The organism is Desulforamulus aeronauticus DSM 10349 (assembly GCF_900142375.1).
Lineage (GTDB): Bacteria > Bacillota > Desulfotomaculia > Desulfotomaculales > Desulfotomaculaceae > Desulfotomaculum > Desulfotomaculum aeronauticum.
The window spans coordinates 1-55,346 of the sequence record NZ_FRAR01000009.1 but is presented as its reverse complement, the minus strand read 5'-3'; the positions used below and the strand labels follow the sequence as shown (position 1 = coordinate 55,346).

General features: G+C 43.6%; 66 protein-coding genes and 10 tRNA genes (1 of these 76 running past the window's edge). 26 read left to right on the top strand and 50 right to left on the bottom strand.

Annotation, left to right across the window (positions count from 1 at the left end; translation table 11 throughout):
• Positions 1–296, top strand: partial view of a CBS domain-containing protein gene (locus BUA78_RS05660; RefSeq protein ID WP_072911768.1) — the 3' portion only. The gene continues 160 nt to the left of window position 1, outside the view; only the last 296 of its 456 coding nucleotides appear in the window; its start codon lies off the left edge, out of view; its stop codon occupies positions 294–296.
• A gap of 178 nt (positions 297–474) precedes the next feature.
• Entirely contained in the window at positions 475–1,182 is a 708-nt protein-coding gene (locus BUA78_RS05655) for a phosphatase PAP2 family protein (RefSeq protein WP_207650486.1), read from the top strand.
• A gap of 164 nt (positions 1,183–1,346) precedes the next feature.
• Here BUA78_RS05655 and BUA78_RS05650 read toward each other — a convergent pair whose 3' ends face one another.
• From BUA78_RS05650 to BUA78_RS21030, 6 genes are all read right to left on the bottom strand, one after another.
• Positions 1,347–1,862, bottom strand: a complete 516-nt coding sequence (locus tag BUA78_RS05650; RefSeq protein ID WP_139257263.1) for a ferritin-like domain-containing protein — start codon at positions 1,860–1,862, stop codon at positions 1,347–1,349.
• Between the two features lie 349 nt (positions 1,863–2,211).
• Positions 2,212–2,298 (bottom strand) — tRNA-Leu (locus BUA78_RS05645).
• Between the two features lie 74 nt (positions 2,299–2,372).
• A tRNA-Asp gene (locus BUA78_RS05640) sits at positions 2,373–2,449 on the bottom strand.
• A gap of 53 nt (positions 2,450–2,502) precedes the next feature.
• Positions 2,503–2,577 (bottom strand) — tRNA-Gly (locus BUA78_RS05635).
• 387 nt (positions 2,578–2,964) lie between these two features.
• Complete coding sequence (locus tag BUA78_RS05630; protein WP_072911764.1) at positions 2,965–3,540, bottom strand: RNA-guided endonuclease InsQ/TnpB family protein; 576 nt, start codon at positions 3,538–3,540, stop codon at positions 2,965–2,967.
• 121 nt (positions 3,541–3,661) lie between these two features.
• A complete protein-coding gene (locus tag BUA78_RS21030) occupies positions 3,662–3,781 on the bottom strand; it encodes a helix-turn-helix domain-containing protein (RefSeq protein ID WP_084082324.1) in 120 nt (39 codons plus the stop codon).
• A 319-nt stretch (positions 3,782–4,100) separates the two neighbouring features.
• On the opposite strand from BUA78_RS21030, the gene BUA78_RS05620 reads away from it, so the two are divergent.
• Positions 4,101–4,736, top strand: a complete 636-nt coding sequence (locus BUA78_RS05620) for a hypothetical protein (RefSeq protein WP_072911762.1) — start codon at positions 4,101–4,103, stop codon at positions 4,734–4,736.
• Positions 4,737–4,840: 104 nt separating this feature from the next.
• Here the strand turns inward: BUA78_RS05620 and BUA78_RS05615 are convergent.
• The 4 genes from BUA78_RS05615 to dut all read right to left on the bottom strand — a co-directional run bounded on the left by BUA78_RS05615 (position 4,841) and on the right by dut (position 5,845).
• Positions 4,841–4,915, bottom strand: a tRNA-Cys gene (locus BUA78_RS05615).
• 129 nt (positions 4,916–5,044) lie between these two features.
• Positions 5,045–5,119, bottom strand: a tRNA-Gly gene (locus tag BUA78_RS05610).
• A 13-nt stretch (positions 5,120–5,132) separates the two neighbouring features.
• Positions 5,133–5,208 (bottom strand) — tRNA-Phe (locus BUA78_RS05605).
• Positions 5,209–5,275: 67 nt separating this feature from the next.
• Positions 5,276–5,845 (bottom strand): dUTP diphosphatase, encoded by a 570-nt coding sequence (gene dut / locus BUA78_RS05600; RefSeq protein ID WP_238456735.1) that lies wholly within the window; start codon positions 5,843–5,845, stop codon positions 5,276–5,278.
• Positions 5,846–6,035: 190 nt separating this feature from the next.
• Between dut and BUA78_RS05595 the strand changes: the two genes are divergently transcribed.
• A complete protein-coding gene (locus tag BUA78_RS05595; protein ID WP_072911757.1) occupies positions 6,036–6,734 on the top strand; it encodes a 4Fe-4S binding protein in 699 nt (232 codons plus the stop codon).
• An 86-nt stretch (positions 6,735–6,820) separates the two neighbouring features.
• On the opposite strand, the gene BUA78_RS05590 is transcribed toward BUA78_RS05595, so the two are convergent.
• From BUA78_RS05590 to speE, 6 genes are all read right to left on the bottom strand, one after another.
• Positions 6,821–6,895: transfer RNA gene (locus tag BUA78_RS05590), tRNA-Cys, on the bottom strand.
• 98 nt (positions 6,896–6,993) lie between these two features.
• Positions 6,994–7,068 (bottom strand) — tRNA-Gly (locus BUA78_RS05585).
• Positions 7,069–7,082: 14 nt separating this feature from the next.
• Positions 7,083–7,158, bottom strand: a tRNA-Phe gene (locus BUA78_RS05580).
• A 3-nt stretch (positions 7,159–7,161) separates the two neighbouring features.
• Positions 7,162–7,238: transfer RNA gene (locus tag BUA78_RS05575), tRNA-Asp, on the bottom strand.
• A gap of 103 nt (positions 7,239–7,341) precedes the next feature.
• Positions 7,342–8,211, bottom strand: coding sequence for an agmatinase (gene speB / locus BUA78_RS05570; RefSeq protein ID WP_072911754.1), 870 nt, complete (start codon positions 8,209–8,211; stop codon positions 7,342–7,344).
• Between the two features lie 15 nt (positions 8,212–8,226).
• Complete coding sequence (gene speE, locus BUA78_RS05565; protein ID WP_072911752.1) at positions 8,227–9,060, bottom strand: polyamine aminopropyltransferase; 834 nt, start codon at positions 9,058–9,060, stop codon at positions 8,227–8,229.
• A gap of 462 nt (positions 9,061–9,522) precedes the next feature.
• On the opposite strand from speE, the gene BUA78_RS05555 reads away from it, so the two are divergent.
• Positions 9,523–9,999 carry a general stress protein gene (locus BUA78_RS05555; RefSeq protein WP_072911749.1) on the top strand — a complete coding sequence of 159 codons (477 nt, stop codon included), beginning with the start codon at positions 9,523–9,525 and terminating at the stop codon, positions 9,997–9,999.
• A gap of 47 nt (positions 10,000–10,046) precedes the next feature.
• Here BUA78_RS05555 and BUA78_RS05550 read toward each other — a convergent pair whose 3' ends face one another.
• Positions 10,047–10,907, bottom strand: coding sequence for a TIM barrel protein (locus BUA78_RS05550; RefSeq protein WP_072911747.1), 861 nt, complete (start codon positions 10,905–10,907; stop codon positions 10,047–10,049).
• A gap of 122 nt (positions 10,908–11,029) precedes the next feature.
• Here BUA78_RS05550 and BUA78_RS05545 point away from each other — a divergent pair, with 122 nt between their 5' ends.
• From BUA78_RS05545 to BUA78_RS05535, 3 genes are all read left to right on the top strand, one after another.
• Complete coding sequence (locus tag BUA78_RS05545) at positions 11,030–12,595, top strand: ABC transporter substrate-binding protein (RefSeq protein WP_072911744.1); 1,566 nt, start codon at positions 11,030–11,032, stop codon at positions 12,593–12,595.
• Positions 12,596–12,708: 113 nt separating this feature from the next.
• Positions 12,709–13,230 carry a hypothetical protein gene (locus BUA78_RS20145; protein WP_072911742.1) on the top strand — a complete coding sequence of 174 codons (522 nt, stop codon included), beginning with the start codon at positions 12,709–12,711 and terminating at the stop codon, positions 13,228–13,230.
• 208 nt (positions 13,231–13,438) lie between these two features.
• Positions 13,439–13,678: a hypothetical protein gene (locus BUA78_RS05535; protein ID WP_072911740.1), complete on the top strand. Its 240-nt coding sequence runs from the start codon at positions 13,439–13,441 to the stop codon at positions 13,676–13,678.
• Positions 13,679–13,714: 36 nt separating this feature from the next.
• Here the strand turns inward: BUA78_RS05535 and BUA78_RS05530 are convergent, their stop codons facing one another.
• Positions 13,715–14,800, bottom strand: coding sequence for a coiled-coil domain-containing protein (locus BUA78_RS05530; protein WP_072911738.1), 1,086 nt, complete (start codon positions 14,798–14,800; stop codon positions 13,715–13,717).
• Positions 14,801–15,059: 259 nt separating this feature from the next.
• Here BUA78_RS05530 and BUA78_RS05525 point away from each other — a divergent pair, with 259 nt between their 5' ends.
• Both BUA78_RS05525 and BUA78_RS05520 read left to right on the top strand, forming a co-directional pair.
• Positions 15,060–15,353, top strand: a complete 294-nt coding sequence (locus BUA78_RS05525; RefSeq protein WP_072911735.1) for a hypothetical protein — start codon at positions 15,060–15,062, stop codon at positions 15,351–15,353.
• 74 nt (positions 15,354–15,427) lie between these two features.
• Positions 15,428–15,988 (top strand): gamma carbonic anhydrase family protein, encoded by a 561-nt coding sequence (locus BUA78_RS05520; protein WP_072911733.1) that lies wholly within the window; start codon positions 15,428–15,430, stop codon positions 15,986–15,988.
• Positions 15,989–16,053: 65 nt separating this feature from the next.
• Here BUA78_RS05520 and BUA78_RS05515 read toward each other — a convergent pair whose 3' ends face one another.
• The 8 genes from BUA78_RS05515 to BUA78_RS05485 all read right to left on the bottom strand — a co-directional run bounded on the left by BUA78_RS05515 (position 16,054) and on the right by BUA78_RS05485 (position 21,918).
• A complete protein-coding gene (locus BUA78_RS05515) occupies positions 16,054–16,344 on the bottom strand; it encodes a hypothetical protein (protein WP_072911730.1) in 291 nt (96 codons plus the stop codon).
• A 121-nt stretch (positions 16,345–16,465) separates the two neighbouring features.
• Positions 16,466–17,413: a hypothetical protein gene (locus tag BUA78_RS05510; RefSeq protein ID WP_072911728.1), complete on the bottom strand. Its 948-nt coding sequence runs from the start codon at positions 17,411–17,413 to the stop codon at positions 16,466–16,468.
• An 80-nt stretch (positions 17,414–17,493) separates the two neighbouring features.
• The gene (gene fni / locus BUA78_RS05505; RefSeq protein WP_072911725.1) at positions 17,494–18,564 is read right to left on the bottom strand and encodes a type 2 isopentenyl-diphosphate Delta-isomerase; all 1,071 of its coding nucleotides are present in this window, start codon (positions 18,562–18,564) and stop codon (positions 17,494–17,496) included.
• Positions 18,565–18,713: 149 nt separating this feature from the next.
• Positions 18,714–20,552 carry a translational GTPase TypA gene (typA, locus tag BUA78_RS05500; protein WP_072911723.1) on the bottom strand — a complete coding sequence of 613 codons (1,839 nt, stop codon included), beginning with the start codon at positions 20,550–20,552 and terminating at the stop codon, positions 18,714–18,716.
• A 224-nt stretch (positions 20,553–20,776) separates the two neighbouring features.
• Complete coding sequence (locus BUA78_RS20140; protein ID WP_175548973.1) at positions 20,777–20,950, bottom strand: hypothetical protein; 174 nt, start codon at positions 20,948–20,950, stop codon at positions 20,777–20,779.
• 93 nt (positions 20,951–21,043) lie between these two features.
• A complete protein-coding gene (locus tag BUA78_RS05495; protein ID WP_084082322.1) occupies positions 21,044–21,391 on the bottom strand; it encodes a hypothetical protein in 348 nt (115 codons plus the stop codon).
• Between the two features lie 129 nt (positions 21,392–21,520).
• Complete coding sequence (locus BUA78_RS05490) at positions 21,521–21,727, bottom strand: hypothetical protein (RefSeq protein ID WP_072911720.1); 207 nt, start codon at positions 21,725–21,727, stop codon at positions 21,521–21,523.
• Positions 21,724–21,918 (bottom strand): cap-binding protein, encoded by a 195-nt coding sequence (locus BUA78_RS05485; protein ID WP_072911717.1) that lies wholly within the window; start codon positions 21,916–21,918, stop codon positions 21,724–21,726. Before BUA78_RS05485 ends, BUA78_RS05490 begins: the two co-directional genes overlap by 4 nt.
• Positions 21,919–22,095: 177 nt before the next feature.
• Between BUA78_RS05485 and BUA78_RS05480 the strand changes: the two genes are divergently transcribed.
• The 3 genes from BUA78_RS05480 to BUA78_RS05470 all read left to right on the top strand — a co-directional run bounded on the left by BUA78_RS05480 (position 22,096) and on the right by BUA78_RS05470 (position 23,390).
• Positions 22,096–22,437 carry a phage holin family protein gene (locus BUA78_RS05480; RefSeq protein ID WP_072911715.1) on the top strand — a complete coding sequence of 114 codons (342 nt, stop codon included), beginning with the start codon at positions 22,096–22,098 and terminating at the stop codon, positions 22,435–22,437.
• Between the two features lie 193 nt (positions 22,438–22,630).
• On the top strand, positions 22,631–22,885 hold the full coding sequence (locus BUA78_RS05475; RefSeq protein ID WP_072911712.1) for an alpha/beta-type small acid-soluble spore protein: 255 nt from the start codon (positions 22,631–22,633) through the stop codon (positions 22,883–22,885).
• Positions 22,886–23,201: 316 nt separating this feature from the next.
• On the top strand, positions 23,202–23,390 hold the full coding sequence (locus BUA78_RS05470) for an indolepyruvate ferredoxin oxidoreductase subunit alpha (protein WP_072911710.1): 189 nt from the start codon (positions 23,202–23,204) through the stop codon (positions 23,388–23,390).
• Between the two features lie 36 nt (positions 23,391–23,426).
• Here BUA78_RS05470 and BUA78_RS05465 read toward each other — a convergent pair whose 3' ends face one another.
• The gene (locus BUA78_RS05465; RefSeq protein WP_072911707.1) at positions 23,427–23,693 is read right to left on the bottom strand and encodes a DUF2619 domain-containing protein; all 267 of its coding nucleotides are present in this window, start codon (positions 23,691–23,693) and stop codon (positions 23,427–23,429) included.
• Positions 23,694–23,819: 126 nt separating this feature from the next.
• Between BUA78_RS05465 and BUA78_RS05460 the strand changes: the two genes are divergently transcribed.
• Positions 23,820–24,080, top strand: a complete 261-nt coding sequence (locus tag BUA78_RS05460; protein ID WP_238456734.1) for a YkvA family protein — start codon at positions 23,820–23,822, stop codon at positions 24,078–24,080.
• A 39-nt stretch (positions 24,081–24,119) separates the two neighbouring features.
• Here BUA78_RS05460 and BUA78_RS05455 read toward each other — a convergent pair whose 3' ends face one another.
• Positions 24,120–24,350 (bottom strand): hypothetical protein, encoded by a 231-nt coding sequence (locus BUA78_RS05455; protein ID WP_072911702.1) that lies wholly within the window; start codon positions 24,348–24,350, stop codon positions 24,120–24,122.
• Between the two features lie 37 nt (positions 24,351–24,387).
• Positions 24,388–25,092: a hypothetical protein gene (locus tag BUA78_RS05450; protein WP_238456733.1), complete on the bottom strand. Its 705-nt coding sequence runs from the start codon at positions 25,090–25,092 to the stop codon at positions 24,388–24,390.
• 539 nt (positions 25,093–25,631) lie between these two features.
• Between BUA78_RS05450 and BUA78_RS05445 the strand changes: the two genes are divergently transcribed.
• From BUA78_RS05445 to nrfD, 3 genes are read left to right on the top strand one after another with little or no spacing between them, the layout of a single operon-like run.
• The gene (locus tag BUA78_RS05445; RefSeq protein ID WP_072911699.1) at positions 25,632–27,188 is read left to right on the top strand and encodes a [FeFe] hydrogenase, group A; all 1,557 of its coding nucleotides are present in this window, start codon (positions 25,632–25,634) and stop codon (positions 27,186–27,188) included.
• A 26-nt stretch (positions 27,189–27,214) separates the two neighbouring features.
• Positions 27,215–28,000, top strand: coding sequence for a 4Fe-4S dicluster domain-containing protein (locus BUA78_RS05440; RefSeq protein WP_072911697.1), 786 nt, complete (start codon positions 27,215–27,217; stop codon positions 27,998–28,000).
• A 36-nt stretch (positions 28,001–28,036) separates the two neighbouring features.
• The gene (gene nrfD, locus BUA78_RS05435) at positions 28,037–29,179 is read left to right on the top strand and encodes an NrfD/PsrC family molybdoenzyme membrane anchor subunit (protein ID WP_072911694.1); all 1,143 of its coding nucleotides are present in this window, start codon (positions 28,037–28,039) and stop codon (positions 29,177–29,179) included.
• A 338-nt stretch (positions 29,180–29,517) separates the two neighbouring features.
• Here the strand turns inward: nrfD and BUA78_RS05430 are convergent, their stop codons facing one another.
• The 6 genes from BUA78_RS05430 to BUA78_RS20135 form a co-directional block, all read right to left on the bottom strand.
• The gene (locus tag BUA78_RS05430) at positions 29,518–29,790 is read right to left on the bottom strand and encodes a hypothetical protein (RefSeq protein ID WP_072911692.1); all 273 of its coding nucleotides are present in this window, start codon (positions 29,788–29,790) and stop codon (positions 29,518–29,520) included.
• Between the two features lie 24 nt (positions 29,791–29,814).
• Complete coding sequence (locus BUA78_RS05425; RefSeq protein ID WP_072911689.1) at positions 29,815–30,072, bottom strand: hypothetical protein; 258 nt, start codon at positions 30,070–30,072, stop codon at positions 29,815–29,817.
• Between the two features lie 163 nt (positions 30,073–30,235).
• Positions 30,236–30,775, bottom strand: coding sequence for a stage II sporulation protein R (gene spoIIR, locus BUA78_RS05420; RefSeq protein ID WP_420795495.1), 540 nt, complete (start codon positions 30,773–30,775; stop codon positions 30,236–30,238).
• A gap of 171 nt (positions 30,776–30,946) precedes the next feature.
• Positions 30,947–31,312 (bottom strand): hypothetical protein, encoded by a 366-nt coding sequence (locus tag BUA78_RS05415; protein WP_072911684.1) that lies wholly within the window; start codon positions 31,310–31,312, stop codon positions 30,947–30,949.
• 16 nt (positions 31,313–31,328) lie between these two features.
• Positions 31,329–31,562 (bottom strand): hypothetical protein, encoded by a 234-nt coding sequence (locus BUA78_RS05410; protein ID WP_139257261.1) that lies wholly within the window; start codon positions 31,560–31,562, stop codon positions 31,329–31,331.
• A gap of 24 nt (positions 31,563–31,586) precedes the next feature.
• Positions 31,587–31,760, bottom strand: coding sequence for a hypothetical protein (locus BUA78_RS20135; RefSeq protein WP_175548972.1), 174 nt, complete (start codon positions 31,758–31,760; stop codon positions 31,587–31,589).
• A gap of 330 nt (positions 31,761–32,090) precedes the next feature.
• On the opposite strand from BUA78_RS20135, the gene BUA78_RS05405 reads away from it, so the two are divergent.
• Complete coding sequence (locus BUA78_RS05405) at positions 32,091–32,393, top strand: DVU0772 family protein (protein ID WP_072911680.1); 303 nt, start codon at positions 32,091–32,093, stop codon at positions 32,391–32,393.
• A gap of 62 nt (positions 32,394–32,455) precedes the next feature.
• Here BUA78_RS05405 and BUA78_RS05400 read toward each other — a convergent pair whose 3' ends face one another.
• The 10 genes from BUA78_RS05400 to BUA78_RS05355 form a co-directional block, all read right to left on the bottom strand.
• Positions 32,456–32,776 carry a hypothetical protein gene (locus BUA78_RS05400; protein ID WP_072911677.1) on the bottom strand — a complete coding sequence of 107 codons (321 nt, stop codon included), beginning with the start codon at positions 32,774–32,776 and terminating at the stop codon, positions 32,456–32,458.
• 78 nt (positions 32,777–32,854) lie between these two features.
• Complete coding sequence (locus BUA78_RS05395; RefSeq protein ID WP_072911675.1) at positions 32,855–33,043, bottom strand: VHS/ENTH/ANTH domain-containing protein; 189 nt, start codon at positions 33,041–33,043, stop codon at positions 32,855–32,857.
• Between the two features lie 182 nt (positions 33,044–33,225).
• A complete protein-coding gene (locus BUA78_RS05390) occupies positions 33,226–34,038 on the bottom strand; it encodes an ATP-binding protein (protein WP_072911672.1) in 813 nt (270 codons plus the stop codon).
• 15 nt (positions 34,039–34,053) lie between these two features.
• Entirely contained in the window at positions 34,054–35,982 is a 1,929-nt protein-coding gene (gene cooS / locus BUA78_RS05385; protein ID WP_072911670.1) for an anaerobic carbon-monoxide dehydrogenase catalytic subunit, read from the bottom strand.
• Positions 35,983–36,095: 113 nt separating this feature from the next.
• Entirely contained in the window at positions 36,096–36,764 is a 669-nt protein-coding gene (locus BUA78_RS05380; protein ID WP_238456732.1) for a Crp/Fnr family transcriptional regulator, read from the bottom strand.
• 155 nt (positions 36,765–36,919) lie between these two features.
• Positions 36,920–38,434 carry a DHA2 family efflux MFS transporter permease subunit gene (locus BUA78_RS05375; protein WP_238456743.1) on the bottom strand — a complete coding sequence of 505 codons (1,515 nt, stop codon included), beginning with the start codon at positions 38,432–38,434 and terminating at the stop codon, positions 36,920–36,922.
• Between the two features lie 137 nt (positions 38,435–38,571).
• Positions 38,572–39,225, bottom strand: a complete 654-nt coding sequence (locus tag BUA78_RS05370) for an HlyD family secretion protein (protein WP_072911667.1) — start codon at positions 39,223–39,225, stop codon at positions 38,572–38,574.
• 24 nt (positions 39,226–39,249) lie between these two features.
• The gene (locus BUA78_RS05365; protein WP_072911665.1) at positions 39,250–40,113 is read right to left on the bottom strand and encodes an efflux RND transporter periplasmic adaptor subunit; all 864 of its coding nucleotides are present in this window, start codon (positions 40,111–40,113) and stop codon (positions 39,250–39,252) included.
• A gap of 124 nt (positions 40,114–40,237) precedes the next feature.
• Positions 40,238–40,429: a hypothetical protein gene (locus BUA78_RS05360; protein WP_072911662.1), complete on the bottom strand. Its 192-nt coding sequence runs from the start codon at positions 40,427–40,429 to the stop codon at positions 40,238–40,240.
• Between the two features lie 184 nt (positions 40,430–40,613).
• The gene (locus BUA78_RS05355; protein WP_072911660.1) at positions 40,614–40,796 is read right to left on the bottom strand and encodes a hypothetical protein; all 183 of its coding nucleotides are present in this window, start codon (positions 40,794–40,796) and stop codon (positions 40,614–40,616) included.
• 211 nt (positions 40,797–41,007) lie between these two features.
• On the opposite strand from BUA78_RS05355, the gene BUA78_RS05350 reads away from it, so the two are divergent.
• The 4 genes from BUA78_RS05350 to BUA78_RS05335 all read left to right on the top strand — a co-directional run bounded on the left by BUA78_RS05350 (position 41,008) and on the right by BUA78_RS05335 (position 46,442).
• Positions 41,008–41,964: a helix-turn-helix domain-containing protein gene (locus BUA78_RS05350; RefSeq protein WP_072911657.1), complete on the top strand. Its 957-nt coding sequence runs from the start codon at positions 41,008–41,010 to the stop codon at positions 41,962–41,964.
• Between the two features lie 209 nt (positions 41,965–42,173).
• The gene (locus tag BUA78_RS05345; RefSeq protein WP_072912017.1) at positions 42,174–43,892 is read left to right on the top strand and encodes an ABC transporter ATP-binding protein; all 1,719 of its coding nucleotides are present in this window, start codon (positions 42,174–42,176) and stop codon (positions 43,890–43,892) included.
• On the top strand, positions 43,889–45,634 hold the full coding sequence (locus tag BUA78_RS05340) for an ABC transporter ATP-binding protein (protein ID WP_072911656.1): 1,746 nt from the start codon (positions 43,889–43,891) through the stop codon (positions 45,632–45,634). The genes BUA78_RS05345 and BUA78_RS05340 overlap by 4 nt, the downstream gene beginning before the upstream one ends.
• 346 nt (positions 45,635–45,980) lie before the next feature.
• Positions 45,981–46,442, top strand: coding sequence for an RDD family protein (locus tag BUA78_RS05335; RefSeq protein ID WP_072911653.1), 462 nt, complete (start codon positions 45,981–45,983; stop codon positions 46,440–46,442).
• 161 nt (positions 46,443–46,603) lie between these two features.
• Here the strand turns inward: BUA78_RS05335 and BUA78_RS05330 are convergent, their stop codons facing one another.
• Complete coding sequence (locus BUA78_RS05330; protein WP_072911651.1) at positions 46,604–47,047, bottom strand: YaaR family protein; 444 nt, start codon at positions 47,045–47,047, stop codon at positions 46,604–46,606.
• A gap of 260 nt (positions 47,048–47,307) precedes the next feature.
• Between BUA78_RS05330 and BUA78_RS05325 the strand changes: the two genes are divergently transcribed.
• Together BUA78_RS05325 and BUA78_RS05320 are read left to right on the top strand one after the other, a co-directional pair.
• A complete protein-coding gene (locus BUA78_RS05325; RefSeq protein ID WP_072911648.1) occupies positions 47,308–47,859 on the top strand; it encodes a carbonic anhydrase in 552 nt (183 codons plus the stop codon).
• A 162-nt stretch (positions 47,860–48,021) separates the two neighbouring features.
• The gene (locus BUA78_RS05320; RefSeq protein WP_072911646.1) at positions 48,022–48,456 is read left to right on the top strand and encodes a CBS domain-containing protein; all 435 of its coding nucleotides are present in this window, start codon (positions 48,022–48,024) and stop codon (positions 48,454–48,456) included.
• Between the two features lie 54 nt (positions 48,457–48,510).
• Here BUA78_RS05320 and BUA78_RS05315 read toward each other — a convergent pair whose 3' ends face one another.
• Positions 48,511–48,978 (bottom strand): MgtC/SapB family protein, encoded by a 468-nt coding sequence (locus BUA78_RS05315; protein ID WP_420795494.1) that lies wholly within the window; start codon positions 48,976–48,978, stop codon positions 48,511–48,513.
• 143 nt (positions 48,979–49,121) lie between these two features.
• On the opposite strand from BUA78_RS05315, the gene asd reads away from it, so the two are divergent.
• Positions 49,122–49,901 (top strand): archaetidylserine decarboxylase, encoded by a 780-nt coding sequence (asd, locus tag BUA78_RS05310; RefSeq protein WP_175548971.1) that lies wholly within the window; start codon positions 49,122–49,124, stop codon positions 49,899–49,901.
• Positions 49,902–49,964: 63 nt separating this feature from the next.
• Here the strand turns inward: asd and BUA78_RS05305 are convergent, their stop codons facing one another.
• The 3 genes from BUA78_RS05305 to glgP all read right to left on the bottom strand — a co-directional run bounded on the left by BUA78_RS05305 (position 49,965) and on the right by glgP (position 54,857).
• Positions 49,965–50,306, bottom strand: coding sequence for a hypothetical protein (locus BUA78_RS05305; RefSeq protein WP_072911641.1), 342 nt, complete (start codon positions 50,304–50,306; stop codon positions 49,965–49,967).
• 185 nt (positions 50,307–50,491) lie between these two features.
• Positions 50,492–51,904, bottom strand: a complete 1,413-nt coding sequence (locus tag BUA78_RS05300; protein ID WP_072911638.1) for a branched-chain amino acid transporter BcaP — start codon at positions 51,902–51,904, stop codon at positions 50,492–50,494.
• A 409-nt stretch (positions 51,905–52,313) separates the two neighbouring features.
• Positions 52,314–54,857 carry an alpha-glucan family phosphorylase gene (gene glgP / locus BUA78_RS05295; RefSeq protein ID WP_072911636.1) on the bottom strand — a complete coding sequence of 848 codons (2,544 nt, stop codon included), beginning with the start codon at positions 54,855–54,857 and terminating at the stop codon, positions 52,314–52,316.
• Between the two features lie 226 nt (positions 54,858–55,083).
• Between glgP and BUA78_RS05290 the strand changes: the two genes are divergently transcribed.
• Positions 55,084–55,346, top strand: a 263-nt coding sequence (locus tag BUA78_RS05290) for a transposase (protein WP_420795492.1), incomplete at its 3' end; no start/stop codon positions are given.

The following is a 55,346-nucleotide window of genomic DNA, read 5'->3' as shown; positions in this document are numbered from 1 at the left end:
TGCGTTATATCGGAAAACACAAGAATCTAGTCATTGATTCTATCTTTTATATTGCTGTGGTCAAAGGGGACAATGAAGAGTTTGAGGAAAGAGCACAAAGGCTACTGAATTTGAATGTCATGGAAATCGTCGCTGGCAAGGTCTTTAAAGTTTCCTGGGATGAAGAAATTGAAGATATTGCTGCTATTTTAGGAAAAAAACAAATTAAAAAACTACCGGTTGAACGTAATGGGGTACTAGTTGGCATCATCAGCCGTGGCGATGTGATCAGGCATTCTTTCAAATCCCTGCTTTAAAACCAAACAATCATTACTGTAGTAAAGCATCTATCATTTTAAAAAGCTGTACCACTTTTCAGTTGATTGACCGGAACAGTTAAGGCAGCAACCCAATTGGGGGGTGCTGCCTTTTATTAACAACGTTTTTAGAATTTAAAGGGAACAATATAACATTTAGTCCTAAAGGTGGTTAGGAATGAAACTAATGCGAATCATAAATTCGGTTTTACGTTCTCCTCTCAGTAAATTTTCTCTGCACATAATCTGGGGACTAGCTGCGGGGGCTATTTTATTGACCCTTTTCGGGAAGCTGGCATCAAAACTGCTTGAGAATGAACTTATTTTATTTGATACGTCCATTACTCACTTCATTCAAAGTTTTGCTAGTGCTAAGTTAACCAGTTTTTTTATTGGGGTAACCCAAATTGGTTCGGCCTATTTTGAAATTGCCTTGCTCCTGGTCTTAGGCTGGTATTTACTATTTCGTTTAAAACACTTCTGGGAAACCGTAATCCTGGTTATCAGTTTGGCTGGCGGAAGTTGTCTAAATTATCTACTTAAGAGTGTCTTTCAGCGAGCACGGCCGGATATACTGCATCTGGTAGAGGTTAACGGTTATAGTTTTCCCAGTGGACATGCTATGGTATCAACAACCTTCTACGGAATGATTGGTTATTTATTATGGCTAAATTTAAGAAAACAAGGTAAATCATCCTGGTATGTGCCAGTTTTAACTGTTTTTCTTATTCTTGCAATAGGTCTCAGCCGTATATATCTAGGTGTTCATTACCCAAGTGATGTTTTGGCAGGATATGCAGCTGGTGGAGTATGGTTAGCAGCCTGTATTATTGCTTTACAAAGTATCCGTTTTTATAAAGGCCAAAAATACAACCCAAACATCTGACAGATACGCATTAGTAAGGTGATGACAAATCACGGTCTAACAGTATGGAGGGTAGTGGACTGGAACTGGCCATTGCGGATTGATTGTCAAAAGTCATCAGGGGTCAAATGAAGGCCATTCTGACGCTGGTGATTAAGGAGCAAACTCTGCTTTTTTAAAAAACCTTATATCTGTTGATATATCTCATGGAAAATCTGCAGGTGACGCTCCTCGTCGCGTATAATGCGATGTAAGATCGCCACGATATTCATATCGCAGATGGTATTCGCCTGTCTGGAGTACTTGCTAATGGCTGCTTCCTCTGCTTTGATTGATTCAGCTATTAGCGCGCGTAACTCGCGCGGATAACCGATAAACGAGGGTGACCACCAGGGCGTGCATTCTTGGCAACTCCAAAGTCGCGGATCCGCCCCAAGCAGCAGGGCCAGCTCGGCAAATATATTGAGGTGGTGCATTTCAACGATGCTGATATGGTGAAAGCATTTTGAAATCCAACTATACTGCGGCCCCGTTACAACGGCGATGTAGAAATACCGGGTAACGTCGCTCATTTCAGAAACAACCTCGGCCATGTTACTGAGCATCTCGCAGGCATAAACGGGATTTATACCAGCCACTCGCACCGGCGGATATGGCGCATCTACCTTGTAGTTGCACTCCCTAGTTTGCTTATCATTCATGCGCATTCTCCTTTCCGCGATACCTATATTGTAAGTTTATTGGTGAAGACAGGATATTATGACAGTACCACCATCCGGGTCAGGCGGTACTGTTTTAGTCGTACTGACGATACAAGGCTATTGGATTTGAAAAGCCGCTAATGATTTCCTTATTTACTATCATCTATCTGATTCTCAAGTACCCATGAGCTAAGGCATACTTTCTGATATAGACAAAAAAATATCAGCACGTCCTTAAAGATATGGATAAGGAACGTGCTGGTAAATTAAATAGCATCTTTAAACCGTCAATTGACGGTGCGGTAAATGAAAAAGGAACCAGGTAAAGTACCTAGTCCCTTATACTATATGGTGCCCGGAGCCGGGGTCGAACCGGCACGATGTTGCCATCGCAGGATTTTAAGTCCTGTGCGTCTGCCTATTCCGCCACCCGGGCGCGTGACCTATTTAGCTTATTTAGTATAACAACCTTCTGCTATTTTTGTCAACTATCAAATAGCAGTTATTAAATGGCGGAGCTGACGGGAGTCGAACCCGCGTTCTCCTGCGTGACAGGCAGGCATGTTAGGCCACTACACCACAGCTCCAAAAATTAACTGGAGAGGCTTCGAACTTGATAACCCTCACCTTAAATATCAATTGGAGCGGAAGACGAGATTCGAACTCGCGACCCTCGCCTTGGCAAGGCGATGCTCTACCACTGAGCCACTTCCGCATATCATTTCGCACCGACGAATATTAATATAGCATAATCTGACTGGACAAGTCAACATCCAAGTTGTAGTTATTTGATCAATAATTTAGTCACTGTATTTCCGCTTAAAACCAATAATTATTAAAGCCAAAGCGATTGTTACACCAAGAAACAGTAAGAGCATTTCTGCTTGGGAAAGACTGCTGTAGAATTGTAACATGTCTTCCAGAGGAACCACTCCCTTTGCTATTATTTAATAATCTTTGATGATTGGAGTATACCACTTCTGTGAACTCACCCCCACCTTCACTGGTGTTCAGGAAGGGGCTTCCTGGTTCATTGTGGGATGCACCCACCCCAGCTCCCCAAGCATTTGCCGTAGTTCCTACGGTACAGAATATCTATTGACTAAGAAGCTCTTTTTTCTAATACCTTTGCCGCATTGTGATCACGATCCAGCACCAGACCACAGTGCGGACAACGGTGTACCCGTTCCGCCAAGTCTTTCTTTACGATAGCACCACATTGACTGCACTCCTGAGAGGAACCATGGGCTATTACTCTTATAAACTCCCGACCAACACTTTCAGCCTTGTACGAGAGCATTGTAAAGAGATAGCCCCAGCCTGCATCAGCAATGCTTTTTGCCAAATGGTGGTTTTTGAGCATGTTTTGTATCTGCAAATCTTCTGCTACAATCTTGCCATACTTCCAAACCAAATAACTGGCTATTTTGTGGAGATAGTCTTGACGTTGATGGCGAATTCTTTCGTGGATTTTGGCTAGTCTTTGCCTTGCCTTATCTCTGTTTTTTGAACCTTTTTTCTTACGGGATAAGTCCCTTTGGGCACGCTTTACCTTTTTCTCTGATTTCTGTATAGGTTTAGGGTTAGGGATTTGCTCGCCGTCTGATAAGGTAGCTAGTTTCTCTATCCCAACATCCAGACCGGTTTTTTCCAGTTCGGTGAGTATAGTACCGGGCATTCTTCAACCGATAGCACTGCATACCATTTGCCGGTAGTCTCTCTCTTGATGATGCAAGTCTTTACTTTACCTGGTATTTCCCGGTGCAGTTTGATTTTTACTAAGCCAATCTTGGATAGAGCTAGTTTTTCTTCTTTGAAGCAGGCTCCGAGACCATTGCCAAATTGGGTATGGTTTCTGCCTGTGTTTTGGTTGGGTATATTCGAAACTTGTAGTTCCTATGTTCCCTGGGATTGTACATAGCAATTTCACCTCACCTACAGTTGCCATGTATATTCCATATTCTTATTATAGTAGTAGAACCTAGGCAGAACAAGCGTTTTGTATATCTATCCTCATTCTGCCGCCATTCATCCCCCACCTTCACCCTTGTTATCGCAAGCATGGAAAGTTCAGGAAGGGGACTTCTGACGCGGGTAAGTTAAACAGTATAAAAGGATAGACATATCAAGAAGGTAATTTTTTATGGAAAATATTTACTTATTTTCTTATTAATTGGAAGGATTTTCCTATTAGCTAGCGAATATTTCTTTAAAACAACATAGGGGGTATCTATTTACATGCTATTTAAAGAATATCGTGATATTGTTCTCAGGATAAACCGCCTAGACAAGCCCTTATCATCTTTGACAAAATTTGAACGCAATGAGGTTTTAAACCTTTCCATTCGGCAAGAAGAAATTGAAAAAATACTTGGTGACCAAATCCGTTCTAGTTTTAAGGAGCTGCAAGAAGGCCTAGATGTGGTAGCTGAGTGGGTTAAGTTAATGAAGGAAGATGCCATTAAGGCTCTTGGAGTGGAAGGAACCCCCGAGGAAGTTCTAGCCCTCGAAGACACTTTGGCGCAGGCATCTTTGCTAAATGCGCAAATTGCCTCCCTTACCCTAGCTAATTACTCCACCAGTAGTAAAAATACGCCCCCCGCTGATCAGGAGCAGATTATTGTGCAGGAAACACAACAAAATATTGCTCCGGTGCAAGAAACACGTAAACAAAAAGCAAAGACATCTTTACCGGTTGTTCATTCCACCATCGATATGGTAGAAAATTCTGAGCGAAAAAAGATTGTAACGAAGGTCTTAGAAGAACTTAATGAGTCTGTGCTGGCCGCTGCACCCACCTATTCAGACGAAGTTTTTAATCAGCCAAGAATTATCAGCCAAAAGAATAAACCTACTAAGAAAAAAAAGCGTTGAAGAAACTCGGTGACAACCTCACCGAGTTTGATTTTTCGCAATGGTACTACTCTCTTTCGGGAAAAACAAAAACCACCTTCGCAGGTGGTTAATTACTTAGTAGTTGGAGGCGGCACCCAGATTTGAACTGGGGAATGGAGGATTTGCAGTCCTCTGCCTTACCACTTGGCTATGCCGCCAAAGATGCATCGGGATCTTACCTATGATGCTAGAGATAAAAATGAAACGGAAGATGGGAGGGGCTTCGAACTTGACGACCCCCGCCTTAAATATCAGTCGGATCTAGATTATACCGTTGAAGATGCAAATGGAGCGGAAGACGAGATTCGAACTCGCGACCCTCGCCTTGGCAAGGCGATGCTCTACCACTGAGCCACTTCCGCACGGTAAGAAATATGGTGCCTCGAGCCGGAATCGAACCAGCGACACGCGGATTTTCAGTCCGCTGCTCTACCAACTGAGCTATCGAGGCACTGACATTTATAAAATATATCATACCTTCTTCTATTTATCAACCTACTTTTCTAAAAAAATGCTCATTATAAACCAGTACTGCCAAAACCACTTTTACCTCTCTGAGTTTCACTTAATTCTTCGCATTCTACCAATTCTATATCTGGCAATCTATGAATAACAGCCTGGGCAACGCGGTCTCCAGCCTGCAAGGATAACGAATGCTTCCCCGTATTGTGTAACAGTACTACCACTTCACCTCGATAATCTGAATCTACAACCCCCACTGCATTGCTTAGGGTAAGGCCATAATTTTTTGCCAGGCCGCTGCGGGGATAAACCAGCATAGCATACCCCGGAGGAATTTCAAAAGCTAAACCAGTCCGCACAGGGCAATGGTCGCCAGGGGCAATAGAGATATCCTCTATACTATGCAAGTCAAATCCTGCGCTATCCGGAGTAGCGCGACGGGGTATTTCTGCATTTTCGTGAAGCCTCTTTATTTTAATTAAACTGTTTTTAAAAACAAAGTAAGCGCAACGTCGGAACGGATACAGCGCTTCATCCCGCTGGATTTTAATTTCCTGCTTTTCGCATTTATAATCTCCACGGATTATTTCTACCCCATATCTACACCGCTTACAGGTTTCTAACACCCTCAACACCCCTAATGTGAATTTGTGACTTTTATCACTTCGACATACCAGGGCATTTTTCCCTTCTCTTTTTTAATAATTTTGTCATAATTTATAACATATAGTATCATTCATAAATATATTGAAGGCGTAATATAAATAAATTATACTATTTTTTACAGGAGTGCTCTTACAGAAGGGAAAATAGCAAATGAAAAATACCTTACTTTTAAATCGCTACCGCAAACAAGCCGTAACCTGGGTAGCACTACCCACTGTTATTGCTGCAGGTTGGATTTACCCACCAGCTGGTTTTCTGCTCTTAATTTGTATGATTGGCGCTGTCGGGTTGTCCTTCTTTAGCGGCAGATCTTGGTGCGACTGGATGTGCCCCCGGGGAGCCTTTTATGATATCTTCTTCCAAAAACCCGGTAAAGGAAAACCGGTACCTACCTGGTTTCGTTCTCCTAAGCTAAGATATTTTATGTTAGGTTTTATCTTTGTTGTGCTGGGTTCTCAACTTTATTTCTCTTGGGGAAATTTAGACGGTATGGGGATGTCCTTTGTGCGCTTGCTAACCATGACCACACTGGTGGGTATTGTTACTGCTCTCCTGGTACATCCCAGAAGTTGGTGCCACATCTGTCCCATGGGTACTCTAGCTAGTTTGTTTGGTAAAGGTAAAAAACCACTGCACATTAGCGATAAATGCACCAGCTGCAATTTGTGCACGCAAGCTTGCCCAATGGGTCTAACTCCTCATGAAGGCAAAGAAGCAGGATTTTTAACCGACCCAGATTGTATAAAATGCGGCAGTTGCACGGTCACTTGCAATCGGAATGCTTTATATTTTACTCAAAGAGCTCCCAAAACAGACCATCAAGAAAAAACAAAAACGCGGTGCACCTAGGTGCAACCACGTTTTTTCTTATGTTGTTTACACATATCAGCATAAAATTAAAGCCCTGAACGATTTCTGCTCGTTCAGGGCTTTCCTGGAGGCGGCACCCAGATTTGAACTGGGGAATGGAGGATTTGCAGTCCTCTGCCTTACCACTTGGCTATGCCGCCAGAGATGCAAATGGAGCGGAAGATGGGAGGGGCTTCGAACTTGACGACCCTCGCCTTAAATATTAGTCGGATCTAAATTATACCGCTGGAGATAGAAATGGAGCGGAAGACGAGATTCGAACTCGCGACCCTCGCCTTGGCAAGGCGATGCTCTACCACTGAGCCACTTCCGCACGGTAAGAAAATATGGTGCCTCGAGCCGGAATCGAACCAGCGACACGCGGATTTTCAGTCCGCTGCTCTACCAACTGAGCTATCGAGGCATTTGGCGGAGCTGACGGGAGTCGAACCCGCGTTCTCCTGCGTGACAGGCAGGCATGTTAGGCCACTACACCACAGCTCCAAATTTTTGTCAGCGTTTGCCGCCGACATTGATAAGTATACAAAATGTGACTGCATAAGTCAAACAAAATTTTACTCTATTTTGAGAAATTTTACTTCATAATTTAAAGACCCTTTGGACCAAAGGCCAGAATACCCTCCCGAACTAGCTTAGATCCTAAAATTGCCGTTCTTTCGGAATGGTCATAAACAGGGCTGATTTCTACTAGATCGAAACCCACCACAGAAAGGTCTTTCATGGCATAGATCGCTTCCAGAATCTCCGCCGAGGAGCAGCCACCGGGCTCCGCCGTTCCGGTACCCGGAGCGTAAGCTGGATCTACCACATCAATATCCAGGGTAATATACACCGGGTGTCCGGCTAGTTCCGGCAAAACCTTCTTTAGGGGTTCTAACACTTTGCCCACAAACATATTCGTATTTTGTTTGGCAAAGGCAAATTCCTCCCGGGTGCCGGAACGAATGCCAAATTGGTAGATATTCTTGCTACCCACTAAATCTACTGCCCGCCGGATAACGGAAGCATGGGACAGGGTTTGTCCCATGTAATCCTCCCGTAAATCGGCATGAGCATCAAAGTGGAGCAATTTTAGTCCGGGATATTTGGCTGCCACCTGCTGGATTACCGGCAAACTAATGAGATGTTCACCGCCCAGCACCAGCGGAAACTTGTCGTCCTTTAAGACATGTCCCACCACCTGGCCAATTCGTTCCAGGCTCTCGGTCACATGGCCAAAGGGAAGGGAGATATCCCCCGCATCATAATAGGCATAATCGGCTAAATCGCGATCTAACATCACGCTGTATTCTTCCAAACCAATGGATACCTGTCTGATACTTTGGGGCCCTTGGCGAGTACCCGCCCGGAAACTAACAGTGAAATCCATTGGTGCCCCCACCAGTACAATCTGGGAGTTCTGATAGTCCGAGGAGCTACCGATAAAGCCGGTGTATTGATCCAACAGATGAAACATGCCCACCCCTCCGGTTTACTTATTGATTAAATCACGCACAAAGTTGGGTAGCATAAAGGCTGCCTTATGCACCCCATGGTTGTAGTACCGGGTGGTATAGGTTGGTTTTTGGCTTAAATCCACTGTTTCCGGGTCATACTTTTTAGAACCCATGCTAAAGCTCCAGCAACCGCCGGGATAGGTGGGAATAAAAGCTAAGTACAACTTGGTAATGGGGTACAGGGAACGAATGTCCTGCTGCACCCTGGGAATCAGTTCTTCATCGTAAAAGGGTGATTCCGTTTGTGCCACAAAAATACCATCTTCCTTCAGAGCATCGTAGCAGCTCTTGTAGAAGCTACCCTCAAACAAGCCAACCGCAGGCCCAATGGGATCGGTAGAATCGGTAATAATGATATCAAATTCATTTTTGTGGTTTTCCACGTATTTTATGCCATCTTCATACAGCACTTCTACCTTAGGATCCTCTAAACCACAGGCAATTTCGGGTAGATATTGTTTACTGGTTTCCACCACCCGACGATCGATTTCCACCAATACAGCCTTTTCCACACTAGGGTGCTTGATGATTTCCCGAATCACTCCACCATCACCACCGCCAATAACCAGTACTTTCTTAGGATTGGGGTGTGTATTTAAAGCCACATGGCTGATCATTTCATGATAGACAAATTCGTCCTTAATGTTGGTCATGATGATGTTGTCCAGCCACAGCATACGCCCAAAGAGCGGTGTATCCACAATGGCTAGGTGTTGAAAGTCGGTTTGTTCCTCATGCAAAACTTTGCTCACTTGCACGCTTAAACCCAGTCCAGGTACAATACCTCTTTCTGTATACCATAATTCCATATACAGCAACCTCCTTTTCTTAATACCAAAGGGGAACTACGGCTAATGCACACTCCGCAGAGGCAATTTTCACCTCTTTTAATTCCATACCGCGAGTCTCAAAGGCTTCTGCACTATGTTATGAATGTTTTCTTCTGCCACCTGTTTAGGTTGACATTACCAAGGCAAACTTTCAACAGGGCGTTGTCAAACGCCGTTAATTAGTTTCTGCCTTCAGATGAGGCTACGGTTACGAAATATTTCTTAGGAGTGGGCAGCATGCTCAGTTCTCCTTTATTTTTGAGCTTTTTATCCATTCTCCCTAAACACAAAACATATTATACCAAAGTCTTGTCGAAAATAAACTGTTTTTTACCAACTAAAAGAAATTATTCAAAATCATACAGTTTTATCATGATTGAAGTAGACATCAGGCGGGGACGCTAATGCTGTACGGCCAATCAACCCTAAGGAGGCGGACAAATGAAAACTATTACCGGTTTTTTCTCCTCTCAACAACAAGCTGAGAGAGCCATTGCGGAATTGCGTCAACAGGGCTTTGACAAGGATATCTCTCTGGTTGCCAAAGGAGAACAGCAAAATGGAAACTCTAGAACCAGTAACTTCACCGGTGGAGACTCTGTTTCCGACGGTGCCACCAGTGGTGCAACCATCGGTGGTGTGGCTGGCCTGGCTATGAGTGTCGGTGCTTTAGCCATTCCTGGTTTTGGTCCGTTAATAGCTGCCGGCCCCATTGCGGCGCTGTTATCCGGTGCCGCCACTGGCGGTATTGCCGGGGGATTAATCGACTACGGTATTCCTGCCGAAAAGGGTCGGGAATATGAAAACCGTGTTAAACAAGGCAAAACGTTGATATCGGTGAAAGCCGATGATAACCACGCCAAACATGCCTCCGAAATTCTCCGTCAGGCCGGTGGGGAAAACGTGGAAATCCACTAACCCCAAAAATAAAGACGCCAAACCCGGCGTCTTTATTTTTAGTTTTTCTAATGAGCTTTCACCGACTCATACATTTGTTGAAAAGCCAGTGCGTCCTCCGCCTGGGTCCCCGCTGATTCACAGATAATCACCGGTTCCAGCTTTCTCTCCCAGAGCAGTTCTGCTAAAGGTTCAAAAGGAGGACCGTAGAGATGGCTCTCCTGCAGTGTCCAATGTCTCCTTTCCCCTGCTTTGGTAAATTCAATGGGGCTAAAGTGGACGTGCAAGTGGGTCAAGGCTTCTTTTCCCAATGCGGTAGCTATCTTGTCCAAAATTTCTGCATAGTTCTCTTTCGTTCTTAAATTGCCCTGAGTCACCGCGTTTAAATGGCCGAAATCCACACAGGGGACTACCTGGGGAGCTAGCATACATAATTCTAAAACTTCTTCCAAAGAACCGATTTGATTGATCTTCCCCATTGTTTCGGGAGCCAGCAAAATATCATCCAGCCCTGCTGCCGCCACTTCTTTTAGGATCTCAGTAAACAAGCCTTTGGCCCTTTCCAGCGTACTACGCCGATCTATACCGGGACCACCACCGGGATGAAAAACCACTGTGGTAGCTCCCATCCAGCGGGCTACCCACAGAGAATCCATGATGTAACCCTTGGTCTTTATCTTTTTCTCTGGATCTTCGGTACTGAGATTAATGTAATAAGGAGCATGAATAGACAAGGCAATATCATGCAGCCTAGCCCTTTCTCCCAATTCTCTGGCCATTTGTTCTTTTATTTTTACCCCACGACTGCATTGATACTCATAGGCATTTAATCCCCTCGCCGCCAACCAGGCCGGCATCTCCAAAGAGCTTTTATGACCCTGTCCGTAAAAAGACTCCGGTGCCCCGGCCGAACCAAATCGAATACTCATCTAAATACCCCTTTATAATGTTTTTCTTATCCTGCACAGCATTTTAACCCCATTCAACGGAAGGATTTTACAATTATTGGAAGAATATACTATTAGTTACTTTTTGGAATGGAGGGTTTTTAATGCGAGGTAAGCTTTACCAAGTTGCTTTTTTACTCTTGTTTCTTAGTTTTTTTTCTGTCGTCATCAGCCTGCAGCGATCCAACTCTGCTGTTTTCACTAATATTCAAGTGCCGGAAAAAATCGACTTAAACTATGCTCTAGCGGAGCCCATCCAAACTCTGGACCCAGCCAAAGCAAGCAATCTAGCCGAAGCTAAGGTTATCAGCAATTTATTTGAAGGACTGGTTCGCTACAAACCTAATTCTACCGATGTTGAACCCTGTCTGGCTACCACTTGGCAGATTTCACCGGATGGTAAAACTTGGACCTTTCAATTACGTAAGAATGTAAAATTTCACGATAATACTCCTTTTAATGCGGCGGCAGTCAAATTCTCTGTAGAAAGACAACTGCCGCCGCAAAAAAAGGATAATATGATTTATGGTAGTTTTGCCTTTGGCATGGTACAAGCTGTGGAAGCCATTGATGATTACACGGTGAAGTTTACCTTGCGTTCTTCCTATGCTCCCTTTATTAGAAACCTGGCGATGCCCTGGGCTGCTCCCATCGTTAGTCCTAGCTCTGTAACCAAGTATGGGGATGAAGTGGGACAGCATCCGGTAGGCACCGGTCCTTTTCAACTGGCGCAATGGAAAAAAGAAAACGTTGTTCTTGTTGCCTTTACTGATTATTGGGGCGATAAGACGCCCCTGAACTCCATCGCTTTCTCTCACCTAGCACCAGCACAACGATCCACTGGGCTTACCTCCGGTGCCATTACCCTTGGGGACATGGCCGAGGTGAAAACAAAGGATATCCCCGATATAACCCTAACGAATCAGCCGTCCGCCTCCCTGGGTTACCTGGGACTCTTTAATAATAAGACCCCTTTTAACCAGCCGCGGGTTAGACGGGCAGTGTGTATGGCCATTGATAGAAAAGAAATATCCCGCAAGTTATTTGGCAGCCCCTCTCTAGCCGCTAACAGTATTTTACCCCCCGGCTTTCTGGGTTACAACCAAAACCTGCAGCCTTATTCCGGCGGAACCGTGAAGGCAAAGGATATGTTAAAAGAATGTGGTTTGCCAAACGGCCTTGATATTACCTTAATCACCTACCAAGGTTCCCGTCCTTACAATCCCTTCGGGGGCGAAAAATTGGCTGCGCTGATTAAAGAACAATTAGCCCCGGCAGGTATTCGGGTTAAAATAAAAACCTATCCCTGGCATGAATTTAAATCTGCTCTGCGTAACCAGGAAGGGGATGCTTTTTTGTTTGGCTGGGTGGGAGATAATTTAGATCCCGATAATTTTCTCTACACTCTACTAGCCTCTGGCGAAATAACCAATCTTAGCCACTACAAAAATAGTGAAGTGGACCGCTTGATCAGTGCTGCCCAAGAGGAAGTAGATGAAAAAATCCGGCTGAGGCTTTATTATCATGCTCAGCAAATCATGCTACAGGATACTCCTCTGGTATTTTTGAATTATGGGCAGGAGAATATTGCCTGTCGGAAAGAATTACAAGGAGTTGAATTCAATCTTTTCGGTATCCCCCTGCTAGCGAAGGCTCATCTTACCAAGTAAACTTCAAATACTACTATAATTTTGGCCTATTGCCAAAAATAGCGTATATGTTTTTCTCTTCTGAAAAGAATATGAGTAGGCGATAGCTAAAATATTCTTAGGGAGGAACACACATGTACAATCAAAGCATTCAACAACTACAAGAACGTATCAATCATCTACAAAATGACCTTAGCCAGATTCAGCAAATTTGCAGCCAACTGCAACAGTCTGAACAACAGAACAGCCAGCAATTGCAACAATTGTCCCATCGCGAGGCTAATACTGCACAGCAGTTGCAACAGGTAAATCAAACTGCCCAGCACATGAGCCAAGAAATCAATCAAGTTGGTGCCTACCAGGGTATAAATACGTCTCCTAGCTATCAAAGTACAGGACAACAACAGAATACCTATTCTGCCGCTAATCAGCAGTCCTTAAGCAGCATTGGCAATATGGGTCAGTACTTGAATGGACAACAGTTTGGTCAAAAGCAATATGGACAAAATAATCAAACCCAATATACTACCTATGGCATGAGTTCACCCCAGAGCAGCTATGTAAGCGAAAGATTCAGCCAACCGCTGACTCAACAATATACTCAGCAGCAATATACTCAGCAACAGTCCAAACCATATACTCAATACCAATCTTAATACACAAAATGAAAGGGCCTCTAGAAGGCCCTTTCATTTTGTGTAGGCGGATGCCAAAGATTCTCGTATCCTTTAGAGTATGGCGTCAGCCAAGTTTTTCTAACAAGTTCTGGAATTCTTAGACAATTTATACCCCTTAACAGAAATAACTTATAGGAAGTATAATGATACCACATACTGCGGTATTTATTTACAGGGGGTGTAATTTTTGGCAAAGGTATTAAAAGAGGGTGCGGCTTATAATCAGCGGGACGTTATCGATATGCTCACCGAATTCTCTGGTTTTAAGGATCGCGTTGAGAAAAAGTTTAAAGATGTTGCCAAAGAACTGGAGGGTAAGCCCACCGAACACGATCTTTGGGTAAGCCTCTATTTACTCTCCAGCGACTACGCCGATGAACAGGTTTCTCGGCGTAAAACAGTGGATCCCATTCAAAAGATTTCCTAAATAGGCTAACCCCTGCTAAAACACGGCAGGGGTTGTTTATGCCGGCACAAGCTCCAAAATCGCTTTGCCCTCCTCAATGTCAATATGTTGCAGACGCCAGCCCATTAACCGTCCCAGGGGGTACAATAATCCTTCCTCCCCAGCGATCAAACGAACCAAGTCGGGGCTGAGGGAAACCTCCCCAATCCGAATAGACTGTATTTTGTAGCAGATATTCTGGCCGGTTACCCCAAGCTGTCCGGCAATGGTAAAGGGAATGTTATCCTCGTTTACCCCTTGAATGATCAACTGTTGTCCAGCAAAACTTACCCGGGCAGCGTAATTCTGATCCACTCCGGTGAACAAAAGTTTAGAGATGGTGCTTTCTTTATACACTGCCTTCACTTTGGTTCCCAGCCACTGCATTTGATCGGGTCGGTACTGTTCCCAAGGAGCCTGCTCAAACCGAGCTAATAGGGTCTCCAGAGGCTTTAGGGTGTTATGCAGTCTTGCTACCACGGTTAATACTTTATCTTGATTTTCTCCCAATTCCCGACGAGTCCGCTCCAATAAATTTTGCTTATTTTGCTGTAAGGTAATCGCCTGTTGCTTTTTAATATCCAGGCTTTTTTGCTGATTGACTAAGGTTTGTTCCAATTGCCCCAGTTCGTTCGTCCTTTGTTTTACACTAGCGAAGGCCACTATCGTAGTGTTATACTCCTTCATTCCCTGGGATATCAGAACTCCCACCAAGGCTAAACGATTAATAAAATCTCCCAGGTCAATGGCACCTAGTAGAATAGATAAATAGCTTGTCTGGCCCTCCATATAAAAATGTCTTAACCACAGGCTTAATCTTTGCTGACAGTTTATCAGCTTATTTTGGGAAATCGTCAGTTTTTCTTGAACAGTTGGCAACTGTGCTCTGGTTTGCATAAGGGTGGTCTGTACTTTGGCACACTCCCTATTGGTTCGATCTAATAGCAAATCTGCCTGAATCAGTTCTGCTACAATTTGCTGCTCCCTTTGTCTGAGTTTTTCATGCGTCTCTAGGATGTTTTCACTGGCTACAGCAGCAGGCAAGAAGCATTGCAAGAAAATTAGTAACGCAATAATCCCTGCACTATACCTGTATACAGACATCACAAACCACCCTTCCTGCACCCATTCTAAAGCATAACACTTATATCGGCCGATGGTTGCCTAGATTTTCGTACAATTTAATCAAAATCTAAACAATTACAAATAAGCAGTATCATATCAAGCTGTACATGAAAATAAAATTAAATAATAAATAATACTTAGCTTTATAGTTTAGCCTACAAAAGATGACAAAGTTTTATTTGACATTTTTTGTTAATCAAAGTATAATCAACAAAAAGAATAACAGGAGGTTATCTTTATGCCTTTTGAAGTGTATTTTCCACGTTCCGAAAATTATGTAGCTGTATCAAAAAATCATATAACATTAAACAGAAATCTTGTTAGTAAATTAAATGCTGATCACATTCAGCTTGCATACGATAGAGACGGAAAAGTTATCAGAGTTTCCGCAGCCTCGCCGGATAGTGGTTTAATTTTAAACAAAACTCGCATCGGTGCCAAGGGGTTTCTACAGTACTTTGGCATAGACAGCAAGGGTAAGTTTCCCGCAACCTTTAACGAAGAAGAAAAAACTATTTACATCCAATTATAATAAATATCCCAACCTTCACGGTTGGGATATTTATTATAATTGAGTTATTATCTATTTTCGGGAGGCATTAATTTATGATATTACCTTATTTAGAACAGCAGCCCAAAATCGCTTCTTCTGTTTACATCGCTCCCGGTGCTATGGTAGTAGGACAGGTGGAATTAATGGATGAGGTTAGTATTTGGTATAATGCCGTCATTCGAGGAGATGTGGCTGGTGTCTGTATCGGACGTACCACGAATATTCAAGATGGCTGTCTCTTGCACCAAAATGAAGGTATACCACTGATCATCGGGGAAGAAGTCACCGTAGGTCATGGAGCACTTTTACATGGTTGTACAATTGGGGATGGCTGCCTAATCGGTATGGGTGCCATTATTCTCACTGGCGCAAAAATAGGTAAAGAAACCCTAATTGGGGCCGGTGCCTTAGTAAAAGAAAACCAGGAAATCCCTGAAGGCGTACTGGTAGTAGGATCACCCGCCCGAATCGTACGTTCATTGTCCGTGGAAGAAAGGCAAAAATTGCGAGAGTCTGCCAGGAACTATGTAAAAACTGCCCAGGATCACCAAAAGAGCCAAAAAAAAGACCAGGTCGTAGAAAACCTGGTGGTTGTTAAAGGAGAAGTGGAATAATATTTTTCATTAGATTGCCGCCTAGTCACAACGATCTGTATTATCAGTTTAAAGTATGATTACTTTTATTCCGCTTGATCGCAGCAAATACCTTGCTCAAACTGTTCGCGGGAAAGGTACACAATCTCTTGAATAGCATATTTGCCTAGTTTTTTCTCCAGCTCTTTTTCGTACTGATGTCCATAGACAATGCCCCTAGGGACTGCTACATCTTCAAAACAGATGGCATAAAGGGTTCCTTCCCGTAACACTCGGCAGGGAACTTCGTGGGTTTTGGAAAATTTCATGGCGACAGGTAAGGCCCGTTCAAACTCCTCGGATTCCATTGTGAAGGCAGGGTAAAGATGAGATCGCACTTTAAGATGAACTCCTTTCGTGTTCTTAACTTACCCTATGTGTATTCAACAAAGTCTGTTTTTGACCTTTATGAAAATGGTGGAAGTAATGTCAAAAGAACCCCCTTGGCGTGCCAGGGGGTTAATTACATTGATCTCCGTCATCAAAAATACGTACATCAAATATTTCCACAGAAGTTTTCCTGTTTAAGATTTCCTGCAAACCATCACCAATAATCCGCCAGCCGGCCTCCCCCTGATCCATCACCTGCAGTTCAATCTTTTTTTCCACATCTCGATTGCCACCCCTATACTGGAGACTAAGATATACCCAAAAGGTCTGCGGGTTGCCGCCTTCGGAACGGATCCGTTGCACCCTAATGTGAGTTAGTTGCTGTAACATAGCCTCGATATCAGCACGTTGTTTCTCAGAGGGTTTATATAATGTCTTCAGAGCCAAACCTGCATCCTGCTGATCCAAAGCATTCATGAGTACCTCGATAACTTCTTCCGGACTCATCGCGGTGATCATTTGTTGAAACTTACCCGCAGCCTTCCAAATCATCATTTGGTGAGCCAGGTTTTCTTTGCCGGATTGGTGCACCTTACTATCCCGAAAGTGAATGCAAAAATGCCCTTTAAAATCGTTACCACGAATGGCACCTGCACCGTGAGGCATACCGTTCATTGAGGCAGCAATGCGCTGACTGCCTAACTTTACAACTATTGCTTTGCGCTGCCAACTCCAAGTACCGTTGTAAATAATCTTCATGATGGCGGTATCATGAGCCGTTAGTGGCTGAACATCAGCATGATACGTCCCACCCCGCCGCTGTACCTGAAAGCTTAGGCCGGTATCAACATCAATCACAGTTGCATTGGTGTAACGACGAAAAATTTGATCCACTGCTTCCCAGGCTAAAAACTCACCCCGTTCAATCTCTGGCGGTACACTGTGGGGCAAGGAGTTAACCCTTGGTGGGTTGATATTGTCTCTTACCACGCCTAAAAGTGTTATTAGGCAAACCACCACTAGAAATAATTTGAACAGTTGCTTTGGCTTGAGAATTAAAATAACGGAATTTCTCACCGGCCAGTCCTCCATTATTCATCTATCACATCATATGGTGGACTGGCATATTTATGCAGGTTATTTTGGCAAACTTGCATCTAAAGACTTGGTGTAAACCTAGTCTTTCTAAACCGCTGGGCGTAATGTTCTACGGAGATGCCCCGCTGAGTCACCCAGTGAAAAGTCTGACCGCTAATCACCAAAGGAACCTCCTTTAATTGCAGTAAATCCTTTGCCCCCAGCATCAGCATGATTCGGCGCATATCATTTATTAATGCTTCTAAGCAAGAAGTAAGCTGCTCTGGAGAACCGTTAATCAATACTTTTAACAAAGGACGCGCCATGCCTATTAAGCAACAACCCAGTGACAAGGCTTTTACACAGTCCAGGGCATGTTCTATGCCGCCTGAAGCAATGATATTGATGTCATCGCTTACTGTTAGCCCCTCCAACAGGCTGATGGCAGTGGGAATTCCCCAGTTCCAAGCAAGTTTTTTGCCGGAACGACTTTGTTCAATGGCCATAAAATCTGTGCCACCGGCACCGCCTATGTCTATGTAAGATACACCCACTTCGGCAAGGCGTTTTACACTTTCCCGAGACATACCAAAACCCACTTCTTTCACCACAACAGGAACTTTTAACTGTTTAGCCAGAGCTTCAATATTCTCTAAAATACCCCGGAAATTCCGATCACCCTCGGCCATGGCCAGTTCCTGAGGTGCGTTAAGATGCAGTTGCAATGCATTGGCCCCAATCATTGAGATGGCTTCCTTTGCTTCTGCCAGAGTACAATCCGCCCCTAGGTTAGCTAGTACAACACCCTGGGGATGGGCTTCTCGAACCACAGTGAAGCTTCGACGAGCCGATGCCTCTTCTAAAGCTGCCCGCTGTGACCCCACCGCAATGGCAACGTCAGAGACGGCCGCTGCCCTAGCTAGATAGTAATTAATATCTTCCAGTTGAGGGTGACCACCCGTCATAGCATTAATCAGCAATGGTGCCTTTAACGGTTGACCCAAAAAGGTACAGGATAAATCCACCTCTTCCCAATTAAGCTCGGGTAAGGAATTGTGAACCAGAGTAATATCGTTAAATCCCGTTGCTCCTCGCTGGGATCTTTGCTGTAGAGAAATTTCTATATGTTCCAGTTTCCGGTTACTGCGCAAGGTCTAACCCCCTATAGTCTTATTCTATGTCAATATTCTACATACTAACTGCATAACCTCGTTTTCCCTGTGATTTGGTAGAATCTTTAAGATTGGCTATAAGGGAGAAGGCAGCCTGTTACCAGACTGCCCCCGTTATCTTTCAATTATTACACTGCAGAAGCCTGGGCAGCTTGTTTCTTCGCCCGGGCTCTTTCGTTTTTATCAAGGAATTTTTTCCGAATGCGTAAGCTCTGAGGGGTTACCTCCAGCAGTTCGTCATCACTTAGATACTCAAGTGCCTCTTCCAAGCTCATTACGCGGGCTTCCTCCAGCTTTACAGTAGCCTCAGCGGTACTGGCACGATGGTTGGTAAGTTGCTTCTTTTTACAAATGTTCACTTCAATATCCTGTTCCCGTACATGCTCCCCTACCACCATGCCTTCGTAGACTTTGGTGCCGGGAGTCACGAACAGGGTACCACGATCCTGCACTGAGTTGAGTCCATAGAAGGTAGCTTCGCCGGATTCAAAGGCAATGAGCACTCCCTGGTAGCGGCGTTTAATCTCCCCTTTAAAGGGTTCATGCCCCAGGAAGGTATGATTCATAATAGCTAATCCCCGGGTCTCGGAAAGCAACTGGGAGCGGAAGCCAATCAGTCCCCGAGCCGGTACTTTAAACTCCAGGCGCAGTTGACCAGGTCCGTTGGGACCCATATTGACCATTTCTCCCTTGCGGTTGCCCAGCATCTCCATCACTGGTCCCATTTTATCTTCGGGGATATCCACTAACAGCATTTCCATCGGTTCCAGCAATTCACCGTCTGGACCTTTTTTGTAGATAACCTCCGGTTTGGATACCTGCAGCTCATAGCCTTCCCGTCGCATGGTTTCAATAAGGATGGACAAATGCAATTCTCCCCGACCGGCTACTTTCCAGACATCCGGTGATTCGGTATCTTGCACCCGCAGACTCACATTCTTCTCCATTTCCTTATGCAAGCGTGCCCGTAGTTTGCGGGAGGTAATATGATCACCCTCCTGGCCAGCAAAGGGACTATCATTGACCACGAAAGTCATCTCCAAAGTTGGTTCATCCACGGTAATGGGTGGTAAGGGAGCAGGATTTTCTTTATCGGTTATAGTCTCACCGATTTTAATATCCTCCAAACCAGAGACTACGGCAATTTCACCACAGGAAGCCCGAGGCACTTCCACCCGCTCCAACCCTTCATAGACATAAACCCGACCAATGCGGTAACTTTTCAATTTGCCTTCATGGTCGGATACCACTACGTTCATCCCCCCGGCAATACTACCCTGGGAGATCCTACCCACCGCAATTCTACCGATATAATTATCATACTCGGTGTTATTTACCAGCATTTGTAATGGCCCCTCCGGGTCACCCTTGGGTGCTGGGAAGTTATTGATAATGGTTTCAAACAATGGCTTTAGATCAGTACCTGGAACATCGAGATCCAGAGTTGACTTACCTGCCCGGGCAATGGCATAGACCACCGGGAATTCCAGTTGTTCTTCACTGGCACCCAGTTCAAAAAATAATTCGTATATTTCATCGATTACTTCATTAATACGGGAATCCGGTCGATCAATCTTATTCACCACTACCACCGGCACTAGGTTTAACTCCAATGCTTTACGCAGAACAAACCGGGTTTGCGGCATCGGGCCTTCGGAGGCATCCACCAGCAGCAGTACACCGTCAACCATTTTTAAAACCCGTTCCACTTCACCACCAAAGTCTGAGTGGCCGGGGGTATCTACAATATTGATCTTATAACCCTGGTAACGGACTGAGGTATTTTTGGCCAAAATTGTAATACCCCGTTCCTTTTCCAAATCATTAGAGTCCATTACTCTTTCTTGAACAACTTGATTCTCACGAAAGATACCGCTTTGCTTTAACATCCCATCCACCAAGGTGGTCTTCCCGTGGTCTACGTGGGCAATAATAGCGATATTCCGCATTTCATTAATGGATGTCATACGTTCCTCCTCTAGGGGCAGTTAGAAAACCTTGGCTTACGCCCGACGGACGCCTTAGTTTTTCTTATACTTTCATCAATAGAAATTTTATACGTAATGAAAGTGTAAAAATATTTTCCCCAAAAATTAATTATAGTACACCTTGATGAAAAAGTATGTAAGAAAAAGTAATTTTTTTTCATTTTCAGGGAAAAAATAAGAAAGCAGCCATTGAGGCTGCTACATTAACGTGAAGTATAGCGATAAGGATTACTCCGGCGACGTTCCCAGGGCCGGCAGATTTCAATGTTTATGCCTTGTTTTGTCTCTTCTTCGTAAAGCATACGGTAAACTTTGTTGCCAATGGTACTTAGACCAAGGTACACAGCCCCTAGTAGAGGGAAAAACACTTTTTTCATAAAACATTACACACTCCCCAAAATCTTCCCCTCTACCTTTTTTCGTCATGGAATACCAAATTCCTTCAAAGGATCCTGAAATTTGGTATTTTTTTAATTATCGATTTGCAAAGAAGTGATTTCTTGGAAAATCTGATCATCAGCTTTTTTAACTGCTAGTTTGTCCACTGAATCGTTATCCCAGGTTAATTTAACTTGCAGAGGTAAATCAACCCCGGTTATGTTTATTTTTCCCTGACGCATCCAATCATCGTTTAAACGTACAAATACTAATTCCATCTTGTTGTTTCTAAATAATTTTAGACGGGACTCCCCAACAATTTTATAAAAGGCAGTGTATTCCTTTAGGTCCGGATTTAATAGTTCTGTTTCTTCCAGGGTAAACTCAATACTTCCCTGCTTTTCCATTTCATCCGTTATTAAATCAGCAATGGCAGACACTATTCTTCCTCTCCCCTTTTTGCACTTTCAGAAAGTATAAAAATTCTATTGACGAAACTATAAGAAAAACTAAGGTTTCCGCCTGTGTCAAAGACTTGGCATAAGCCAAGTTTTTCTAACAAACTTCGTTTAGCCACAGGCTTTGCGGTATTCTTTAATGGTCAACTGTACGTTGGGGTTATTGAGAATAATTCGGAATAAAGATATCACATCATAGGGTTCACTCTTGACCGTTTGCTCTGCATAGGCAGTTGCTGCTTCCTCTGTATCAAAGCAAGAGATTTCGTCACATTGTCCGTTTAGAACCTTCACCACTGAATAAATGTTCATATTCATCGGCTCTCAACCTCCTTTGTAATTTTATAATCAGGGCAGTCCTTTACGTGTTCCTGAAAGGATTTTAAGGCCATTTCTAACCCATCGGCAAAACCACTGTTATACTCATTTGACGATATCCCTTGAATGTAATGCAGATAAACAATCGTACTTTTTTCCCACTCTTTCAGACATTCCTGTAATGAAGCCAAAATAAGGTGCCCCCTTCCAAACAGGACTTTTTAAATTATTGTTTCTAGATGAAAAAGTATTATCCTTCTAAATACTTTCTTATACTTTCGTCAATAGAAATTTTATACCTTTGGAAAGTGATCTAGAGATTGACACTACTTTACTCCCTTACTATCATTGAAAGTGGAGGTGAAATTATGGGTTGGTTACTTAGCTTGCTATTAAATGGTGCGGCTTTATTGATTGCGGACTATTTTATTGACAGTATTCAAATCAATGGTGTTGTCTCAGCTTTACTAGCTGCTTTACTGTTAGGTTTTGTCAATACTTTTATTCGACCTATTTTAGTTTTTCTTACCTTTCCCCTAACAGTAATTTCCCTGGGATTTTTTATTTTAGTGCTTAATGCCATTACCTTTTGTTTGGTTTCTTGGCTAATCCCCGGTTTCCATGTCTACAGCTTCGGTGGAGCCTTTATAGGAGCTATCATTACTGGTATTACAAGCTGGATACTAAACCTAATCTTTAACAACAAATAGTTACTTAAAACCAAATGTAATTTAACATTTTATTTAATTATATATCTGGTTTTATAGTAAATCTTTTCTATTGGAAGCACTCCCTAATACTATAATTCCTTACAAAATTTTTCTCGTATTTAAAAACCCTCTTTGACCATAATAAAGATAGACCCACACAATAAAACAAAAATTTCAAGGAGGGAATTAAAACATGACTAGCCGTAATACTAACACCCCTGTAACCAATGGTGCTTCCAGTGCTCTAGATCAAATGAAGTATGAAATCGCCAGTGAATTAGGTATCGCTAACTATCAGCAAGTGGACAAAGGCGCTCTGCCCAGCCGCGTTAATGGTTATGTTGGTGGTAACATGACTAAGAAAATGGTTGCCTTCGCTGAGCAAGCTCTGATGAGCGGTGGCGTTGGTCAAGTTTCTCAATCTGCTCCTACCGACCAAATTAAATAAGTAAAAAGAACGGAAGGGCAATCGGTGCATCCTTTGAGACAGGCCCCGGTTGAGCCCCCAACGCAACGGGAGAGCTAAAGCTCTCCCGTTGTTCTTTTTTATTATTTGTTACAGCAACTCTTTTTATAGAGTGATCTAGATAAATATTTACCTAGCAGTTACTTCCACTGGATAAAGTAATTTCTTGTCTTACCTTATTCAAACTGAACAGTCAGGAATATTTCATTGAACTAACTAGTTGGTTCTTTTATAATGTTCTTGTATTAAATAACGTAGTTCATTCATAACAAGCATCTTAGTCTAAGGGGGCGTTTATATGTTTATGGTAACCATTAACCAAGACAAATGCGAAGGTTGCGGCTCTTGTGTCGATGCCTGCCCTGCCAAAATTTTAGGTATGACCGAGGGTAAAGCAGAAGTAATCGGCGATGCGGCAGATTGCCTGGGCTGCGAAACCTGTCTCGAATTGTGTCCTACCGAGGCTTTTTCCATCATGGAACTTTAATAAAGTAATAACGGGCTGACCAGGGTCAGCCCGTTATTACTTTATGGTCCCAAACATAATAAAAACCGCACCTAGGATAATGAAACCAAGCTTTATGATGGATGCATGACCCGCTAACCCACTGATACCTACTAAATTAATTAACAGTAAAATCGCTGGATTGGTAATTGATAAAACTGCGTTGATACGTAAACCAGCTTCAACGGTAGGGTATTTTAGCATAAAATACACAGCAACCAGGGAAATAATTGCTAGCAAAAACCTTAAATAGACCATAATTTTAGCTGCAGCAGTGGGCTCCATCTTGTCCTCCTGGAAGTATCGTTACCTTTATTTTCTCCCATGGAGGAAAAATAATGTCCTTTCATTGCACAAAAGGATTTAGCCCTATCTTTGGAGAATATCTATTAAAAGGAAGAAGGGATGACATTGGCATTTCTTAAAAATTTTTTTACTTTTATCCAAGCCTTACTAAACCCACTGGTACCTTCTCGCATGAAATATGAGATAGGCGGCTGTTTATTGTATTTCATCAGCCCCATTGATTTTATTCCAGACTTTATCCCCCTCACCGGCCGGGCCGATGACCTCGTGGTCATGCTTTGGGGTTTCAAAAGGGTTTATGATGTATTAAAACACCACAAACAATCCCTATCATTAAAAGCTAAAGAAGCCAAAAGTATGCCCTAACTTTTAGAAGGGATTCTTTTAGCTTCTTTTTTCTATTATTTATAATATTTCCTTTAACAGATAGGCCAGCACACAGATACCAATAAAAATACCTACATTTCGCACCACAGTACTGCGCACCTGGCTATCCATTCTTTGTTTTTCTCTTTTCTGTCTTAGCCTTTTTTGTTCAGGAGACATATAGTCTAATTTCTTTAATTTAGGCTCTTGTCTCGGTGTAAAAGGAATAACTTTCCCCTTTGCGTTTGTTGCCTTCTGCCTCTCCCCCATAAAAACAACATCCTTTTCTCTGCTGTTCTTAAAATAATCACTCTATATCTTCTTTACCAATGGCATATCCCAGACTAAATATATCTTTCAGTAAATTATGTAATAATATCTCCGCCCATTGAACAACTTTAGGATTGGGCTTACTCTTGTAAATTCTCGCCAGTTCATTAGAAACTTCATAAAGCATTTCTCTGAGATCATATTTATCTTCAAATTCTTCAGAACAAAAAATATCTGCTCCCTCTTCAATGGAAGCATTAAACTGCTTTTCTAGTCCACTAAAGTAACTAACAATTTCATTCAGTTCCCCTAGCACCCCTTGAAGCGCGGTTTCCATACAGAAATCAAAAAATTTATTGCGTTCCTCTTCGGGTAAACTATCAAAAACAGTTTTGCCTTCTTTATAGTAATGGACCTCACAATTTGCCACATTGCCCTTTTCAAAACCAGTTCCCTCAAAAAACTCTCTAATTCGCTTCTGCCCGATAGAGCTTACCGACCGGCCATCACCTTCATTGATATTGGCAATAATTTCTGGGGGGCCCAACTCACATTTTATTCGTAGGACCTTTGTTTCTTTAAGATAGAAGATGTAGTAATCGCCATATTTTCTGGTCTTTATCTGTTCCGGGATAATGAGTACTCCCCCCCTTTTCGTAACCGTTGTTATTTTCTTGTATTCTAAATTCCCTACCTGACAGCAAAATCCTTCCCCACAAAAAGTAAAATCAATCTCTGCCACCTCTCTAAGAATCCTATTATTTACAATCTATGAAAAAAGTATGACATTCTTTACTGCTACATTGTATTTTACCTATTTGCTGTTATAATAAAATTATAGTCAAGGTAAGTTAAAGTCAGTAAATACACTATGGTACTTTCACATTTCTTGCCCCAAACCTACTATGTTTAGATTTCACATTTTTAGTCTTCTACTTTTTCTTAGCGAAAATACTTCAAATGCCACATCTATTTTATGTTACCTCAAATATTGATTTGAGGTTTAAAAACCAGCTGCGCCAAAAAATTAAATAGCGTTTATATTTCCAATATTCCGACGTATTTCCCTTTGTTATTAATTTATGTCCTAAAATTTTATATTTAATATTTCTTTTTAAAAAAGAGGTTTTTTAAATTTTGTGACAAATATCAAATATGATAACCAGAGTATATTGTCGAATAACCCAGGTGTTTAACTAACGATCTGTAGTCTTAATTTTTTTAGCAGAGTCGTTAGTATGCATATGCAAAAATGCAGCTTTTAGCAAAGGGGGAAAACCTATGCAGAACCAAGCGGACAAAGAAAAAGAAAGGCAAGTGACCAGGCGGGGCTTCCTCAAGATGATGGGGGGCATCGGTCTGACAGGCATCACTGCAACCATTGCAGGATGTAGTACAGATCCCGCCGGCGGCAAGGGCTGGATGCCACAGCAGTACCAGGTTGCCAGCTCATTCCCGGTTCAGGTAAAGGGTCGTATTCCTATTGATCCCACCAACCCTTCCATTACCCGGGATGACAAGAAATGTGTTTTGTGCGGCCAGTGTGTGGAGGTTTGTCAAAGGGTTCAGACTGTTTACGGCTATTATGAACTACCCATTAAAGACGACATTACCTGCGTAAACTGCGGACAGTGCACCCTGTGGTGTCCCACTGCAGCGATCACCGAACGGGACGACATTGACAAAGTGGTCCAAGCTTTAGAAGACAAAAGCATTCATGTAGTCGTTCAAACCGCTCCTGCCACCAGAGTTGGTTTAGGAGAAGAGTTTGGCATGGCTCCGGGTTCCTTCGTAGAAGGCAAACAAGTAGCAGCACTGAAGAAACTTGGTTTCGATGCAGTCTTTGATACCAACTTCTCAGCAGACTTAACCATTTTCGAAGAAGGTACCGAGTTAATTAAGAGAGTTACCGGGGCACTTGATGAACCCCTACCGCAATTTACCTCCTGCAGCCCTGGGTGGGTAAAATTCTGCGAGTACTACTATCCAGACCTGTTGCACCATATGTCTACCTGTAAATCACCACAGCAAATGCTGGGTGCTTTAGTCAAGACTTATTATGCTAAGGAAAAGGGTATTAGCCCGGATAAAATTTTCTCCGTGTCCATTATGCCTTGTACCGCTAAAAAGTTTGAAGCTGCCCGTCCAGAAATGAACAGTGCGGGTAAACATGCTGGCAAACCCGAATTAAGAGACGTGGACGTTGTTTTAACTACCCGTGAATTAGCTCGCTTAATTAAGAGCAAAGGTATTGATTTAACTTCCCTAAAAGACGAGAAGTACGATACTTTGATGGGTGAAAGTACCAGTGCCGGCTTAATCTTTGGTGCTACCGGCGGTGTTATGGAAGCCGCCATTCGTTCTGCTTACTTCCTAATTACCAAGCAAGAGCCACCGGAAGCCTTATTAAATCTAACCCCGATTCGTGGTCTGCAGGGTTGTAAAGAAGCCACTGTTAATATTCCCGGTGTAGGGGATGTTAAAGTAGCTGTTGTACACGGTTTAAGCAATGCCCGTCCTATACTGGAAGCGGTGCGCAAGGGAGACGCTCCTTATCATTTCATCGAATTTATGTGCTGCCCCGGCGGTTGCATCAGTGGCGGCGGCCAACCTCGTACCTCTTTACCACCGTCTGACGAAGTACGTCAAGCCCGTATCAACAGTATTTATAACGCAGACGCTCACATTTATGCTAAGCGTAAGAGCCATGAGAACAAGGAAGTCCTAGCCCTCTATGAAAAATTCCTAGAGAGCCCCAACAGTCATATCGCCCATGAACTGCTGCATACCCATTACGAAGACCGCAGCAAGCATCTAACCGTTAAAAAGAACGCTTAACCTGTAAACCCTAGGAGGTGAAACTTATGTCAAAAGGTGTTCTGGTTGATCTTACCAAATGTGTGGGTTGCGGCAGCTGTACCGTGGCCTGCAAGCTATATAACGGCAATGCCTGGGATGAAACTACTCCTACCTTGGGAGATAAAGCCAAACTGACCGGTAAAAACTGGACCGTAGTCCATCATAAAGAAGTAAAAGACAGTAATGGACAGCCTGTATGGCGCTTTGTTAAGCAGCAGTGTTTACACTGCAAGGAACCTGCCTGTGTTTCTGCTTGCTTTGCCAAGGCTTTCCAAAAAACCGAAGCAGGCCCGGTAATTTATTACCCCCACCTGTGCGTTGGTTGCCGCTATTGCATGGTAGCCTGTCCTTTTAACGTTCCTAAATATGAATGGGAGAAGGCCTTCCCGCTGGTAACCAAGTGCATGATGTGCAGTGATAAAGTAGAAAAGGGTGAAGCCCCTGCCTGTGTATCAGTTTGTCCTGCGGATGTATTTAAATTTGGTGAGCGCGAAGAACTGCTTAAAGAAGCTAAAGCCATTATCGCCAAAGATGCCAAGTATGTAAAACACATCTATGGTGAAGAAGAAGTGGGCGGCACTGACTGGATTTATATTTCTGACGTTCCCTTTGATCAATTGGGCTTTAAAACCAATGTTACCAAACGTTCGCTACCCAGCTATACCGCAAGTTTCATGCATGCCACTCCCTTTGTGGGCATTACCTGGGGCGTTATTCTAACTGGCTTATACCACTATACAAAACGCCGTAACCAGGTTTCTAAAGAAAACAATAAGAACATTAAGGCCTAACACGCCACGATATTTTTGAGAACTGGGGGGATATTTATGGCGTCTCACGCCCAAGCCCAAAAATGGAGCTTTAGAATTACTCCAATACGCGTCTTATTACTGCTCTTATCGGCAGTGGCCATCGGAGCGATTATTTTCCGTCTGGTTACTGGTCTGGGTACTGTTACAAACTTAAGTGATGAATGGCCTTGGGGTCTCTGGATCGGTTTTGACGTACTCTGTGGTGTTGCTCTGGCCGGTGGTGGATATGGTACCGCACTTATCGTACACGTTCTGCACAAAGATTACTTCCATCCAATCGCCCGCAGTGCAATGCTAACATCTTTACTAGGTTATCTGTTAGTAATGGCCGGCTTATTCCTGGATATTGGTCAATGGTTCAACTTCTGGCGCCCCTTTGTATCCTGGGGTCATCACTCTGTTCTGTTTGAAGTTTTCTGGTGTGTATCCTGCTATACCACCGTACAGGTTTTAGAATTTGGTGAAATTGCTACCGAACGTGTGGGCAAGCAGTTCCATAGTATCTTTAAAAAGGCTTTGCCCGTTTTAATGATTGTTGGTATCATCTTCCCAACCCTGCACCAGTCTTCTTTAGGTGCTTTGTACCTGTTGATGGTAGATAAGCTGTATCCCCTGTGGTGGTCTCCTATCATCTTCCTGTTTTTCTTAATGTCCTCTTTCTTTGTAGGACCTGCGATGATTTGTGTGGAAACCACTTTGGCTGGTAAAGCTTATGATCATTGGATTCCCATTCCAATTTTACGCAAGCTAGTAAGAATTTCCGGTTATGCCATGATTCTTTATCTAATCATAAAAATCGTTGACTTAACCAATCGCGGCGTATTGGGATTAGCGTTCTCGGGTACCTTTGAAGCTAATTGGTTCCTAATCGAAATGATCTTTGGCATCATCATACCCATTGTCATTGCCTTCACCGGTTTCAGCAACTCCCGCAGTGGTCTGTTTACCTTTGGTTTACTGGTAAGCTGCGGTGTCGTACTGAACCGTATGAACGTGGTAGTGACTGGTATGATTCGTTCCACCGGCGTATCTTACGTTCCCTCTCTTTGGGAATTTGTTGTGAGCGCTGGTTTGGTTGCCATGGGTGTTCTAGCCTACTGCTTCATCGTGGAGAACTTCAAAATTCTCGAGCACGATAATCATAGTCATGCAGCCTAAGCAATCTATCTTACTACACTAGGTAAGAAGGGCGGTGGTATCCTCGGATCTCACCGCCCTTCTTTTCATAAAAAATCGCGCTTGCTTTATTTCTTCTATAACCCGAGGCCTAGTCGGGTTTTCTTTTTTAAGGCCACTCATATATCATGCAAAGAACATGCCGTCATAAAGATACTGTTTTTTCACTATTACTGGTTGGTTTTGTTCTTTTATTGAACAATTCATAACAGACTCTTGTCTCTTTGCATGATATTCGTTCCCTTTTAGAACATTTTTAGTTTGTAAAAATAAAAATCCCGCATCATGTTCAAAAGATGCGGGATTTTGTGTTAGGAAACTTATTCTGTAAAATTTTGGGGGTCCTCCAGGAAATAAACCACATAGGCCCGGGCGGGATCCTGACGAATTTCTTCCATGATGGAAGGACCAACAGAAACCTCGCCAATAAGGTTAATATCGGAGTCAATGTCAAATTCTTCGTCTTCCTGAGGTTTTAAAACTTCTACGCCGGGCTTGGGATCTTTGGTTTTAATACCCAGGGCCAAGTACTTCTCTCTTGCCTCTTCAGGATTATCCCCGAAGATAATTCTTGTGTTAGTTGGATGCTGCACGTTACTTACCTCCGCTTACATATTTTATTGCATTTTTTTTGACAGCCATTTTTGCACCAAGTTATTTAAGATTACCAACCCCGATCCCAGCAGTACGATGCCGCCAAGGGATAAGACCAGATAAGTACCTGGAGCAAGTTGCAGCGATTGTAGGTATTGGTTATAGTTCTTCACTGCCTGGCTAGCTATCATCACATATATGATTAAAACAATAAACACAAAGTAATTTCCCTTTGGATTTTTGGCCTTGGAATCATCAATTTTCTTTTTCTGTTTGGTCAAATTAGTTTTCCCTTCTTATTAACTCGTTGTCGGAAACTACATTACTTACGAACAGTTCGTGTGCATGTTTTTATTTTACTACAAACACATTATTTAGTGTACCCTCTATTGTTAAACTACATTATATTTTTTGGAAATTGCAATAGTATTTATTTCAGAGGTACTAGCTAAAGATATTTAGTACATCAGCCGATTTTAACCGAAATTCAACATTATCTTTTTCAAAGACTTTCATTCCTTTGGCTCTCTCATCTTGCTTTAGAGAATCCACACTATCGACAAAACAAAGGGGCGGAAATAAAACACACCACCAATTTTTTCCTTTCCCCTCGCCAATAATTACCCTAACAGCATGATAGTTGCCCGCGGGTAGGGTAAGATTACCATAGGATTTAGTGGGGAAATCATAGTCACCGATTTTAACCTCTACGGGGTACTGTTTACCCTCCAGTTGAATCTGATGCTGGGCTAACTCTTTGATTTCGTCCATACTGGCCACAATAATTTGTTCTGCTTCCTGCCTGTTATTGGCTGCACGGAAACGCACTTTCATTTCGTTGACGATGCTATCCCGCACGTGCAATTTTAAGGACTGGTCTGCATAGCTATCGCTATTCGCAATGACATGAAAACGGATTAGCTCGCTGGCAAATTCCTGTTGGACATAGGTACGGTAGGAGAAAAAACAGGCACCAGCTATCATTGCCAGAGCTGTCATGATGGTTAAAATTCTTTTTATACTAAACCTCATGGTCAAACACCTCTTCATACGCTAATTAACTATTAACAGTATGGGACATGTTTGACATTTTTATACATAGACATACAAAAACCACGGTTTTAACCGTGGTTAGAGTTTGAAAAAATGTTATTTTTAATTCGTGTGATGGTTACCACACTGTCCTTCTAGTTCAAGATATGCCTCAAATTGGTCCCTTAGAAAAAGATCTACCAGGGGGCGGTGGCTATCGGGAACCACCCAATGCACCAACATACCACCTTCGTCATTGCGAATGATTCTACCACGGGTTCCTTCGCTGATGGCACCTAAATTCACCTTCGCCTTAACCCATACCTCATCCCGGCCGTGATGAACTGCCAGCATTTGTCTGGCCATTTCTAGGGTATGCATCAGTCCATTCATGGTTTCCTCAACTTTCCCCTGGGAAAGCAGCTCAATTCCTTCGGTACAGAGCTTTATCACCGTATCCAATTTAACCTTGGGAGCTTCCCTTTCCAACCTTCACCCGCCTCCTTTACCCGATTATGATGTTATAAGTGACCTTTCCCTGCTGCAGTGCTAGCAGCATTCCCTGCTGCCCAAAGATCAAGTTTTGTACCACTAAAAAACAATCGTTAAATAGCTGCTCTTCGATGGGGCCCACCAACAGAGCCTGCCATCTTTCACCCAATTGACCACACAATAGTCCTGCTAACTCTTTTTTATTGATAGCATACTCTACAGTTATCAATTGCCTTAAATTGCCCACGGCAATCACTTTGCGCTGGTTGTCTCAACCTGATTCATAAAAATAAATCAAGACTTCTTTATCCCCGTTAATTTTATCGGACAGAGAACTTAGTTTAGACTTGTCCATCGAACCAAGCACCACTAAGCCATGTTTTTCCATAATGTTCTTAATCTCTGCCATCTGCCCACAACCTGTGGCTGCCACAATCATTCCCATGGTGCCTATCATCCTTTAATAGTGGGGTGGTTTGTCTTTTAAAGGGCATTTCATACAGTAGCAATCATCGCATTCGTCTCTGCAGGAGGTATTGCATTTACATGGAACATCTTCATAAATACATTTCATTATAAGCCCCTCCCCTCCTTGTACTATGTGGTATTTCTTAAGGATTTAGGCCTTGGCCTTGGCGTTTTTTCTTTTTGGACCCCTGACCACTAGTTTGTCCTTATAGTAGTTCACCACAAATGTTGTTTTTCCTGTATGGTATCTCACAGAATAGGATAATCTAGAAATAAATGGCAACTACTTATTAGAAGGTGAACTACTATGGATATGGCGGTAGTCAAAAAAAATATCCGCTGGGACTTTTCTATTGATAATGAATTCTCAACCCCCAACAGAAGAACCGGCTATACCTTTGTTATCGACCAGTTTGCCGCTTCTCCCCAGCTAGCACTATATCGCATTGGCCCTTATAGCAGCCACACAGATTTTTTGGAGAAGCAACCTCCCCAGGAATTACTGATAAAAGCTCTAAGTGAACAATGCATTGCACCTACGGAGGACGGATTATTTAAGATTAACCAGGAACTACGACACTGGATTGAAGACCATCTGTTAAAGTATTGATTGTGTATTAAAAAGGGGACTGCGCCGAAATTTTTGTTTCGGTACAGCCCCTTTTTTTAATACTATCCGATCTTTTCTTCTTCCTGCTCTCCTTTGTTAAACATATCGAGAATATAGTCAGTGGCCATATCGCTCTTATGCAATACGATGCCAAAGGCCAGGGCAGTGATTAAATATCTTCGTATAGCCTCATTTAAGTCTTCCACAGAAAGCTCATTTTCTAGAAAAGGTAAGATAAATCTCATACAAACCTGCGCTGTCATTACGTGAATCAGATTTTCTACTCCGGGGTAGGTGCTGATTATCTCCTTAATGGAGGGTGCATCATCCAACATCCTGAAGTATTCCATAGCTGCATTTTCATCAATGGGTTCAAATCTCATGGATTATTCCTCCTTCTTTGCCAATAACTTACATTACCAGCATGCCACAAAGGAGGGGTAAATATAACCTATCATAATTTAATCCATCGGCAAACCCTTTTCCTTTAATGCCTCAAACACCTCGGGTTGCAAATAGGTTTTCCACTCCGGATACTTTTTCTTTAAGCTGAGCAACACATCTCTGTTAAGATAAAATATTTCTGCCAGCTTATCAGGATCATTCTTATGTGTTTGTAATTCCCAAAAAAGCTTAATCTCCCCGAACACAACCCACTCTCCCTCATCGCTTTTGGTTTATGGGTATGTCGAAAGAGATAAAATATGACAAAGTTTACAGTGGGGGTAACAAAGTCGTTTCTAAAGGCCATCGGATACTACTAAAAACTTATTAGAAAAAATGGGTCTTATCAAGGTAGGATAAGACCCATGCTACAGTGTTAGCTCACCATTTAATCGTGGCAATGGCAAATTTGTAGTTGATCTTCAAGGTTATGCTTTATACGTTTAACCTGAGAAACCATGTCAGGGCTTAATTCATACAAAGTATTTCCCGTTAGATCTGCGTTAACAGCGTCCGGACTATAGGGAAGTATGCCAAGCAATGGCAAGAAGTTTAGATTTTCCCGGATGGTTTTCTCCTGTTCCGGTCTTACCTTATTTGCTACTACAAATACCTTTTCTACCCCCAGGTCCTTGGCTAATGTAACCGTGTTTTTAGCCGTCTGAAAACTGCGCTGTCCAGGTTCCACAACTACGATAAAGGCATCTACCCCTCTGGCGGTACCTCTGCCCATATGCTCCAAACCAGCTTCCATATCGACTATGACGGTCTCATCGGTATCCAATACCAGATGATTTAATAATGAACGAACAACGGTATTTTCCGGGCAATAGCATCCACTACCTCCGGCCGGTGCCATACCAAGCTGTAAAAGCTTAATTCCGTTCTTTTCGATTACGTATTTTTCGGGAATATCATCCACCTTAGGATTTAAACTGAACCACTGTCCTGAGGTACCAGGTTCTGCTCCAGTTCGCTCCTTTATTAATTTGCGATCCTGAGCAATGGTCGTGCTAGCCTCCAGTTCTCTGGTGGTTAAGCCTAAGGCTAAACCTAAGTTTGCATCTGGGTCAGCATCCACCGCTAAAACGGTTTTACCTTCTTTGGCATATAAGAAGCATAGCATAGCTGACAGGGTAGTTTTACCTACTCCACCTTTACCTGAAATGGCAATTTTAAACCCTTTTTCCGGTGAACACACTTGAATTCCCCCATTCTATTTTAAGCCTAAAGCATGTCGTTTTGCTTTAATCCGATCGATAATGATTGCCGCAGCTTGAACCGGATCTTTCTCATAAATAAGTTTTCCTCCAAAAATGCCATCTGTGGTAGTAGCATAATCCTCTTTATTGGCGGTTAGTACGTTGACTACCAGATCTGAACCGGTAACCTGAGGATTTACACCCACATGTACGTCTACTCCATTGGCAATAAAAAAGGTACCAATCGCTATTGCTTTAGGATGATGGGTTTCCGGACAAGAGCCGGCAACCGGTAAGTCCCTCACCCCAACGCCAAGATAGTTGGCCAGTGCTGTTAAGAGGTCAGCAATTCGAGAGTTATCAACACAGCTTCCCATATGCAGTGCCGGGGGCAAACCAGGTAGACCATTAGCTTGCCCAACAACGGTAAGAGTATTACGTAAGCCCTCACCGGCATATTTTAGCCCGTCAGGTGATAATAGACCAAATTTACCGAGGGAGTGTGCCGAACAACCGGTAGCCACCACTAAAACATTATTTTTGATTAGTTCTTTAGCTAACGCCACATTGGCACTGTCCTGTTTCTCCCGGGGGTTTGTACAACCCACCAATCCAACTGCTCCTAAAATATCACCACTTATGATGGCATCTACCAAAGGCTTTAAAGGATCCTCGCTGTTAACTGCCTTAAGTGCGTCGACAATTTGCTCTACCGAGAAACCAGCATACGCTTCAGTAACCTCATTAGGAATAGAGATCTTATTGGGATCGCGCTTTTTAAAGTTTGCAATGGCGCGAAGAATAATCTCTTGGGCTGCCTCGTCGGCTTTTTCTACAGTAAATTCAACATGGGTAGCGCCAGAGATTTTTACATGGGGCAAAGTCGTAATAACCTCTGTATGATAACATCTGGCAACTTCCTGCAAACCGGGCATAATACATTGAATATCGACTACCATAGCCTCTAAGGCACCGGTAATAATAGGCATCTCTTGGCTGGCATAATTGGTAGCCACTGATACACCTTGGCGCATCAACAGTTCGTTACCACTACAGCATACGCCCACTACATTAATGCCTTCTGCTCCGACTTCCTTAGCCCGATCATTCAGCTTCCTTGCCCATTCCACAACTTTTTCCGCTAGTAGAGGAACATGACCATGCACAGATATATTAACCATCTCTTCTTTTATGACACCCAGGCGGTATTCCGTCTTAATAACTTTCGGAATTCCAAAAAGAATATCCTGGAGGTCAGTTGACATGTGTAAACCGCTGTAACCATCCACCAAACCCAGGGTTATCGCACCCAGTAACAGGTTAACCGGGTCGGCATCACCGCCCATTACCTGACGAGATAAACTCTTAACAATTTCCAAGTGAGCGTTGACCGGTAATATGCCTAATTCTTGCCAGGTTTGACTGGACTTTTCATGCGCTCTAAGCTTTAACCAGTTTAACGTTCCCTGCTGTTTTTGAAAATCTTCCAAAGCTTTTAAGGCAACCTCTTTGGCCAGTTGTTTACTATCCTTACCAGTTGTATCAATACCTAAGCCTGAAGCAACCGCTTGTAACTTATCTTTTCCTTTTATCTCATAGGGAGCCTTATCCTCTATTACTTCTAAAATGGCATGGATAATTTCCCTGGAATGCTCGGAGTGACTGGCTGCCCCCTCGGTTACACTGGTTAAGAAATTTCTAGCCACTATGGTATCCACGTTTGCACCACATACTCCCAGTTGTGGGCCTTTACCATTGGGGGCAATCCGACAGGGTCCTTCTAAGCAATGCTTACAACACACACCCGTTGCACCAAAACCACACTGGGTCATTTTGGTTGCCCGATCAAAGGCAGTTTCAATGCCTTCCCGCCGAGCTTTTAAGAGTAATTCCTGAACACCGGTATCCATAGACAGGTCTGTTACCTTTGGTAATTCTTTCATAAGAATTCCTCCCCGCTTTGTATATATTAATTCATTAGTTTACTAATTGAATTTTAACATCGGCGGGGCGAGAATTCCGTAAAGTACTTTACGTTTTGGTTTGAATTTTCAATTTATTTATAATAATTTGAAACAATGCTGATGTCTTTAATAATTATTTTTTTCGAAGCCAGTTGGATCAGCTTTTTACTGGTAAGTTCCTTGATGATTGTGGCCAGGGTTTGGCGGCTGGTCCCAATCATACTGGCTATTTCTTCCCTGGTAAGGTTCAAATCAATGACAATGCCGTCATCCGTACGTACACCCGAGTTTCGCGACCATTCTGCCAGTAGGGAGGTAAATCGCATACCGGCTTCTTCAAAAACCAGGCCTTCTATTACATCCATAGAACCTTTCAGCGCATCCCCCAGGACTGCCACCAGGTTAAAAACCAAATTTGGCATACTGCTTAGGATCTCTTTGAAAATTTCTATGGGAATGGTAATTAATCTTACCTTGTCCAGGGCTTGACCAAAGGCTCTGGTGTGACCACTATAGACGTCACCAGGATGTAAAATAGTTAGGGTAAATTCTTTACCTTGGGGATACGCTAGATAGATGCGGATTTTTCCTTCCACTACAAGCAATATTGAACGGTCAAACTTCCCTGGGGAAAGTATCGTTTCTTTGCGATCAAATACAAACTCTTGGAAATAATCTTGGTATTTGTTTAACGCTTCTAGTTGAACCCCGCTAAACAAATCCACACTTTTTAAATGTGCTAGCTCTTTAATAGATCTCACCCCACATAGTATAGTATCTCTGTATCCTGTGTTTACTATTAAATTGTTTCCTACTACAACGGCAACTAATACACCTCTCTTAGCCATTGTAAGAACCGTGTAAAAAATTGCTATGATAAAAAAACAACCCCCGATTAGGGGGATTACAGATTTTTCTACTGTCCAATCAAGGGGGACGGGGGCAGTTGTTTGGCTTCTTGGCGTTTTCGCTCTTGTTCCACCCGTTTCTTGCTTAATAAAAACATTAATGGTAATACCAAGGCGACAATATAGGCACTTACCACAAAGGTATCGTTGAGGGCATTCATAAAGGATTGGCGAGCCACCAGACCGGATATGATACTCAAACTTCCCTGTTCTGAACCTGCACCACTAATTCCACTAGTAACTAATACTCCCTTCATACCGGCCAAAGCCATCTGCGTCGCCGGGGAATCTACGCTAATCTTCTCGCTAAAGATAGCCGTATGGTAGGTCTGTCTTTGCATCATAACATAGGTTAAATAAGCAATCCCCATGGAGGCAGCAATTTGCCTTACGGTGTTGTTCAGGGCTGAGGCACGGCCTACTAAAAAACGAGGGATGGTATTCATACCGGCGGTGGTTAAGGGCATATTCGCTAAGCCTAAGCCCAAGGCCCGAATGGATAAAATTACTTGTAAATGACGGTAGCTGGTATCTAAACTGAGGGTATGCAGATAATAGGTCAGTACCACCACAATGGACATCCCCACCATACCTAACCAAAAGGCTCCGAACTTATCAAAGAGCTTCCCACTGATGGGCATCATAAATCCGGTTACCAAGGCCATTGGCATCATCATTAACCCGGTTTCCATAGGGGTGTAACCCAGCAAGTTCTGTGCATAAATGGGTATTAAAAATATGGCGGAGAATAGACCAACGGTCGAAATACAGGTGGCCAACAAACTGGCGGCGAAAACCGTATTCCGCAGCAGACGTAAATCGATGAGAGGATTTGGTGTCTGCAACTCCCACATGACAAACAACAGTAATGTAAAACCAGAGATAATAAAAAGTGTAACGATATATTGAGAGGTCCAGCCCTTGTCCTGCCCTTCACTTAAGGCCAACAGCAGGGCAAAGCAGCACACGGAGCTTAAGAGAATACCTAATAAGTCCGGCTTTAAGTCTTTCTGTACCGGGGTTTCTTCTAAATAAGTCAGGGAAAGCATAATAGCAGCAATACCGATGGGAATATTAATGGTAAAAATCCAGTGCCAACTAAACTTATCCACCAGGTAACCGCCCAGGGTAGGACCGATAGCTGGAGCCATAATGGCGGCAATACCCCAGATACCCAAGGCCATGCCGATCTTATCCCGGGGAATAATGCGATAAATCATCGACATACTGATGGGAATAATCATGCCCCCGCCGATGGCCTGAATGACACGGAAAATAGTTAAGGAGTTGGTACTCCAGGCAAGGCCACAGAGAAGTGAACCCAGGGTAAAAGCCGCAACAGACCAAATATACATCCGTTTGTTGCCAAAACGATCCCCTAGATAGCCGGTAATGGGTACCACCACACCGGAGGTTAGCATATAGCCCGTTAAAATCCATTGTATGTCTTCCGCCGAGGAACCAAACAGCGTCATAAAGCGGGGCAACGCCACGTTCACAATGCTGCTATCCAAAATGGCCATAAAAGCACCAATAACCAGAATTAACAAAGGCCCCCAGGGAATGGACTGCCCTGTCGGAGGAGTTCCGGTAGGCGGCCCCGGGGGGGTATCACCGGGGCTAGGGGTGGAGTTGTGGTGTTCGCTCAACTCATCACCCCCTATTTAATATTAATTTTTACAATAGCATTCATGCCCGGGAGCAGCCTCTTATTATGATAGTCCTCAATACTAATCTTTACGGGTATCCGCTGGGTTACTTTCGTAAAGGAATTGCTGGTACTCTGTTGTGGTAATAGAGAAAATACCGAGTTAGCTGCATTGCCCACCGAGAGAATTTTTCCTTGAAATTTTTCTCCGGGGAAAGTATCAATGGTATAGTGAACAGTTTGTCCTACTTTTAACTTGTTGAGATCACTTTCTTCAATATTAGCAGTGACATAGAGATCCTTTAGATCTGCTATCATTGCCACGGCTACCCCAGGGGAAGCCACTTCCCCGATATGGGCGATTTTTTTAATGACAGTACCGCTAATGGGTGCCTTGATGACTGTTAAATCCAAATTAGCACCGGAAGATAACGTAACATCAGACAGACGACCCATGTATTCTCCTGCGTCTACATCCTGATTCTCTTCAATGGGCAGTTCAATAATCTGTCCCGACACCTGCGGGCTAACCTTGACAACATTGCCATCTATCCGGGCATCTTCCGTAGAGACATAATGTGCGTTCTGATACCAATAGTAGTAGGAGACCCCGGCCAAGGTAACCACCATCGCCAATAATACAAGATAAATGCGTTTCTTCTTCATCATAATCCTCCGTGTAAACTGATTCTAATTTTTTTGATCAATGACAACCTCTGCAAACATGCCTGGCTTTAAAGTATGGTCTGGGTTATCCACTTTCACCTTAACGGGAAACCCTTTCGTCTGCGGGTCAGCTGAAAGACCAATGTTAGTAATAACACCGGTAAATTCTTTAGCCGCTACAGCTGGCACCCTTACTTTTACCTCCTGACCGTTTTGCAACTGATTGATCGAGTTTTCGTTAACCATACCTTTAATAACAACTTGATCTAAATTGACCAGGGTTAACACGGTATTTTGGGTCCCCGCCATTTCTCCGGGATTAATATTCCGGGCAGTAATCACACCGGCAAAGGGCGCTTTCATAAACATATCATTATAAGTAATTTGCTGTTTCCTTAAAGTAGCTTGAGCGGATTGTAGTCCTGCCTCCGCTCGCTGGAAGGGTCCTTCATAGGTTTTCTCATAATCCGCTTGAGAAATAGCCTGGGAAGCCAGTAATTCTTTACCGCGCTGGTAGTTGGCTTGGGCCAAATTGTATTCAACCTGGGCACTGTTTACCTGGGCAGATGACACTTCTATATCCGCTTCCTTATCCCCGGCATCCAGACTGATTAACACCTGTCCTGCTTTAACGGCAGTACCCAGATCCACATGCACTGCCGAGACCTTGCCTGCTATTTTGCTTACCAGGTTAGCCGTTTGCACTGCTTCAATTTTACCGCTAATAACTGCTGCCGCTTGATTTTGTTTTTGAGAAGTTTCCGCCTGGGCTGGTTTAGTCCCGGGATTACTACCGCCCGAGTCGTTTGGTGCACCTTGATTGCAGCCAGCTAGCAACAGCATAGCCAGCAATAATGTACCAATGAATGATCTTCTTGTTCTAACCATTTCCTTATCCTCCGTTCATTCTGTCTAACTGATAGATTATTCGCCACACAATTAAGTCTTCCTTCCTTGTCATAACAATTATTTGTTAAAATATACGTAAAAAGGAGTAACCCCTCGAAAGAAGTCACCCCTGTTCTTCCAGCCTTTTCAATTGCCTGAATTGCCAGTAATGCAACCTTTGTAGTGTTTTGATACGACTTTTTATCACGCTTTTCTCCTGCTGTTCTGCCGTTATTTGCAATTGGTACATAAGTTCAAATATTTCCAATCGGGTCTGAAACATAGCATCCTTTAGCTCTTGGCAAGATAACGGCATGGTTTCACCTCACGGAGGATACCTTTTTACAGCACCAGAAGTTACCTTATTGTATCATAACTCCCAGATTAGAAAAACTTGGCTTACGCCAAGTCTTTAGACGCCGCCGGAAGCCTTGGTTTTTCTATACTTTCTGAAAGTGAAATAAAATGCCCCTGACTTCCGTCGGGAGCTTTACAAGTGATTATTTTATATAATTTCCCAGGTGCCATACCACACCTTCGGCGTGGGAACGGGACTCGCAGTGTTTAGTTTTGCCGTTGCACTCCAGGGACCAGTAAGGGCAATGCTCACAGGCTTTAAATTTACCAAAGGAATTTATTTTTCCTATCGTCATTAATAAGATACTCCCTAAACCTTTACTCATCTCAATCCCTCCAAACTTTCTTTTTCTTATTCTATTTGCTAATTGTTACAACAACATAACGAAATGGAAAACATTATATTAAAAATGAGTAAAGAACCAGATAGTAATAACCCTTGGCTCACTTGGGAAGCAAGCCTCTTTTTAACTTTACAAAATACTGTTTCTTAATTATAATGCAATTGATTATCATTATCAACAAGCAGGTGATTGTATGCAATCAAATCAAGGAAAAGCTCGCTACCCTACTGCTGTAAAAATAAGCGAGCAGCCGGCAGGCTGTACTATTTACGAACTGAAAAATGCCAGTGGAACCGGCCGCATTACCAGCTATCAGGTTTTCCCCGGAATTTGGTTAAATTACAATGATTTGCATATGGATACCTGCCCGGAAAACCTGATCTGGGATCAAAACACTTTAGAGATCAACCATTGCCGGGAAGGGCGGTTTGAGTGCGAGTTTCTGAACGGGTTGTATACCTATCTGAGTGAGGGCGATCTGGCGGTCAATACGGCAGTCAACAACCGGGTGGCTCACGCGGTTTTTCCGCTGGAGCACTATCATGGTGTTTCCATTATCATTGATCTGGAACAGGCGGCCAGCATGATTTCTACTGTGCTGCAGGATATTTCCATTGACCTGTACGCTTTGCGCGATAAACTATGCGGCGGCGGTCGCTGTTTTATTGTCCGGGCCAAGGATTCCATTGAGCATATTTTCTCGGAGCTGTATACCATTCCCGATGCGGTAAAATACGGCTTTTTTAAATTGAAAGTGCTGGAACTACTGCTGTTTCTCAGCGCCGTTGACACAGCGGAGCAGGCAGAGAAACGGCCTTATTTTGCCAGGAGCCAGGTCAATAAGGTCAAGGCGATCAAGGAACTGGTCACGCAGCATCTAGAGCAGCATTTTACCCTGCGGGAACTGTCCCGGCGATTTGATATCTCCCTAACGGCAATGAATGTCTGCTTTAAGGCGGTTTACGGAGTATCCATCTATGCCTATATCCGAACCTACCGCATGCAGGTAGCAGCTGCTATGCTGATGCAAACCCAAGACAGCGTTACAGTGATTGCCGGCCGGGTGGGTTATGATAATATCAGCAAATTTGCCAGTGCCTTTAAGTCGGTGCTGCAGGTGACTCCCTCGGCCTATCGAAAATCACGCTAATCAAATGGAGCCAAATCGGTTAGGATGGAGTGTCCGGTTTACCCCAGTTTCCTTACAATAGAAGTCAGTTGCAGTTGTTGCCCTATCCCTATTTTTTAGGTGATCAGGTACTGCAGCGGGCTTCTATTTTTTAATGGTTCGCTAGAGTTAAAATCCCGAAGGAGGTATCTCACTTGCAAAACGAAGCAAAAAGCACCATTTCCTGGCTAATGGAGTTTGCCGCACCGCACAAGTCCGGCTATATCGCTTCCGTCCTATGTGCGGTCATCGGTGTCGCCCTCAGTCTCGCACCCTATTATTTCGTAGGACAGATGATCGTCCAACTGATCCGAGGCGGCAAGGAATTATCCTTTTACCTCCTGTATGGTTTGGTGATAACAGTCCTGTGGCTGTTGCGCTATATCTTTCACGGCATATCCACCAATTTGTCCCACAAGGCGACCTTTGCGGTAATCTCCGAGGTGCGCCTGAGACTAACGGCAAAGCTGACGCGGCTACCCATGGGCTATGTGCTGAATACGCCGTCGGGTGCCCTCAAGAATATCATCGTGGAAAAGGTGGACAGCATCGAACCTACGCTGGCGCATATTGTACCGGAAATGAGCGCCAATATCCTTGTTTCAGTTAGTGTTATCATCTACCTGCTGGCGGTGGACCCACGTATGGCACTGGCCTCACTCATCACCATTCCCCTCGGCCTTGTCTGCTATATGGCTATGATGTCCACCTACGAGGCACAGTTTAAAAACTATGTCGCCAAGAACAAGCACTTAAACGCCACGGCGGTGGAATACATCAGCGGCATTGAGGTGATCAAAGCCTTCAACCAATCGGCGGCCTCCTATGAAAAATTCACCACCGCAGCCAGAGAAGCAGCAGATTCCGCCATTGACTGGATGCGCTCCAACCTATGGTATTTTTCTGCCGCCATGTCGGTTTTTCCGGCTGTGCTGGTTGGAGTACTTCCCATCGGTTGTCTGCTGTATATGAATGGCAATCTTCCCGCTGATACCTTCATCCTGGCTATCATTCTGTCCCTTGGCATCATCGGGCCACTGATCACAACCATGTCCTATTCCGATGATTTGGGAAAAATCAGTACGGTGATCGGGGACATCGCGGAGATTTTGAGTCTGCCGGATATGGAGCGCCCAGAGACGGCAGCACACCTAGCGGGCTTTGACATTGCGCTGCACAAAGTATCCTTCGCCTATGAGCAGCAGCAGGTACTGCGTGATGTCAGCCTACGTATTGAGGCCAACAGTGTCACCGCCTTGGTGGGACCTTCTGGCAGCGGCAAATCCACTCTTGCCAAGCTAATCGCTTCGCTATGGGATGTCCCGGTAGGCTCCATTTCCATCGGCGGTGTGGATGTCAAGCAAATACCACTGTCGCAGATCAACGCCAACATCTCTTATGTCGCCCAGGACAACTTTCTTTTTGATGAAACAATCCGTAACAATATCCGCCTGGGCAAGCCCGGGGCTTCCGATCAAGAAGTGGAACGCGCCGCCCGTGAGAGCGGCTGCCATGAATTTATTATGCAACTACCTCGGGGGTATGAAACACCCTGCGGCGGCGGGGGCGGTCACCTGTCTGGCGGCGAGCGCCAGCGGATTGCCATCGCCCGTGCCATGCTGAAAAACGCTCCTATTGTGATTTTAGACGAAGCTACAGCCTATACTGACCCGGAGAACGAAGCGGTTATTCAGGCGGCGGTTGCCAAACTGGTAGCAGGCAAAACACTGATCGTCATCGCCCATCGGCTGTCCACCATTACGGATTCGGATAAGATTGTAGTGATCGAAAACGGAGCCATCACTGCCGAGGGGAAGCACGAGGAATTGCTGGCCCTCTGCCCGCTGTATCAAAAGATGTGGTCAGCCCATATCTCGACTAAGGACAGGATAAAGGAGGCTTTGGCATGATCCAGATTCTGCGGAAATTCTTCCGTTTTTCCGGCGAGCAGCGGGGCAAGTTCTACTCCGCCATCGTTATCTCGCTGTTTCACGCTATTTTTGAGGCCATACGCATTCCGGCAATTGCCGTGGTACTTACGGCGATCATAGAAGATCAGGTGACACCGGGAACCGTCTGGACCTCCTTAGGCATTATGCTAATCAGCATTATCGGTTGTACCCTGACCAGGCAAAGCATGACCATAAGGCAGACCATCGGCGGCTATACTCTGACGGCAGGTAAGCGGGTGGAAATCGGCGAGCGTCTGAAATACATGCCGATGGGGTATTTCAACAACAACAGCCTGGGCTATATCACCTCTGTCACCACGAACACCTGCGAAAACCTCCAGGATGTGGCGACGCGGGTGATCATGATCACTCTGCAGGGCGTACTAACCACAGTGGTCATCACATTGGCTGTTTTGCTTTACGATTGGCGGATGGGGCTGTTGATGATGGCCGGCCTTCTCGTTTTCTTCGGTATCAACGGCTTGATGCAAAGGAAATCCCAACAGCTCACGCCCATCAAAACCGCCGCGGACAGCAAGCTGGTTGATGCGGTGCTGGAGTATGTGCAGGGCATCGGCGTGGTCCGGTCTTACAATCTGGACAAGACGGCAAACCAGACGGTGGATCAGGCCATTCGGGCCAGTGAGGACATCATTTATCGCCTGGAAAAAAACTTTGTCCCTTATCTCAGCTTGCAGAGCTTTGTGCTCAAACTGTTCGGCGTGCTAATGGTCCTGGTCGCCATCGCCCTTCATTTTTACGGCAGCCTGGAACTGATTAACTGCCTGTTAATGATGGTGGCCTCCTTTATCATCTACGCGCAGTTGGATGCTGCAGGCGGCTTTTCGGCATTGCTACGGCTTATAGATTTATCCATGGATAAGATCGACGAAATCTTCGCTACCCCAGTGATGGACGCGGCGGGAAAAGACATTGTCCCCCCAACCTTCGACCTCCGGGGCGAACAGGTGAGCTTCTTCTATGACCGACAAAGGGTCATCGACGACGTGAGCTTTATCCTTCCTCAGGGGACGACCACGGCGATTGTGGGTCCCTCTGGCAGCGGCAAGACTACACTATGTCATCTAATGGCCAGATTTTGGGACGTGGACAGCGGAAGAATTACCCTGGGCGGTGTGGACGTGCGAGAGTACACCCTGGACAGCCTGCTGAAAAACTTCAGTATGGTATTTCAGAATGTCTATCTGTTCAACGATACCATCGCGAACAACATCAAATTCGGTAAGTCAGAGGCGACAATGGATGAGGTAATAGTGGCGGCGAAAAAGGCCTGCTGCCACGATTTCATCGCCCGGCTTCCCCAGGGCTACAATACTGTAATCGGAGAGGGCGGTGCGACCCTATCGGGCGGCGAAAAACAACGGCTTTCCATCGCCAGGGCCTTGCTAAAGGACGCGCCGATTATCATTCTGGACGAGGCCACGGCCAACGTAGATCCCGAAAATGAGCAACAGTTGCAAGCCGCCCTGGAAGAACTGACCCGGAATAAGACCCTGGTCATGATTGCCCACCGGCTGAAAACCGTGCAGAATGCCGATCAGATCCTGGTACTGGAGGGCGGCAGAATCGTACAACGAGGTACCCATGCTGAACTGACCCGGCAAAGGGGCATTTACGCAGACTTCATCAATGTCCGTCAAAGGGCAATTGGCTGGAAGCTGAAGACGAAAAGTATCTAAAATAAATTGTTTACCAAATTTACCCAGGCAAGCGAAACCAATAATACCCAGTGAACGGTACGCATCGTTCTTTACTATATTGGCATGGCCCTGGTTCTGGCGGGTATCACCTAGCGCATTGGTCTACGGGTTTTTTAGGAGGGCTGTCAAAGATTTTATCGTGTGGGTATGGCAAGCCGGCAAATTTATGAAACGGCCGTGGTTACTAAAGCCCTTTTATTGAAATCCTTGTTCTACAGTAGTAAAATATAAACATCTATAAATATTTATTTGCAAAAGGCACTTACTGAAAACAAGTACATTATTCACTACGGGGTTTGAATGTAAAACAAACGGAGGTAACGCAATGACAACTGTAAATTATGCCAGCCCCTTTGAGCGACTCATTGCCAGGATTATTGACAAAGTCGTCATTACCCTGCCTGTTTTTTTATGGTTTGGCGGGCAAAGTAGTCAAAAGGTTGAGGTTATAGGCGGCGGTATTTTGCTTGTAGCCATTGTGGTGTTAAATGTTTTATGGGATGGCCAAACCGTAGGTAAAAGAATTATGAAGATTAGGATACAATCCAACAAAGAAGCTCCGTTAAACGCCGGCCATTATCTGGTGCGGGAATTATTTTTTACTATTTACCCGGTTTATCTATTATCTAATTCAATTATCCAAACAACCTGGTTATTTTGGATGCTCACGACAATGGTTTTGATTCTGATGTATGGTAGGGGACTGCATGATTTTATCGCCCATACCCACGTTGTTAAAGCTACTGTTGTCAATGTAACGGAAAATCCTAACGAGTCTAATGGGTAAGTAATCTACTTAGGGAGATTCTCCAGGCTTCCGGGAAAGCTTATTGGGTCCTGAGATTGGTTCGCAGAATAAAAGGGGCTTGATTTGGTTGTCTTAAGACAACCAAATCAAGCCCCTTTTAATTGATACCTAAAATATTTACCCCTAAGCCTAGACGCCTTTTAACTAAATACATCAATAATCAGCCCAGTGATTTTATCAACCTCAGCCACCACATCAATATTATTCTTTTCTTCGTTTAGCAATTTATTGGTTAATTCTTCTACTTCCTTGCTAATGATTTCTACTCTGGTATAAATTGTACTGTAATTAACGCTTCGTTCATGTTTTAATTTATGATAGTTTTTTAGCACAAAGGTTAAATAATCTTTGATAACATCCTTGTATTGTCGTATGTTATCTTCGGTAGCCGCTAATTTTAAGTTTGCTCCTGCAGCTTTAATTTTATCGACCATTTCCAGTAGTTCTCTCTGGGTATGATTTTTTTCTGTACTTTCCAGTATTCCTGAAAAGGATTGAGCCTGTTTAACCCCTTCGGCATGGCTGGTCGGTAGTTTGACAGTACCATGATTTTGTTTATTCCCAGACATTGCTGTTATTTTCACATAAAGCCCCCACTTTCCAAGCTACTATCATTGTATTCGTTACCTTACGCGGATTTCCTCTCTGAGGGAGATTAGAAAAGAAAGATACTGTAATTCTTACTTCAACAAGTCTATATGAGATGTTCAGACTATTAGGACTATATTTGAAGGGTTTGAACAAATTCTGAAGACAAACTTTTTTGTAGTGACAACTAAATTATAGACAATATAATTTTTTTCTGCTAAATTATTAAATAAGATTTAGGAAGGAGGGGTGACAAATGGCCCAGATTGTTAAAATTAACACAAGAGAAGATATCTTCCCCCAATACTTAGATACCCCCATTGGTGATTTAATTGAATATCACAACTTCAACAAGCACTTTTTTGACAGTGACAAAAAATATGGACATGCAGAAATATTAATTGGTATGTGTATGGACAACCGTAAGCGCCTTAATATTCCCGAAAAATTTGCCTATGTACTGAGAACCGGAGCTGGTAACCTTCGTACCTCTGAATTTAAAGTCTCCTACGCCATTGCTGTGGGCGGTGTTAGGGCCATTGCTTTAATTGGCCACAACAACTGTGGTATGGCCAATTTGAAAGCCAAGGAAGAAAAGTTTATCGATGGATTAGTCGATATCGGTTGGGACCGGAAGGCAGCAGAAGATCACTTTAATCACTTTGCCCCTATGTATGAAATTTGTAATGAAGAAGACTTTGTCTTGACTGAGGCCAAAAGAATCCGCCTACGCTACCCCAACGTTCTCGTGGCACCCATGATGTATCAATTGGAAGACAATCGCCTCTATTTACTGAAAGAAGAGTAAGAGAAGCTTCATTTTTGCTAAAATAATAATTAGTTAGTTCTTAAAGGCAGGGTTTTTTTACTCTGCCTTTAACTTTTTAACAGTTCGTTTTTAGAATGAAGAACCCCCTAAACAGGCACTCTAAAAAGGGCTCTCAATTTTAAAATTGAGGAGGTAATGCGAATGAGCCAACAGCTTAAGGAGATCATGACCCAAAATGTAACCACCGTTACCACGGAGCAAAGCGTGCAAGAAGCAGCCGCGCTGATGAGCCAACAAAATGTAGGCTCTATTCCCGTAGTTGAGAATGGTAATTGTGTCGGCATTGTCACAGACAGGGATATCGCTCTCAGAACTGTCTCCCAAGGTCAGTCCCCTCAGAACACTACGGTTGGCACTGTTATGACCTCAGGTGTCGTTACGGGTACCCCGGAAATGGATGTTCATGAGGCGGCCAATTTGATGGCTGAGAGCCAAATTCGCCGGTTACCGGTGGTAGAGAACGGCCAATTGGCCGGAATTGTAGCACTGGGTGACTTAGCAACCCAAAACATTTACCAAAATGAAGCTGGCGAAGCCCTGTCTAGTATCTCTGTTCCCTCCTCACCTACCCAATAAAGAGAGCCTTTTATGTAGAAACCCCCCTGTTTCCAGGGGAGTTTCTACGCATATCTATTGCTTTAACTTTTCGTCTCTCTTCGCCATATAATCATCCAAACTGCGACCAAAAAATATGCTGACAAAGATACAAACCACAACTAACAAGGCCAAATCGTACATACCAACACCCAGAGCCATGCCAACAGCTGAGGTCACCCACAGCTCCGCTGCAGTAGTAACCCCGTGTTTCATGCCACCGTTTTTACTGCTCCAAATAACACCGGCACCCAAAAAGCCAATACCACTCACAATTTGAGCTGTTATGCGATGTGGATCTGACACTCCTGTATAGCCTAGTTTCGCAGAACCATAGATGGAAACTAGAGTAATGAGAGTTGATCCCAGACAAACCAGAGAAAAGGTCCGGATACCCGCCGGTTTATTATAAATGGTTCTTTCAAAACCAATTAACAGACCTGCTACCATTGATGCTATAATACGCAAATAAATTTCAACATCAAAATACAACAAATAAATCACCCCCGGAAACAATATTATAGGCATATCTATCCGGTCTGTCAAAGTATATTTATGGCAGATATGTAGGGTATTCCCCTGCAAAAGGTGATATAATAATTTCGATAAATTTATCTTAAGAATTTTTTATGAAGAAGGATGACACAGTGAGATTATTTAAAAAAGTGGCTGTATATACCATCTCCAGAAAAACTTTAGGCAAAGCATTTAACGTAGCCTGCAGAAGCAGATTAAGCAGGATGTTCATCAAGCCATACATTCGGCTGTATAAAATCGATCGCAAGGAAATTCGCCACCCCAGTGCCTATAAAAGTCTTACCGATTTCTTCGTACGGGATATCGATCCTGGCCTCCGCCCTATTGCCAACGGACGGAATATAATTGTTAGTCCGGTGGACGGAACTATTGCTGATTTAGGCTTTGCCCAGGGGAAAAAAATCATTCTAGCTAAAAAGAACTTCTACTCTCTAGCAGAACTGCTAGCCTTCCCCAATGTGGATAGTTTGCAGGACTGCTATTATATGAATATTTATTTGAGCCCCAGAAACTACCATCGCATTCACATGCCTTTTCCAGCCCAAGTCATTCATCATCAGTATGTACCTGGCCAAGTCTTCCCTGTGAATAAACTGGGTGTCAGTACCGTTAAAGACTTGTTTGCTAAAAACCGCCGTACCTGTACCATCTTTGAAACCAAGGGTGGTGCTAAATTTGCTTTAATTAAAGTGGGTGCTTTGGGTGTCGGCAAGATCATTTCTTCCTATCATGTAGGCGAGAAAATTCCTAAGGGCAGGGAAATTGGTCGGTTTGAGTTTGGGTCTACGGTAATTTTAATCTTTCAGAAAGATCTGTTTAAGCCCTCTAAATTTTTAACGGTAAACCAACAAATTAAGATGGGACAAAAAATTGGTAGTTTTCTAGAATAATAAAACGGGAGTAAGCTTACGCTGCTCCCGTTCGTTATTCTCTATGAAACTATTGGCTTTTCATTAAACAGCATCGTGCAGGTCTTTCTCTGCCTGAATAATTTCGTCCTTGGTCATACCCATTTTTAAAAGTCTTAAAGTGAGAGCCTCGGCCCAAAGATGGCATTTGCTATAGATCTTCTTATATTTTTTCGCCAGGTTCTTGTAGTTTTTACCACGCTCTTCACTGTTAGACATAAGGATGGAGAGGATAAAACGACCGTGAAGGGTATCTTCCTTATTCAGCTCTTGATATTCTGCATTGAGAAAGGTAATCACATCTTGGTAGTAGGACTCAAATTCTTCGTAGGGAATTTCCGTTTCCATGTTTAAATATTCTTTGAGTTTTCCAAACAACTTTTCCATACCATATCTCCTTTAACTACTACGAACTTAGCACAGCTGGTTGCTGCACGTTACTTATTTTATTACAGTTTCCTCTTTCTGACTACCTTAAATTTTTAACCAAAATCATTATATGGCATAAACACGACAGAAGCAAACCGAAATAACCTAAGAAGGAAGGCGCCAGGCCTTCCTTCTTAGGTATTTTATAAGTTTGCGCTTATATCGGACTGACCTTTGGTGGCCAGCTTACTATGGCCTTTTCCATACAGCAGATAAACCACTATACCCAGTACCATCCAAACACAGAACATTTTCCAGGTTATCGCTGGCAGGCTGATCATCAGATAGCCACAGAAGAGGATCGCCAGAATAGGGATCAATGGTACGCCTGGGCAAGTAAAGGATCGCTGTATATGAGGGTGGGTTTTACGCAGCACCAAGACTGCTACGGAAACCAGGACAAAGGCACTAAGGGTTCCAATGTTAACCAAGTGAGCCAAGGTACCCAGAGGAACCAAGGCTGAAACAGTGGCACAACCAAGTCCAGTTAACCAGGTGCTGGTGTAGGGGGTCTTATATTTGGGGTGTACCTTAGAGAACAAAGAAGGAATTAGGCCATCACGACTCATGGCAAAGAACAACCGAATTTGGCCGTAGGCCATAACCAGCAGAACCGTGGTTATACCGCAAATGGCGCCCAGAGAAATCAAGCCAGCAAACCAGTTCTGACCAATATAGTTCATGGCAAAGGCCACCGGTGCAGCTACATCTAATTGGGCGTAAGGAACAATACCGGTTAAGATAGCCGAAACAGCGATGTAGAGAATGGTACAGATGGTTAGAGAACCAATAATGCCGATGGGTAAGTCTCTTTTAGGATTCTTTACTTCTTCCGCAGCGGTAGAAACTGCATCAAAACCTAGATATGCAAAGAAAATGGTAGCGGCACCGGTCATGACGCCATTAAAACCAAAGGGCATGAAGGGAGACCAGTTGGCGGGCTTAACATACCATACACCCACAGCGATAAACACTAAAACAACAGCTACTTTTATCAAAACCATAATATTATTAACTCGGGCACTCTCACGAATACCTTTGGATAACAACCAGGTAATACCTAAAATAATTAAAAAAGATGGTAAGTTAAACACAGCACCAGGCGCACTACCAGGTGCCCCAGTTAAAGCCACCGGCAGATGTATACCAAAACCGCCTATTAAGTTTTGGAAATACCCGGACCAGCCCACAGCCACAGCCGAGACCGCCAAGCCATACTCTAACACCAAATCCCAACCAATTAACCATGCTACTATTTCACCCAGGGTAAAATAACTATATGAATAAACGCTACCAGCAACAGGCACAGTGGAAGAAAATTCAGCGTAACATAAGGCTGCAAATACACAGGCTAAACCAGCGATAACAAAGGATAAAGTAAGTGCAGGACCTGCATGCTGTGCTGCAGCAACCCCAGTTAGCACGAAAATACCGGTACCGATGACGGCACCAATCCCTAACATGGTTAAATCCAAAGGACCGAGGACTCTGCTAAGTTGTTGTCTGCCAGATGAATTTAACAACTCCTCCAGTGATTTTTTGCGAAATAAACTCATACTTTTCCTCCCTGTTAGTCAATTGACTAATTATTGTGTTTTTATTGTACAGTTTCTGTTTCAACCTGTCAAAATATTTTTGTTTTAAATATGTACCTTAAATTGTACAGATATTGGACACTTTTTTAAGATTTTTGTTCGTTGCCGGAAAAACCGGCTTGTTTGCCTGCCTCTGAGGGATACGCAAAACTATTTTTTTGCCCACTCGTCGTTTGGCCATTAGCCATTGGCCTTTAGTTGTTGGCTGACATCTGACGGCCCGACTTTAATGGAACACTAAAAGCTGCACATTATCGGTTCGATTGTGCAACCGGCCCGTCTACCAAGGTACCCTATGTATGTCGTAAAGTTATACTTTTCGATAAAAAAAGAGAGCCGTCAACACGACCCTCGAATAACGATGTAACTTTTAAAAGACTTCTGCCCATTTCACCAATGGTAATTCAAAAGAAGTGGCAAAATCTTTATCATTAGGACGAATACGTAGCGTATAGCCAGACGTCCCTCGCATTAAATATATCTTAGCACCATACTGGTACTTATCATCACCTTGCTCCTGAATAAGTTCCATCGGCATCAGCATCTTTCGATCCAGACCGTGGTCACTTACTTTACCGTACACAATTTCGAGAATAATATCCTGTGGTTTAACAGCGCCCAAGGATAGTTCTGCCAGTAGTGAAAGTTCTGACCCAACATTGAGTATCTTGGGCTGTTCCACCTGAACGGAACAAAACTGAATCTGATGCCAATGTTCCGTCATGAATTTTTTGTATTGCTCAACCTCGGTGGCCAGTTGAAATTGCTGGGCAGCAAATTTATTGCCTCGCAAAGCGGCGTTTAAATAAAACCTTTGGGTATACTCTTTGACCATTCGCTCGGTACTGAACTTCCAGGGTATGGTAGCCAAGCAATCCTTCATGTGGCGAACCCATTCCCGGGGGATCCCCTCCACTCTACGGTAGTAATAAGGAATGATAATTTGCTCCAATAAATCAAATAGCGAACTGGCATCTTCCCTGTCCTGCAGTTCATCATTTTGGTAATCCTTTTCCGTACCAATGGCAAAACCATTCTCCCCATTATAGGCTTCGGGCCACCAACCATCCAAAACACTACAATTAATAACGCCATTAACGGCCGCTTTCTGACCACTGGTGCCACTGGCCTCCAGCGGTCTGCGAGGGGTATTTAACCATACATCCACTCCCTGCAGCAAATGGCGGGATACATTAATATCATAGTCCTCCACAAAGACTATTCTGCTGCGAAATTCTTCTTCCTTGCTTACATCATTAATCATTTTGATGAGCTCTTGTCCGGGGTGATCGGCAGGATGCGCCTTGCCGGCAAAAATAATTTGTACCGGTCTTTCCGGATCATTAATAAGTCGGGACAAACGCTCTTTATCCTGTAAAAGCAGGTTGGCTCTTTTATACGTGGCAAAGCGCCGGGCAAAACCAATAGTTAGCACATTTTTACTGAGATAACCGGCACATTCCCGAATTAATTCTAATGGCTGAAAATTACGTTCCATGCGGCGATAAAGGTTATTTTGCACAAAAGTAATCATGCGTCCCTTTAGTATTTGGTGCGTTTTCCACAGTTCTCCATCCGGGATATGATAAACCCGCTGCCACTTTTTTTGATCGGAAATATTTTCTACCCAATCGGACCCGATATATTTTTCAAAGAGGGTTCTCATCTCCGGAGCCACCCAGGTTTCAGTATGAACCCCATTGGTGACAGAATGAATAGGCGTTTCCTCCAGCGGGATACCCGCATACAAATGTTGAAACATTTTTTTACTGACCTCACCATGCAGCTTACTTACCCCGTTGGTAAAAGCTGCATGATTAAGGGCCAGCCTAGTCATATTAAAGCCCTGTCGCTCCTGATCCCAGCCAAGTGCCATAAACCTTTCCCGATCAGTTTTTATTTCCTCGTATAAATAACCCAAGTAACGATCAATCATTTCACCACTAAAAACATCATGCCCGGCGGGCACTGGTGTATGGGTGGTGAAAATCGTGTTGGCCCTTACCGCCTCCCTGGCTGTACTGAAGGGTACACCCTGGTGGATCAATTCTCTGACACGCTCCAAAATAATAAAGGCGGCATGCCCTTCATTAATGTGCCAGGCAGTGGGGGAAATGCCCAGCTCCCGCAAAGCCTTGGTCCCACCAATACCTAAAATAATCTCCTGACTGATACGGGTATCTTGATCTCCTCCATACAATTTAGAGGTAAGCAGGCGATCTTCCTTACAGTTCTGATTTAAATCTGTATCCAGAAAATAAATAATAATTCGCCCTACTTGCAATTCCCACACCTTTACCAATACATCTCGGCCAGGCAAGTGGACAGTAATCATCACTTCTCCCCCGTCTGACCGGTGGGCCGGGGTTACCGTCATTTCGTTAAAATCCATAAAGTTATAATGGGCTTCCTGCCAACCATCTTTATTAATGCGTTGACAAAAATATCCTTGCTTATACAGAATACCAACACCCACAAAGGGTATCCCTAAATCGCTGGCTGATTTACAATGATCTCCGGCCAGTAAGCCAAGACCACCACTATAGACCGGATTGGATTCATGGACACCAAATTCAGCTGAAAAATAAGCAACTAATTGATTAGAGCAATCCGGATAGGTTTTCTGAAACCAGGTTTGCCCACCCATATAGTGATCCAGATCAGCCAGCACTTGGTGGTACATTTCAAGATACTGGGGATCTGCTGCTGCCTGATTCAATTTGTCGCCATCCACATAAAGTAATTGTTTAATCGGATTATGGTTAACCTCTTCCCAAAGCAAGGAATCTAGCTTGCTATATAGCAGTTGGGCCTGGGGATGCCAGCTAAACCAGAGGTTTCTGGCCAGTTCACTTAACCGGTTGATGGGCTCAGGCAATTCAGGAATAACGGATACTGTACGGTACGGATACATCTTGCCCCTCCTTCAAATCTAAAAATCAGCACCACGTAACATTGTATGAATATGCCTATGATTTTAACACTTTTTGGTAAATATTGGTATATAAGTATAAAAATAATTTGTTTACAATGTTAAAAAAGCAGCCTCCGACGGCGTCTATGTAGTGAACCAGGAAAAATAGACATTGAAAGAAAAAGCCTCCAGTCGTAGGATAGAAACTACGATTGGAGGTTTTAGCGTGTCAGGAAAAAAAGGGATGCCACGATACAGCGAGGAAACAAAGGAAACCGTGATTAGGGCATATAGACAAGGAGTTAGCATTAATTCTCTGAGTAAAACTTATGGAATCAGCAGATATGCGATTCAAAGCTGGTGTGGATTGCGCAAAGAGGTGGAACTTCGTCATGCAGCTCCGCTGCCGAAAGGTCGTCCTAAAATGAAGCCGGAAACGCAGGCGCAAATCATAAAGCGCTTGACCATGGAAAATGAATTACTGCGAAA

Coding starts and splice junctions, on each gene's coding strand:
- BUA78_RS05445 (WP_072911699.1), top strand. CDS start 25,632: ATGCAGAACCAAGCGGACAAAGAAAAAGAAAGGCAAGTGACCAGGCGG.
- nrfD (WP_072911694.1), top strand. CDS start 28,037: ATGGCGTCTCACGCCCAAGCCCAAAAATGGAGCTTTAGAATTACTCCA.
- speB (WP_072911754.1), bottom strand. CDS start 8,211: ATGTTTCATCTGTTGGATCAATACACCGGCTTTATCGGTAGCTCCTCG.
- BUA78_RS05300 (WP_072911638.1), bottom strand. CDS start 51,904: ATGAGTTTATTTCGCAAAAAATCACTGGAGGAGTTGTTAAATTCATCT.
- BUA78_RS05465 (WP_072911707.1), bottom strand. CDS start 23,693: ATGGAGCCCACTGCTGCAGCTAAAATTATGGTCTATTTAAGGTTTTTG.
- BUA78_RS05650 (WP_139257263.1), bottom strand. CDS start 1,862: ATGAATGATAAGCAAACTAGGGAGTGCAACTACAAGGTAGATGCGCCA.
- BUA78_RS05655 (WP_207650486.1), top strand. CDS start 475: ATGAAACTAATGCGAATCATAAATTCGGTTTTACGTTCTCCTCTCAGT.
- BUA78_RS05350 (WP_072911657.1), top strand. CDS start 41,008: ATGCAATCAAATCAAGGAAAAGCTCGCTACCCTACTGCTGTAAAAATA.
- BUA78_RS05360 (WP_072911662.1), bottom strand. CDS start 40,429: ATGCCGTTATCTTGCCAAGAGCTAAAGGATGCTATGTTTCAGACCCGA.
- BUA78_RS05335 (WP_072911653.1), top strand. CDS start 45,981: ATGACAACTGTAAATTATGCCAGCCCCTTTGAGCGACTCATTGCCAGG.
- BUA78_RS05365 (WP_072911665.1), bottom strand. CDS start 40,113: ATGGTTAGAACAAGAAGATCATTCATTGGTACATTATTGCTGGCTATG.
- BUA78_RS05340 (WP_072911656.1), top strand. CDS start 43,889: ATGATCCAGATTCTGCGGAAATTCTTCCGTTTTTCCGGCGAGCAGCGG.
- BUA78_RS05440 (WP_072911697.1), top strand. CDS start 27,215: ATGTCAAAAGGTGTTCTGGTTGATCTTACCAAATGTGTGGGTTGCGGC.
- BUA78_RS05400 (WP_072911677.1), bottom strand. CDS start 32,776: ATGAGATTTGAACCCATTGATGAAAATGCAGCTATGGAATACTTCAGG.
- BUA78_RS20145 (WP_072911742.1), top strand. CDS start 12,709: ATGTACAATCAAAGCATTCAACAACTACAAGAACGTATCAATCATCTA.
- BUA78_RS05555 (WP_072911749.1), top strand. CDS start 9,523: ATGAAAACTATTACCGGTTTTTTCTCCTCTCAACAACAAGCTGAGAGA.
- BUA78_RS05480 (WP_072911715.1), top strand. CDS start 22,096: ATGGGTTGGTTACTTAGCTTGCTATTAAATGGTGCGGCTTTATTGATT.
- BUA78_RS05550 (WP_072911747.1), bottom strand. CDS start 10,907: ATGAGTATTCGATTTGGTTCGGCCGGGGCACCGGAGTCTTTTTACGGA.
- BUA78_RS05530 (WP_072911738.1), bottom strand. CDS start 14,800: ATGTCTGTATACAGGTATAGTGCAGGGATTATTGCGTTACTAATTTTC.
- BUA78_RS05620 (WP_072911762.1), top strand. CDS start 4,101: ATGCTATTTAAAGAATATCGTGATATTGTTCTCAGGATAAACCGCCTA.
- BUA78_RS05320 (WP_072911646.1), top strand. CDS start 48,022: ATGAGCCAACAGCTTAAGGAGATCATGACCCAAAATGTAACCACCGTT.
- BUA78_RS05630 (WP_072911764.1), bottom strand. CDS start 3,540: ATGCCCGGTACTATACTCACCGAACTGGAAAAAACCGGTCTGGATGTT.
- BUA78_RS05470 (WP_072911710.1), top strand. CDS start 23,202: ATGTTTATGGTAACCATTAACCAAGACAAATGCGAAGGTTGCGGCTCT.
- typA (WP_072911723.1), bottom strand. CDS start 20,552: ATGACATCCATTAATGAAATGCGGAATATCGCTATTATTGCCCACGTA.
- BUA78_RS05525 (WP_072911735.1), top strand. CDS start 15,060: ATGCCTTTTGAAGTGTATTTTCCACGTTCCGAAAATTATGTAGCTGTA.
- BUA78_RS05490 (WP_072911720.1), bottom strand. CDS start 21,727: ATGAATATGAACATTTATTCAGTGGTGAAGGTTCTAAACGGACAATGT.
- BUA78_RS20135 (WP_175548972.1), bottom strand. CDS start 31,760: ATGGGAATGATTGTGGCAGCCACAGGTTGTGGGCAGATGGCAGAGATT.
- BUA78_RS05405 (WP_072911680.1), top strand. CDS start 32,091: ATGGATATGGCGGTAGTCAAAAAAAATATCCGCTGGGACTTTTCTATT.
- BUA78_RS20140 (WP_175548973.1), bottom strand. CDS start 20,950: ATGAAAAAAGTGTTTTTCCCTCTACTAGGGGCTGTGTACCTTGGTCTA.
- cooS (WP_072911670.1), bottom strand. CDS start 35,982: ATGAAAGAATTACCAAAGGTAACAGACCTGTCTATGGATACCGGTGTT.
- BUA78_RS05325 (WP_072911648.1), top strand. CDS start 47,308: ATGGCCCAGATTGTTAAAATTAACACAAGAGAAGATATCTTCCCCCAA.
- BUA78_RS05370 (WP_072911667.1), bottom strand. CDS start 39,225: ATGAAGAAGAAACGCATTTATCTTGTATTATTGGCGATGGTGGTTACC.
- glgP (WP_072911636.1), bottom strand. CDS start 54,857: ATGTATCCGTACCGTACAGTATCCGTTATTCCTGAATTGCCTGAGCCC.
- BUA78_RS05455 (WP_072911702.1), bottom strand. CDS start 24,350: ATGGGGGAGAGGCAGAAGGCAACAAACGCAAAGGGGAAAGTTATTCCT.
- spoIIR (WP_420795495.1), bottom strand. CDS start 30,775: ATGATAGCTGGTGCCTGTTTTTTCTCCTACCGTACCTATGTCCAACAG.
- BUA78_RS05595 (WP_072911757.1), top strand. CDS start 6,036: ATGAAAAATACCTTACTTTTAAATCGCTACCGCAAACAAGCCGTAACC.
- BUA78_RS05520 (WP_072911733.1), top strand. CDS start 15,428: ATGATATTACCTTATTTAGAACAGCAGCCCAAAATCGCTTCTTCTGTT.
- BUA78_RS05375 (WP_238456743.1), bottom strand. CDS start 38,434: ATGGCCATTTTGGATAGCAGCATTGTGAACGTGGCGTTGCCCCGCTTT.
- speE (WP_072911752.1), bottom strand. CDS start 9,060: ATGGAATTATGGTATACAGAAAGAGGTATTGTACCTGGACTGGGTTTA.
- BUA78_RS21030 (WP_084082324.1), bottom strand. CDS start 3,781: ATGTACAATCCCAGGGAACATAGGAACTACAAGTTTCGAATATACCCA.
- BUA78_RS05355 (WP_072911660.1), bottom strand. CDS start 40,796: ATGAGTAAAGGTTTAGGGAGTATCTTATTAATGACGATAGGAAAAATA.
- BUA78_RS05545 (WP_072911744.1), top strand. CDS start 11,030: ATGCGAGGTAAGCTTTACCAAGTTGCTTTTTTACTCTTGTTTCTTAGT.
- BUA78_RS05475 (WP_072911712.1), top strand. CDS start 22,631: ATGACTAGCCGTAATACTAACACCCCTGTAACCAATGGTGCTTCCAGT.
- BUA78_RS05305 (WP_072911641.1), bottom strand. CDS start 50,306: ATGGAAAAGTTGTTTGGAAAACTCAAAGAATATTTAAACATGGAAACG.
- BUA78_RS05345 (WP_072912017.1), top strand. CDS start 42,174: ATGGAGTTTGCCGCACCGCACAAGTCCGGCTATATCGCTTCCGTCCTA.